Source organism: Cellvibrio polysaccharolyticus, from assembly GCF_015182315.1.
GTDB classification, from domain to species: Bacteria; Pseudomonadota; Gammaproteobacteria; order Pseudomonadales; family Cellvibrionaceae; genus Cellvibrio; species Cellvibrio polysaccharolyticus.
The window spans coordinates 230686-286580 of sequence record NZ_PRDL01000001.1; the positions used below are offsets into that span (position 1 = coordinate 230686).

The 55895-nt window shown below is 52.1% G+C and carries 62 protein-coding genes (2 of these 62 only partly in view); 23 read left to right on the plus strand and 39 right to left on the minus strand.

What is annotated here, in order from left to right; translation table 11 throughout:
• The 4 genes from C4F51_RS00995 to C4F51_RS01010 all read left to right on the plus strand — a co-directional run.
• A protein-coding gene (locus C4F51_RS00995) for an AAA family ATPase (protein WP_193906362.1) crosses the window boundary here: on the plus strand, nt 1–78 show its final stretch. Its footprint begins 2526 nt before the window's first position; only the last 78 of its 2604 coding nucleotides appear in the window; its start codon lies off the left edge, out of view; the stop codon is at nt 76–78.
• 175 nt (nt 79–253) lie between these two features.
• Nucleotides 254–1396, plus strand: a complete 1143-nt coding sequence (locus C4F51_RS01000; protein ID WP_193906364.1) for a PIN domain-containing protein — start codon at nt 254–256, stop codon at nt 1394–1396.
• A gap of 140 nt (nt 1397–1536) precedes the next feature.
• On the plus strand, nt 1537–2325 hold the full coding sequence (locus C4F51_RS01005) for a hypothetical protein (protein ID WP_193906366.1): 789 nt from the start codon (nt 1537–1539) through the stop codon (nt 2323–2325).
• 372 nt (nt 2326–2697) lie between these two features.
• Nucleotides 2698–3177: a heme-degrading domain-containing protein gene (locus C4F51_RS01010; RefSeq protein ID WP_193906368.1), complete on the plus strand. Its 480-nt coding sequence runs from the start codon at nt 2698–2700 to the stop codon at nt 3175–3177.
• Between the two features lie 19 nt (nt 3178–3196).
• On the opposite strand, the gene C4F51_RS01015 is transcribed toward C4F51_RS01010, so the two are convergent.
• Nucleotides 3197–3652, minus strand: coding sequence for a GNAT family N-acetyltransferase (locus tag C4F51_RS01015; protein ID WP_193906370.1), 456 nt, complete (start codon nt 3650–3652; stop codon nt 3197–3199).
• A 5-nt stretch (nt 3653–3657) separates the two neighbouring features.
• Nucleotides 3658–4860 carry a benzoate/H(+) symporter BenE family transporter gene (locus C4F51_RS01020; RefSeq protein WP_193906372.1) on the minus strand — a complete coding sequence of 401 codons (1203 nt, stop codon included), beginning with the start codon at nt 4858–4860 and terminating at the stop codon, nt 3658–3660.
• A gap of 81 nt (nt 4861–4941) precedes the next feature.
• Between C4F51_RS01020 and pdxR the strand changes: the two genes are divergently transcribed.
• Complete coding sequence (gene pdxR / locus C4F51_RS01025; RefSeq protein ID WP_202987577.1) at nt 4942–6441, plus strand: MocR-like pyridoxine biosynthesis transcription factor PdxR; 1500 nt, start codon at nt 4942–4944, stop codon at nt 6439–6441.
• A 115-nt stretch (nt 6442–6556) separates the two neighbouring features.
• Here the strand turns inward: pdxR and C4F51_RS01030 are convergent, their stop codons facing one another.
• Genes C4F51_RS01030 through C4F51_RS01040 form a run of 3 tightly spaced genes read right to left on the minus strand, consistent with a single transcriptional unit; the run spans nt 6557 to nt 9141 of the window.
• On the minus strand, nt 6557–7717 hold the full coding sequence (locus C4F51_RS01030; protein ID WP_193906374.1) for an aldo/keto reductase: 1161 nt from the start codon (nt 7715–7717) through the stop codon (nt 6557–6559).
• A gap of 28 nt (nt 7718–7745) precedes the next feature.
• Nucleotides 7746–8531, minus strand: coding sequence for an NAD(P)H-dependent oxidoreductase (locus C4F51_RS01035; protein WP_193906376.1), 786 nt, complete (start codon nt 8529–8531; stop codon nt 7746–7748).
• A gap of 19 nt (nt 8532–8550) precedes the next feature.
• Complete coding sequence (locus C4F51_RS01040) at nt 8551–9141, minus strand: NAD(P)H-dependent oxidoreductase (protein ID WP_193906378.1); 591 nt, start codon at nt 9139–9141, stop codon at nt 8551–8553.
• A gap of 232 nt (nt 9142–9373) precedes the next feature.
• On the opposite strand from C4F51_RS01040, the gene C4F51_RS01045 reads away from it, so the two are divergent.
• From C4F51_RS01045 to msrA, 3 genes are all read left to right on the plus strand, one after another.
• Nucleotides 9374–10273, plus strand: coding sequence for an AraC family transcriptional regulator (locus C4F51_RS01045; RefSeq protein WP_193906380.1), 900 nt, complete (start codon nt 9374–9376; stop codon nt 10271–10273).
• A gap of 349 nt (nt 10274–10622) precedes the next feature.
• Nucleotides 10623–10832 (plus strand): cold-shock protein, encoded by a 210-nt coding sequence (locus tag C4F51_RS01050; protein ID WP_193906382.1) that lies wholly within the window; start codon nt 10623–10625, stop codon nt 10830–10832.
• Between the two features lie 199 nt (nt 10833–11031).
• Nucleotides 11032–12300 carry a peptide-methionine (S)-S-oxide reductase MsrA gene (gene msrA / locus C4F51_RS01055; RefSeq protein ID WP_193906384.1) on the plus strand — a complete coding sequence of 423 codons (1269 nt, stop codon included), beginning with the start codon at nt 11032–11034 and terminating at the stop codon, nt 12298–12300.
• A 47-nt stretch (nt 12301–12347) separates the two neighbouring features.
• Here the strand turns inward: msrA and C4F51_RS01060 are convergent, their stop codons facing one another.
• Nucleotides 12348–12674 carry a YciI family protein gene (locus tag C4F51_RS01060; RefSeq protein WP_193906386.1) on the minus strand — a complete coding sequence of 109 codons (327 nt, stop codon included), beginning with the start codon at nt 12672–12674 and terminating at the stop codon, nt 12348–12350.
• A gap of 274 nt (nt 12675–12948) precedes the next feature.
• Between C4F51_RS01060 and C4F51_RS01065 the strand changes: the two genes are divergently transcribed.
• The 5 genes from C4F51_RS01065 to C4F51_RS01085 all read left to right on the plus strand — a co-directional run bounded on the left by C4F51_RS01065 (nt 12949) and on the right by C4F51_RS01085 (nt 20014).
• Entirely contained in the window at nt 12949–13659 is a 711-nt protein-coding gene (locus tag C4F51_RS01065; RefSeq protein WP_193906388.1) for a heavy metal response regulator transcription factor, read from the plus strand.
• Complete coding sequence (locus C4F51_RS01070; protein ID WP_193906390.1) at nt 13652–15040, plus strand: heavy metal sensor histidine kinase; 1389 nt, start codon at nt 13652–13654, stop codon at nt 15038–15040. Before C4F51_RS01065 ends, C4F51_RS01070 begins: the two co-directional genes overlap by 8 nt.
• A gap of 293 nt (nt 15041–15333) precedes the next feature.
• A complete protein-coding gene (locus C4F51_RS01075) occupies nt 15334–15573 on the plus strand; it encodes a carboxymuconolactone decarboxylase family protein (RefSeq protein ID WP_193906392.1) in 240 nt (79 codons plus the stop codon).
• Nucleotides 15574–15633: 60 nt separating this feature from the next.
• Nucleotides 15634–18849, plus strand: coding sequence for an efflux RND transporter permease subunit (locus tag C4F51_RS01080; protein ID WP_193906394.1), 3216 nt, complete (start codon nt 15634–15636; stop codon nt 18847–18849).
• Entirely contained in the window at nt 18842–20014 is a 1173-nt protein-coding gene (locus C4F51_RS01085; protein ID WP_193906396.1) for an efflux RND transporter periplasmic adaptor subunit, read from the plus strand. Before C4F51_RS01080 ends, C4F51_RS01085 begins: the two co-directional genes overlap by 8 nt.
• 110 nt (nt 20015–20124) lie before the next feature.
• Here the strand turns inward: C4F51_RS01085 and C4F51_RS01090 are convergent, their stop codons facing one another.
• The 16 genes from C4F51_RS01090 to flgB all read right to left on the minus strand — a co-directional run bounded on the left by C4F51_RS01090 (nt 20125) and on the right by flgB (nt 33983).
• Nucleotides 20125–20736 (minus strand): LysE family translocator, encoded by a 612-nt coding sequence (locus C4F51_RS01090; protein ID WP_193906398.1) that lies wholly within the window; start codon nt 20734–20736, stop codon nt 20125–20127.
• 135 nt (nt 20737–20871) lie between these two features.
• The gene (locus C4F51_RS01095) at nt 20872–21867 is read right to left on the minus strand and encodes a polysaccharide deacetylase family protein (RefSeq protein ID WP_235992248.1); all 996 of its coding nucleotides are present in this window, start codon (nt 21865–21867) and stop codon (nt 20872–20874) included.
• 26 nt (nt 21868–21893) lie between these two features.
• Nucleotides 21894–22601, minus strand: coding sequence for a polysaccharide deacetylase family protein (locus C4F51_RS01100; protein WP_202987578.1), 708 nt, complete (start codon nt 22599–22601; stop codon nt 21894–21896).
• Nucleotides 22602–22833: 232 nt separating this feature from the next.
• The gene (locus tag C4F51_RS18050) at nt 22834–23343 is read right to left on the minus strand and encodes a hypothetical protein (protein WP_235992249.1); all 510 of its coding nucleotides are present in this window, start codon (nt 23341–23343) and stop codon (nt 22834–22836) included.
• Between the two features lie 86 nt (nt 23344–23429).
• Nucleotides 23430–24470, minus strand: coding sequence for a hypothetical protein (locus C4F51_RS01110; protein ID WP_235992250.1), 1041 nt, complete (start codon nt 24468–24470; stop codon nt 23430–23432).
• A gap of 12 nt (nt 24471–24482) precedes the next feature.
• Nucleotides 24483–25397, minus strand: a complete 915-nt coding sequence (gene flgL / locus C4F51_RS01115) for a flagellar hook-associated protein FlgL (RefSeq protein ID WP_193906400.1) — start codon at nt 25395–25397, stop codon at nt 24483–24485.
• A gap of 36 nt (nt 25398–25433) precedes the next feature.
• Nucleotides 25434–26801: a flagellar hook-associated protein FlgK gene (flgK, locus tag C4F51_RS01120; RefSeq protein WP_193906402.1), complete on the minus strand. Its 1368-nt coding sequence runs from the start codon at nt 26799–26801 to the stop codon at nt 25434–25436.
• The gene (locus C4F51_RS01125; RefSeq protein ID WP_193906404.1) at nt 26798–27814 is read right to left on the minus strand and encodes a transglycosylase SLT domain-containing protein; all 1017 of its coding nucleotides are present in this window, start codon (nt 27812–27814) and stop codon (nt 26798–26800) included. Before C4F51_RS01125 ends, flgK begins: the two co-directional genes overlap by 4 nt.
• Nucleotides 27815–27828: 14 nt before the next feature.
• Complete coding sequence (locus tag C4F51_RS01130) at nt 27829–28932, minus strand: flagellar basal body P-ring protein FlgI (RefSeq protein WP_193906406.1); 1104 nt, start codon at nt 28930–28932, stop codon at nt 27829–27831.
• A 13-nt stretch (nt 28933–28945) separates the two neighbouring features.
• Nucleotides 28946–29608, minus strand: a complete 663-nt coding sequence (gene flgH, locus C4F51_RS01135; protein ID WP_193906408.1) for a flagellar basal body L-ring protein FlgH — start codon at nt 29606–29608, stop codon at nt 28946–28948.
• A gap of 9 nt (nt 29609–29617) precedes the next feature.
• Nucleotides 29618–30403 carry a flagellar basal-body rod protein FlgG gene (flgG, locus tag C4F51_RS01140; protein ID WP_193906410.1) on the minus strand — a complete coding sequence of 262 codons (786 nt, stop codon included), beginning with the start codon at nt 30401–30403 and terminating at the stop codon, nt 29618–29620.
• Between the two features lie 14 nt (nt 30404–30417).
• Entirely contained in the window at nt 30418–31146 is a 729-nt protein-coding gene (locus C4F51_RS01145) for a flagellar basal body rod protein FlgF (protein WP_193906412.1), read from the minus strand.
• Between the two features lie 14 nt (nt 31147–31160).
• Entirely contained in the window at nt 31161–32432 is a 1272-nt protein-coding gene (gene flgE, locus C4F51_RS01150) for a flagellar hook protein FlgE (RefSeq protein ID WP_193906414.1), read from the minus strand.
• Between the two features lie 86 nt (nt 32433–32518).
• Nucleotides 32519–33187: a flagellar hook capping FlgD N-terminal domain-containing protein gene (locus C4F51_RS01155; RefSeq protein ID WP_193906416.1), complete on the minus strand. Its 669-nt coding sequence runs from the start codon at nt 33185–33187 to the stop codon at nt 32519–32521.
• Nucleotides 33187–33615, minus strand: coding sequence for a flagellar basal body rod protein FlgC (gene flgC / locus C4F51_RS01160; protein WP_193906418.1), 429 nt, complete (start codon nt 33613–33615; stop codon nt 33187–33189). Before flgC ends, C4F51_RS01155 begins: the two co-directional genes overlap by 1 nt.
• Before the next feature lie 2 nt (nt 33616–33617).
• On the minus strand, nt 33618–33983 hold the full coding sequence (flgB, locus tag C4F51_RS01165) for a flagellar basal body rod protein FlgB (RefSeq protein ID WP_193906420.1): 366 nt from the start codon (nt 33981–33983) through the stop codon (nt 33618–33620).
• Nucleotides 33984–34035: 52 nt separating this feature from the next.
• Here flgB and flgA point away from each other — a divergent pair, with 52 nt between their 5' ends.
• The 4 genes from flgA to C4F51_RS01185 all read left to right on the plus strand — a co-directional run bounded on the left by flgA (nt 34036) and on the right by C4F51_RS01185 (nt 37675).
• Nucleotides 34036–34866 (plus strand): flagellar basal body P-ring formation chaperone FlgA, encoded by an 831-nt coding sequence (flgA, locus tag C4F51_RS01170; RefSeq protein WP_193906422.1) that lies wholly within the window; start codon nt 34036–34038, stop codon nt 34864–34866.
• Nucleotides 34867–35068: 202 nt separating this feature from the next.
• Nucleotides 35069–35926, plus strand: a complete 858-nt coding sequence (lafA, locus tag C4F51_RS01175; protein ID WP_193906425.1) for a lateral flagellin LafA — start codon at nt 35069–35071, stop codon at nt 35924–35926.
• A gap of 523 nt (nt 35927–36449) precedes the next feature.
• On the plus strand, nt 36450–37217 hold the full coding sequence (locus C4F51_RS01180) for a winged helix-turn-helix domain-containing protein (protein ID WP_202987579.1): 768 nt from the start codon (nt 36450–36452) through the stop codon (nt 37215–37217).
• A complete protein-coding gene (locus C4F51_RS01185; protein WP_202987580.1) occupies nt 37205–37675 on the plus strand; it encodes a hypothetical protein in 471 nt (156 codons plus the stop codon). The genes C4F51_RS01180 and C4F51_RS01185 overlap by 13 nt, the downstream gene beginning before the upstream one ends.
• Before the next feature lie 23 nt (nt 37676–37698).
• Here the strand turns inward: C4F51_RS01185 and C4F51_RS01190 are convergent, their stop codons facing one another.
• The 17 genes from C4F51_RS01190 to C4F51_RS01270 form a co-directional block, all read right to left on the minus strand.
• Entirely contained in the window at nt 37699–38613 is a 915-nt protein-coding gene (locus C4F51_RS01190; protein WP_193906429.1) for an OmpA family protein, read from the minus strand.
• The gene (gene motA / locus C4F51_RS01195) at nt 38610–39482 is read right to left on the minus strand and encodes a flagellar motor stator protein MotA (protein WP_193906431.1); all 873 of its coding nucleotides are present in this window, start codon (nt 39480–39482) and stop codon (nt 38610–38612) included. Before motA ends, C4F51_RS01190 begins: the two co-directional genes overlap by 4 nt.
• A 2-nt stretch (nt 39483–39484) precedes the next feature.
• Entirely contained in the window at nt 39485–40219 is a 735-nt protein-coding gene (locus C4F51_RS01200; protein WP_193906433.1) for a FliA/WhiG family RNA polymerase sigma factor, read from the minus strand.
• A gap of 9 nt (nt 40220–40228) precedes the next feature.
• Nucleotides 40229–40702 carry a flagellar basal body-associated FliL family protein gene (locus C4F51_RS01205; RefSeq protein ID WP_193906435.1) on the minus strand — a complete coding sequence of 158 codons (474 nt, stop codon included), beginning with the start codon at nt 40700–40702 and terminating at the stop codon, nt 40229–40231.
• 44 nt (nt 40703–40746) lie between these two features.
• Nucleotides 40747–42006: a flagellar hook-length control protein FliK gene (fliK, locus tag C4F51_RS18000; protein WP_202987582.1), complete on the minus strand. Its 1260-nt coding sequence runs from the start codon at nt 42004–42006 to the stop codon at nt 40747–40749.
• Nucleotides 42007–42009: 3 nt separating this feature from the next.
• On the minus strand, nt 42010–42336 hold the full coding sequence (locus C4F51_RS01215; protein ID WP_193906437.1) for a hypothetical protein: 327 nt from the start codon (nt 42334–42336) through the stop codon (nt 42010–42012).
• Nucleotides 42320–42718: a flagellar export chaperone FliS gene (fliS, locus tag C4F51_RS01220; RefSeq protein WP_193906439.1), complete on the minus strand. Its 399-nt coding sequence runs from the start codon at nt 42716–42718 to the stop codon at nt 42320–42322. Before fliS ends, C4F51_RS01215 begins: the two co-directional genes overlap by 17 nt.
• Entirely contained in the window at nt 42718–44043 is a 1326-nt protein-coding gene (gene fliD, locus C4F51_RS01225; RefSeq protein WP_193906441.1) for a flagellar filament capping protein FliD, read from the minus strand. The genes fliS and fliD overlap by 1 nt, the downstream gene beginning before the upstream one ends.
• A 242-nt stretch (nt 44044–44285) precedes the next feature.
• Complete coding sequence (gene flgN / locus C4F51_RS01230) at nt 44286–44726, minus strand: flagellar export chaperone FlgN (protein ID WP_193906443.1); 441 nt, start codon at nt 44724–44726, stop codon at nt 44286–44288.
• Nucleotides 44723–45004: a flagellar biosynthesis anti-sigma factor FlgM gene (gene flgM / locus C4F51_RS01235; protein ID WP_193906444.1), complete on the minus strand. Its 282-nt coding sequence runs from the start codon at nt 45002–45004 to the stop codon at nt 44723–44725. The genes flgN and flgM overlap by 4 nt, the downstream gene beginning before the upstream one ends.
• Nucleotides 45005–45132: 128 nt before the next feature.
• Nucleotides 45133–45564, minus strand: a complete 432-nt coding sequence (locus C4F51_RS01240; RefSeq protein ID WP_193906445.1) for a flagellar FliJ family protein — start codon at nt 45562–45564, stop codon at nt 45133–45135.
• Nucleotides 45565–45566: 2 nt separating this feature from the next.
• Complete coding sequence (fliI, locus tag C4F51_RS01245; protein WP_328701280.1) at nt 45567–46886, minus strand: flagellar protein export ATPase FliI; 1320 nt, start codon at nt 46884–46886, stop codon at nt 45567–45569.
• A 3-nt stretch (nt 46887–46889) separates the two neighbouring features.
• Complete coding sequence (gene fliH, locus C4F51_RS01250) at nt 46890–47582, minus strand: flagellar assembly protein FliH (protein WP_193906446.1); 693 nt, start codon at nt 47580–47582, stop codon at nt 46890–46892.
• A gap of 8 nt (nt 47583–47590) precedes the next feature.
• Nucleotides 47591–48658: a FliG C-terminal domain-containing protein gene (locus C4F51_RS01255; RefSeq protein WP_193906447.1), complete on the minus strand. Its 1068-nt coding sequence runs from the start codon at nt 48656–48658 to the stop codon at nt 47591–47593.
• Nucleotides 48630–50303 carry a flagellar basal-body MS-ring/collar protein FliF gene (fliF, locus tag C4F51_RS01260; RefSeq protein WP_193906448.1) on the minus strand — a complete coding sequence of 558 codons (1674 nt, stop codon included), beginning with the start codon at nt 50301–50303 and terminating at the stop codon, nt 48630–48632. Before fliF ends, C4F51_RS01255 begins: the two co-directional genes overlap by 29 nt.
• A 20-nt stretch (nt 50304–50323) precedes the next feature.
• A complete protein-coding gene (locus tag C4F51_RS18055; RefSeq protein ID WP_193906449.1) occupies nt 50324–50659 on the minus strand; it encodes a flagellar hook-basal body complex protein FliE in 336 nt (111 codons plus the stop codon).
• 21 nt (nt 50660–50680) lie between these two features.
• The gene (locus C4F51_RS01270) at nt 50681–52129 is read right to left on the minus strand and encodes a sigma-54 dependent transcriptional regulator (protein WP_193906450.1); all 1449 of its coding nucleotides are present in this window, start codon (nt 52127–52129) and stop codon (nt 50681–50683) included.
• A gap of 540 nt (nt 52130–52669) precedes the next feature.
• On the opposite strand from C4F51_RS01270, the gene C4F51_RS01275 reads away from it, so the two are divergent.
• The 6 genes in view from C4F51_RS01275 to flhB are tightly spaced (at most 15 nt apart) and all read left to right on the plus strand, a layout consistent with a single transcriptional unit that may run on beyond the window.
• The gene (locus tag C4F51_RS01275; RefSeq protein ID WP_235992251.1) at nt 52670–53413 is read left to right on the plus strand and encodes a FliM/FliN family flagellar motor switch protein; all 744 of its coding nucleotides are present in this window, start codon (nt 52670–52672) and stop codon (nt 53411–53413) included.
• A complete protein-coding gene (fliN, locus tag C4F51_RS01280) occupies nt 53410–53781 on the plus strand; it encodes a flagellar motor switch protein FliN (RefSeq protein ID WP_193906453.1) in 372 nt (123 codons plus the stop codon). Before C4F51_RS01275 ends, fliN begins: the two co-directional genes overlap by 4 nt.
• 11 nt (nt 53782–53792) lie before the next feature.
• Nucleotides 53793–54536: a flagellar type III secretion system pore protein FliP gene (gene fliP, locus C4F51_RS01285; protein ID WP_193906455.1), complete on the plus strand. Its 744-nt coding sequence runs from the start codon at nt 53793–53795 to the stop codon at nt 54534–54536.
• 15 nt (nt 54537–54551) lie between these two features.
• Entirely contained in the window at nt 54552–54824 is a 273-nt protein-coding gene (locus C4F51_RS01290; RefSeq protein WP_193906456.1) for a flagellar biosynthetic protein FliQ, read from the plus strand.
• A 5-nt stretch (nt 54825–54829) separates the two neighbouring features.
• Complete coding sequence (gene fliR, locus C4F51_RS01295) at nt 54830–55630, plus strand: flagellar biosynthetic protein FliR (protein WP_193906458.1); 801 nt, start codon at nt 54830–54832, stop codon at nt 55628–55630.
• Nucleotides 55623–55895: the beginning of a flagellar biosynthesis protein FlhB gene (flhB, locus tag C4F51_RS01300; protein WP_193906459.1), read on the plus strand. 861 nt of this gene lie beyond the right edge of the window; 273 of the gene's 1134 nt are visible here — the first part of the coding sequence; the start codon lies at nt 55623–55625; its stop codon lies beyond the right edge, outside the window. Before fliR ends, flhB begins: the two co-directional genes overlap by 8 nt.

Sequence of the window (55895 nt, forward strand, 5' to 3'; positions counted from 1 at the left end):
GAGCTTTCTAATCTCAATGAAGAGATTCAACGATATGAAGTAATAAGAAATAAAATAAGGAGCTCCAAAAAATCATAACATCTACAATTAGTGTAATTTTTTGGATAGATGGTACCTAGGGAATAGAATTGCATTGGGTAAAAAATTAAGAGATACACAAATTATCCATCTAAATTTTTCAGTAGTGCTGAAAAATGCAACGAATGACGTATTCTGTTTGAAAGACATGAGGTTGATTACGAGATGAAAACAAATGGATGAGAGCATACCCTTAATACTGGATTCTTCTGTGTTTAGACAAGTTCCGAAATTGAATTCTCAGCTTTTCAAAGAAATTGTGAAATATACTCGGGTTGGTATTTATAAAATTTATATTCCCGAGATTGTCGAAAAGGAATATATATCATGGATAAAAGGCGAAGCTCAAAGTTCTTATGATAACGTGGTTAAGGCAACGCAATTACTTCACAAGTATTACGAATCTCCTAAAATCCTGGGTTTTGATTTTACATTCAACGCTACTGCATCAATTGCTGCGAACGAAATTAATGGCATTTTGAAGAAAGTTATAAATAATTGGAATGATTTTAAAGTTAATACAAATGCATCCATTATCCCTATACTTCCCGAACACGGAAAATTGGTTATGGATGCATACTTTGATGGCGCAACGCCGTTTGATAAAATCAAAAATAGAGTAGATATTCCTGACGCATTTATCTATTTTGGTATCAAAGAAATACTTAATATCAGTGAGAAAGTGGTATTTGTAACCGGGGATAAAAGATTTTCAGAAAAATTACAGGGTGAAACTATTTTATGTTTTGATAGCCTATCAGATTTGTTTTCTAGTGGCCCTGCAAAACTCGACGGTCAATACTTTAATCACCTAAATAGTGATGATAGAAGTAGGATTTTGTTAAATATCCACAAGGAGTACATACTTAATAAATTATCATCAGAGTTAGCGGTGTCGGAGCTGGCGGATGTTTTTAGTGGCGATCTAATAGATCATACCATTGGTAAGTATCACGATTATTCATTTGATATAAATAATTTAAGCTATTTAGTTGGCGATATAAAAAATATATCCGATAGTTCGTTGCTTGTTCCTTTTAGCGCAAATATCATTTGTTCGATAAAATCTACCGCATCCAAAGTAGAATTATCTTCCGTGGACGCTCAACGATTGGTAAAAATCGAAAGAGAAGTTGATGATGGGGAATTTAACCTATGCGAGAAATATGAAACACCAATTTCGGGGCATTTTAGTGTCACGTTTCAAGATGGCGACCCTACAACCTGGAAAGAAGAGAAGCAATCAGACAGCATTTTCTCCGAGCCAGAAATAAAAGAAATAAGTCTCGCGCTGGAAGATCTTCAGGCTAATGCCTGACGGTAAACCACAGTAATAACAAGTAAATACCATTATTTTTTTAAATATTTATTTCTGTTTAGTATCAGAACTGTTTATAACGTTCGCTTTTGGCCGTAGTGTTATAATAAATTGCAATAAATGGAAGGATTGACCTCACAATGAGTGAGAATTACAAAGCAAGAAAATTTTCACGTGTTGCACAAAGATTTGTATGTCCTATTTATAAAAAAGATGGACTTGGAGGTTTTTATTTTTCCTCAACAATAACATTTGTAAAATACAAATCTGAATTCTTTTGTATTTTTGCTGCTCATGCATTAGATAAAAGTGAAATTGGTATAGAAAATTTCGGTGTGTTTGCGATTGATGGATCATTTATTTCATTAGCTGAAATCACGCATACATATAAAATCTATACTGAGTATGACATTGTTATTTGCAACACAATTTATAAGATTGAAGATAAAAATTATTTTGATATTGAAGATATTAGACCATCTAAAAGTTTTAAAGAGAATGGGTTTGCATGGATCGGTTTTCCTCAAGCTAAAGCAGTAAAAAATATTCATAAAACGAAATCAACCAAGCCGCATATCGCTCAATATGTAACCCACCTCAGCGACGGAACCCTGAAGTGGGAAAATGCCAAATTTTTATTGTTAGGCTCTGAGTTATACTCCAAGACAAGCACTGATTTAATTGGAAAGCATGACAATGAAAATGTTACCTACGAACACGAAGGATATAAACATAAAGGTTATTCACTAAGAGGAATGAGTGGAGGGGCATTTTTTCATGTTGATAGGGAAATTAATTTTGAATCCCCAGAAATCGATTCATATTTCTTTGCAGGGATAGGCCTTGAATACAATGACAGAGATAAGGTGATTAAAGGCAGATCTCGGAGCTTAATCCTTAACTTGATTATTGATTTTCTGGGCTCGTAGGCGAGTTAGCTTCAGGGTCCGCTTTTGGCCGAAAGCAGACATTGCAAAATAAACCAAAATTTTTTCTCTTCGGGGTGAATTACTTTGGTTTTTTAATCGATAGAAAGTCTTGGGTCTAAAAATCAAGCAGATACTTAATAACCTCAAGCTTCTACACCGACCAGTAATATAACTGCTGTGCCGTTTCGTTGGTTTTCTGAGTGAGCCAGTAGATGCAGTCACTGGTCTACTTACCGGAAGCGCCTTAATATTGCCACCAAAGTTAAAGGATGAAGAAGGAATCACAGAGTTATCCCTTGAAAGCAAAAACCAGCCCGGCCAGAATAAAGCACTAGCACAAATGTCAGCAATTATGCCCGTGGAAGAATCCATATGAACAACGATATTTTAAATGAGTTATTAGCCCAGGAAGATGAGCTCCAACTTCATTACTTCAACAACGACACAGCTTGGGAATTGGGCAATTTGATTAAAGCTGCTGCCGATAAAACGGCGGCGCCAATTGCTGTTGAAGTTTATGCTTTTGAGCATGTGTTGTTCAGTTACTTTATGCCGGGCACCAATAAAGACAATCACGATTGGATAAAACGTAAACGCCAGTCCGTTATGCGCTTTAGCCACAGTTCTTACTATCAGGGGCAATATAACGCGCTCAAAAATCGTAACTTTGAGTTAATCCCCCATCTGGACCCCAAAGAGTATTGCGCCCACGGCGGTTCATTTCCCATTCGCCTTAAAAACAGTGGTTTGATCGGCGCGGTAACGGTATCCGGTTTGGCACAGGAAATTGATCACCAGATGGCGATAGATGCCATGCGGATTATTGTGGGGGAGCAAAAAAGGGGAAGTTAATCCCCTCTCTTTCATTGCGTTAAAAATCAATTCTGTACTCAATAATCCCTGGTTTATCCGCCACCCAGTCATACAACCGCTGTGCGGTTTTGTTGGTTTCCTGGGTGTGCCAGTAAAGGCGGTCGCTGTTTTTTTCGGCGGCTTTTTCTTTTACGTATTCAATCAATTTTTTGCCGATGTGTTTGCCGCGGGTGGCCGGGTTGACGAACAGATCTTCCAGGTAGCAGTAGTTATTGATTCCCCAGGTGGAATCGTGGAATAAGTAGTGGGCAAAACCGAGGATGGTTTCCCCTTCCCTTGCGACGGCGCAGTACACCGGCACCTTTTCATCAAAGAAGCGCTGCCAGGTGGTTGCGGTGACGTTATCCGCGAGTTGGACTTTGTAAAATTCCTGGTAGCCTTTCCAGTAGGGCAACCATTGCTCGTAGTCTTCCTGCTTTACGGGTGTAACGATAATTTCCGGGTTGTTGCTCATGGCGTTTACTCACTTTTCAGTTTTTTTGACAAGGTTGCAGTTAATAAAACGTGCGCAGCGAGGCCGATAAGCAAGCCCCAAAAAGCGCCGCCGATACCGAACAAGGTGATATTGGCAGCGGTAACCAAAAACGTAATCAGCGAGGCTTCACGAGAGGCCGGGTCAGCGATGGCGGCGGTCAGGCTGCTGGAGATGGTACCGATCAAGGCAATACCAGCCAGCGCTGCAATAAACGCGGCAGGGAATGCCATAAACAAGGTCGCCAGAGTTACGCCGAATATTCCCACCAGTATGTAAAACACACCGGCAATAACACCGGCTATCCAGCGCTTGCCAGGGTCCTGATGGGCTTCCTTGCCGGTGCAAATGGCAGCGGTAATCGCGGCAATATTCATGGCGTGGGAACCAAAGGGCGCGAATAACAAAGAGCCGAGGCCGGTAACGGTCAAAATCGGGTTGGCGCTGGTTTTATAGCCGTCATTGCGCAGTACCAGCATGCCGGGAATGTACTGGCCGGTCAGCGTTATCAAAAATAATGGCAGTGCCACACTTAACAGTGCATTCCACGAAAAAGCCGGTGCCGTAAAAACCGGTGTTGCTATGGCCAGTTGAATGCCGGATAAATCCAGCCGGTTTTGCAGCATTAGCCACATCAGCCCCGCGACCATCATGCCTGCCACCGCGTAACGACCTGCAACCCGCCGTAATATCAGGTAGCTGGCAATCATCAATATCACCAACAGTGGTTCAATGTTTACGGCAGCAAAGGCACCGATACCAAACTGCAACAAAATACCGGCGAGCAAACCGGCGGCGATGCCGGGCGGAATCAGCCGGATCACTTTTTCGAAATAACCGCTCAGCCCCAGCGCGATAAACAGCGCGGCGGATATCAAATAAGCGCCGATGGCTTCCGCGTAGGAAATGGTTGGCAAAGCAATAATCAGAAACGCAGCTGCCGGGGTAGACCAGGCGGTAATGATCGGTTCGCGGGTGCGCCAGCTCAGCAAAATGCAGGTCAGCCCCACACCAATCGATGACGCCCATACCCAGGACGCGGTTAATTCCGCAGACAGCCCTGCCATGCTGGCAGCTTGAAATACCAGCACAAAGGTGCCGCCGTAATTGACGATAACGGTCATTAACGCGGCGATGGCGGGGTGTAACAGATCAAATGACCGTTTAGGTTTTTCCAAATAGCTGTACATCAGCGGTAACTCTCCGGAGCCACAAATCAGGCTTGTCTTTATAGCAATTAAATGGCCTGATAGAGCCATCCACTTTTTGCTATGAGTACCGGCCAATTGTTCAAGTCATCCCAACTGGAAACGGTAAAAGCCTGGCTGGTTAACCCTGCCAATGCGGCGTTTCCGTTGCATGTAAGAATTCAGCGGGCGATAAAGCAGCTGATTCTCGATGGGGTGCTTACTTCGGGAAAGCCCTTGCCTGCCACCCGCGCCCTGGCGAAATCGCTGGCGGTTTCGCGGGATACGGTAGAAACGGCCTATGGCCAGTTGCATGCGGAGGGTTTTATTGAGCGGCGCGTGGGCAGCGGCAGTTTTGTTTCTGCGATGGCCCAGCGTTCGTCCGGGCGGCGGGTGAAGCGTTCCATTCCGCTGGAGAACCACGAAACCGCGTTAAGCCAACGCGGCCTGGCGATGTTTCGCGGTGGTGGTATTCGCAATTTCCCGGCGCCCCGCCCTTTTGTGCAGGGCGTACCGGAAACGCGTAATTTTCCGTTGCCGGTGTGGGAGCGTCTGGAGCGGCAGGTATTAAAAGAGTATGGCCACCTGGCATTGCAGGCCGGGCCGCCACAAGGTATGGAGGCGCTGCGTTGTGCGGTAGCGGATTACATCAACCTTGAGCGCGGCGCGCGGGCAACGCCAGAGCGCATTTTGATTTTAACCAGCTCGCAACAGGCTATCGCTTTGTGCGCCCAGGTGTTGCTGGATGCCGGTGATCGCATTTTTATAGAAGACCCGGCTTACCACGGTGCGCGAAAAGCTTTTGAAGCCGCCGGGCTGGAGTGCGTTCCGATTCCGGTTGATCAACAGGGTTTGCAGGTGGATGCGCTTCGCCATTCGCCAACGCCCGCCAGGGTGGTGTTTTTAAGCCCGTCGCACCAGTTTCCTACCGGAGCAACGTTGACGCTGGATCGACGTTTGGCATTGGTCGAATGGGCGGCGCAACAAAAAGCCTGGATTATTGAAGACGATTACGACAGTGAGTTTCACTATGCCGGCAAGCCGACCGCGTGTGTTCAGGGCATGGACCATTACGACCGCACCCTTTACGTGGGCACGTTTACCAAGTCGCTATTTCCCGGTGTGCGTATAGGTTATATGTTGTTGCCCGAGGTGCTGGTCGAGCCGATGACCCGCGCCCGTACTTTGCTGGACGGACACAGCGCGCCGATTCCGCAATTAACACTCGCCCGTTTTATCGAGGCCGGTCATTTTGGTGCTCATGTGCGCAGCATGCGGCTCATTTACGCCGGGCGCTTGAACCTATTGGTGCAACTGATTGAAAAGCACCTTTCGGATTACGTTACGCCAGCTTTGCCGGATGGCGGTATGCAAATCCCCTGCAAATTGGTGTGTGACGTTTCCGAGCAGGCTGTGATTGATGGCGCCCGCCGCGCCGGGATAGACCTGTTCGGATTAACCGGGCTTTACGCCGCCGCCAAACCGCAAGCCGGTTTTTTATTGGGCTTCGCGGCTTACACACCCATGGAATTGGAAGCCGCCGTCAAGTCACTCGCCAGAGTGTTTCGTGATTTGCTGCGATAACAGGGGCATAACGACATTTTATCAGCCAATAATAAAATTCCCCTTCGCAGGGGAATTTATTGCAAAGCGGCTACAAATTTGTCCGTATTGCTCAGGGCTATAAAATAGATAACTATCAGGATTCCACTCTTTCCATTTGCATTTTACTCATCCGACCGCCATGTACTGTCAGTTTGGAAAAAGCAGTATCTATTTCCTGAAGCTCAGTTGCTGTTAACGCAATATGTACAGCACCCAGATTTTCATCAAGATGGTTCGGGTTGCGAGTGCCGGGAATAGGCACTATCCAGGGTTTTTGTGCCATTAACCAGGCCAGTGCAAATTGCGCGGGTGTGGCATTCTTCTTTTCTGAAAAAATTTTCAATACATCAATAATAGGTTTATTGGCTGCCAGGTTTTCCGGCGTGAAGCGTTCAAAACCTGCGCGAAGGTCGGTAGCAGCATCAAGCTGTGTGTTGGCATCAATGGTTCCCGTCAAGTAACCCATGCCCATTGGCCCCCAGGGAACGAAGCCAATACCCAGTTCTTCGCAAACAGCAAGCACACCATTGTTTTCCGGGTCTCTATTCATCAGCGAATATTCAGTTTGTACGGCGGCAACCGGTTGAATGGCATGCGCCCTGCGAATAGTGCGCGCACTGGCTTCAGAGAGGCCAAAATGCAACACTTTGCCTTGCTGGATAAGATCTTTAATCGCACCGGCCACATCTTCAATAGGAACGCTCGGGTCAACGCGATGCTGGTAATAAAGATCGATACGATCTGTTTTCAGACGCGTTAGGGATGCATCTACAACCTTCTTGATATGTTCGGGTCGGCTATTCAAACCCCCCTTTTCCAAATCAAAACCAAATTTGGTGGCGATAACAATTTTATCGCGAAAGGGAGCAAGGGCTTCACCGACAAGCGTCTCGTTGGTAAATGGGCCATAGACTTCTGCAGTATCAAAAAAGGTGACGCCTTTTTCATAGGCTCTGCGAATGACTTGAATGCCCTGATGTTTATCGGCCGGTGGGCCGTAGTTGGCACTGATGCTCATACAGCCTGCGCCCATTGCAGAAACTTCCAGCGCACCCAACTTGCGCGTTTTTATGGTGTGGTTAACTTTACTGCTGGTGCTTTCGGTTGCGCCCGTCGGGTGCGGGGCGCCAGCTAATGAAAATTTGCTGAGCGCCAGGCCCGCACCTATCAACGCGGTATTGGTCAGAAAATCGCGGCGGTTGAAGGGTTTTTCTTCTGCTGAAAAATTGCCATTCGCATTGCTATCGTTGCTCATAGAATATCTCCGGATAAGAGGACATGTTTCAAGCGTTTGTAAAAATGGCTGAAAGCTGTTTGCGCAAACGTGCAATGTCAGCATCAATTTTCGGATTTTTCATAACGTCATGGCATGAAAACGACGGTAAAATTTCTACGCCACAAAATTTGTAATTAGCGGTGTTTTGCACAAAAACGTCATCTACGGTTTTACCTTCAAACAACCGCTGGTTTTTATCGCCAAAGGATTCTTCCGGTGCATTCCAGGTGAGCGATACCATGTATTTTTTACCTTGCAGGGTGCCGCCAGTGCCGTATTGTTTGCTGGAGTCTTCGCGTGTTCTGCCGTCACCGGTAATAAATTTTCCACTCAACATGGCCGCAGTGAATACTTCATCCACGTATTTTTTATAAATCCAGGGCGTGTTAAACCAGTAAACCGGCGATTGCAAAATAATGAGGTCTGCCCAGAGATGCTTTTGCACTTCAGCGTCAATGTTGTAGCCTTGTTCGATGGCGGTGTGCTGAACGCTGCAACCGAATTTTTCCATTTCTTCCTGAATAACACCGACCAATGTTGTGTTCAGCCTTCCGGCGGAGATTCCTTTATAAATTTGATGGGCATTAATTATCAAAACATTTTCTGACTTGTTTTTACGAATATTTCTTTTGGGGATTTCTGCTGCATTAAAATTTTGAGGCGTTGCCGCCCCTGCAAGGTTGCTAACCACTAACCCCGCACCTATCAATGCGGTATTGGCTAAAAGTTCGCGACGGCTTAAAGATTTTTTTTCTAATGAAAGTTCATTATTCTTATCTTCTATACTGTTCATGAAATATCTCCGTATTAAATTATAAAATAGCTGAAATTTGTTTTCTTAAACGCATAATATCCGAATTTATTTCGGGAATTTTCATGACGTCATGGCATGAAAAAGACGGCAAAATTTCTACGCCACAGAATTTGTAATTGGCGGTATTTTGCATAAATACTTCATCTACGGTTTTTCCCTCAAACAACAATTGACTTTTATCCCCAAACGCTTCTCTCGGAGCATTCCATGTTAGGGACAACATGTATTTTTTACCTCGCAGTGTGCCGCCGGTGCCGTATTGTTTGCTGGAGTCTTCGCGTGTTCTGCCGTCACCGGTAATAAAGTGGCCACTCAACATGGCCGCAGTGAATACTTCATCCACATACTTTTTATAAATCCAGGGCGTGTTAAACCAGTAAACCGGCGATTGCAAAATAATGAGGTCTGCCCAGAGATGCTTTTGCACTTCGGCGTCAACGTCGTAGCCTTGTTCGATGGCGGTGTGCTGAACGCTGCAACCGAATTTTTCCATTTCTTCCTGAATAACACCGACCAATGTTGTGTTCAGCCTTCCGGCGGAGATTCCCTCATAAAACTGATGTGCGTTAATGATTAAAACGTTTTTCATGGCGGCCTCTGGCTGTGCATTAGTGCTATGCGAGACAGTCTGCCCTGAAACAGGCAATACCCGGTTGTCAAAAGTGACGCAATTCTTGCCCGATTCAACGAATGGTCATCGTGCTTGGTAACGAGTTTGCCAAAGAGTGATAGTCTTTTACTTATGTAGCCCGGCCTTAATAAGCCGGGTTGAGAGGTACTCTTACAGGAATGTGCAGTCAGCTCTTGCAGAGAGAAGGTGAATGACGATGGACGCTGAATTGTTAGCCCGTGCTGTACTTAAAATTGCTCACCAGGATGGTGATTACCTGACGCAAATACCTGCGCTACGGGTGTATCGCCGCAGTCAGGTATCGGCACCTATGCCGTGTATTTATGGTTTGGGTTTGGGCATTGCTGTGCAGGGGGCAAAGAGGGTCACTTTGGGCAGCGACATTTTCGATTACAGTGTCAATCAATCGCTGGTTACATCCATTGATGTGCCGGTAGTGGCGCACGTTACTCAGGCCAGTGTTGATGAGCCTTATCTTGGCGTTTGGCTGGATCTTGATGCGCGGGTAATTTCCCAACTGGTGTCTGAAATGGAGTTCGTCCGTGATTTGAAACCGGGTAGTGCCCGCGCCTTGTCCGTGGTTGATCTGGATAAGAACTTGCTGGATGCATTGTGCCGGTTGATTCGTCTTCTGGATGAACCGGCTTTGTTGCCAACCCTGGCGCCGCTTATTCAGCAGGAAATTACCCTGCGCTTATTGCATGGCGCGCACGGGCCAATACTGCGACACCTGGTTACTATCGGTTCACCCGGCCAACAAGTTGCCCGCGTCATTTCCTGGTTGAAATTAAACTTTACGCAAGATGTGTTGGTAGATGATCTGGCAGCCAAAGCGCATATGAGTGCCTCCACTTTTCGCCAGCATTTTCGTGCAGTAACCGGTATGAGCCCGCTGCAATACATTAAAAATTTGCGCTTGCAGGAAGCGCGACAATTGATGATGAACGACAGCCTTGACGCAAGCAGCGCGGCGGTACAAGTCGGCTACGAAAGCGCCTCCCAATTCAGCCGTGAATACACCCGATTATTTGGCGCGCCGCCGTTGCGCGATGTGAAAAATTTTCGCGTGGGTGATATCGCCGGTAAATAGTTCAGATAAAGCGTCTGCGCCTCCGTTCAGAACTTTACCGCCCTGCGCTAACCGGTTCCCCGGTGTTTTATTGGCGACACCCCTTGCCAGTACCCTGTTCCCAACCTTTTACTGACGCCCGTGATGGGGGAATCAGCAAGAAATATTGGTTTCGGAGTAAACGGGTGATTGACATTGTCAAAAATCAGCGTAATATCGGGCACAGCTTGAAAATACGCTTAATATTTATGCCTCAAACTTCGAAGTTCCAGTAGGTTTTTCGTAGTGTTTACATAAGTAATTCCCGAATTTCCAGCATAACTTCCCTTCGGGGGTAAATTTACTTCTGTATTGATTAATAGGTAACACTATGTCTAAAACTACTACTGGCACTGTAAAATGGTTTAACGAAGCTAAAGGTTTCGGTTTCATTCAACAAGAATCCGGCCCGGACGTTTTCGCTCACTTCAGCGCCATTTCTGGCTCAGGCTTCAAAACCCTGGTTGAAGGTCAGCGCGTAAGCTTCACCGTTACTCAAGGCCAAAAAGGCCCACAGGCTGAAAACATCCAGGCTATCTGATTATAAGGCTGTCTAACAGCTAATCAGACTGCAGATGCAGCACTGGAAAGGCGAAATCTTCGGATTTCGCCTTTTTTATTGCCTGCAATTTCATCAGGCGTAATCGCCGGGCCGCGCTATTATTCAGGGAACCGGCTGACCGCAGCGATGCTCTAAAGAATTCCTTTCCGGTTGTCCCCTATTTCCTGCCGAGGTGGCTATGCGCTTGTCCTCCTGCTTTAACATCCTTATCGGTTTTACCTTGCTGTTTGGCGCCAGTGTACAAGCCGCTCCCGATACCATGCCTGCAACCCGTCATCTGGATAGCCTTGTGGTGGGCGCCGGGTGTTTTTGGGGCGTGGAGAAGCGTTTTGAAGCGATGGAGGGTGTGGTGGATGCGGTATCAGGTTACGCCGACGGTCGCGGCGTGAAACCCACCTATAAAGACATTACCCGACGAGCAAACCAGCATAATCCGGATAACCATGCCGAGGTGGTGCAAATTACCTTTAACCCGGCCGTTATCAGCGCGCAAACCCTGTTGCAGCGCTACTTTGAAATGCACGACCCGACGCAGCTGAACCGTCAGGGCAATGACATTGGTACCCAGTACCGTTCTATTATTTTGACCAACAGTGATCAGCAAGCTGAAGTCGCACAGCAAGTGCTGGCGGCTTACCAGCCGTTACTGACGCAGGCCGGTTACGGCAGCATTACCACGGTGATCAAACCGCTGGAAACCTTTTACCCGGCAGAAAAATACCATCAGGATTACATTGCCAAAAACCCCAATGGTTATTGCCCGGATCATTCCACCGGGGTGCGTTTTGATCAAAGCGCCCAACAGCCATCGACCGCCGACAATAGCGGGCTACTTTCCGGCAAACACATTCTGGTGATTGATGCCGAAGATTTTTGCCCCTACTGCAAAAAATTCAAAGCCGATGTGGCCGACCATTATCAGGGTGATATTCCCCTGCACTTCCGTTTTGCCAGTCAGCTGGACGGGCTGAGTTTGAAAACGCCTACCTGGGCTACGCCGACCATTATTTTGCTGGAAGATGGCAAGGAAGTTTTTGGCCGTCAGGGTTATATGAGCCCGGAACAGTTTTATCTGCTGCTCGGCCAGTTCAAGTTGGGTAAAAGCGAAGCCTTTCAGGTGGCCTTTGAAGAAAGCACCGATCAGCGTTTTTGCAAACAATATGAAATTTTCAAAAATACGCCGGACGGTGTGTTTGTTGACAAGCTGAGTGGTGCGGTGTTGTTTGATACCCGCGACCGTTTTGATTCCGGCACCGGTTGGCTGTCATTTACCAAACCGGTGGATGGCGCTGTGATTGAAAAGCCGGACAATAGCTACGGTATGCAGCGCACTGAAATTCGCGCCAAAGTATCCGGTATTCATTTAGGGCACGTATTTGATGATGGCCCCAACGGTAAGCCGCGTTATTGTATTAATGCTACCGTACTGGATTTTATTCCTCGCTAAGGTTGTGTTTAAAACGTTGTATTAAAAAACAGAGCCCCCCGGCATGGCTATTGATCCGACAGGGCTCTGATTTCAATGGCTCCTTTTGCTCGCGCACAGGGCGTACCGGAGACCATTTTCACAGCTTCGCGAATATCGGCCGCTTCAATAATAGAAAACCCTGCCAACGGCAGGCCGGGTTGGGCAAAGCTTTCACGCGAGGTTACCGGTGATCCGCTCCACGCGGTAACGGTGGTGACCTCTTGTGATACGGCTGATACCAGCGCCCCGCCTTGACGTAATGCATCGTCTTCCGCTAAAAATTCCCGTTGTTGCTGGTCACTCAGTTCCTGCCAATCTTTTTCTGCACCATAAGCCAAACATAAAAATTTCATGATTTTCTCCGCGTTTGAATAATTCAGGCGCTTTGGTCAATAAGTGAGGTTCCCTGTGATAGTTGTTTCTACCCCTGACTTTAGCAAGCTGGAGCGAGGCATTTGCAGCGCTTTCAGCGACATTATTTATATTGTGTTAACTGGCAACACCTGAACGTTGCAAACCGACTTGCTGACAAAAATGTCAGCAAAAAGTCAGGCTGGCGTTGGAGAGTTGGATTTACAATGGTAAACAAGCACGGCCCGGGTGCCCGTGCAGTCAGGAGAAAATAGAATGCGTTTACTTCTGGTAGAAGACGAGGAAAAAACGTCGTCGTATATCAACCGTGCGCTGAGCGAACTGGGTTTCACTGTAGACGTTGCCAGTAACGGTCTGGATGGTCTGCACCAGGCCATTCATCATGACTACGATGCGGTGATTCTGGATGTAATGCTGCCAGGCGTAGATGGTTACAGCGTACTTGAAGGGCTGCGTGCTCACAAACAAACGCCGGTGCTGATGTTGTCTGCGCGGGGTTCGGTTGATGAACGGGTAAAAGGTTTGCGCGGTGGAGCGGATGATTACTTGCCCAAGCCCTTTTCATTGATTGAGCTGGTCGCTCGCATTCAAGCTTTGCTGCGCCGTCGGGTCAGCGATGGTGCCGATGTTACACAACTGCAAATTGACGATTTGCATATCGATTTATTAGCCCGCCGTGTTACCCGCGCCGGGGAGCGTCTGGAGCTGACCGCAAAAGAGTTTTCCTTGTTGAGTTTGCTGGCGCGTCATCAGGGAGAAATTCTCTCCAAAATGATGATTGCCGAACAGGTGTGGGATATGAATTTCGACAGCGATGCCAACGTGGTAGAGGTTGCTATCAAACGGTTGCGTGCCAAAGTCGATGCGCCCTACCCGGTTAAACTGTTGCACACCGTGCGTGGCATGGGCTACGTGTTGGAAACCCGACCGGATGCATCGCGTAAAAACAGGCAGCACCATGATTAAACGCTCTATCTCCGCCCGGCTGGCACTGATGTTTGTGCTGGCATCTGTGGTTATTGTCGCTACTTGTGCCTTGTTGTTGCGATATTCGTTACATGACTCCTTGCGCAAGCAAATGTACAGCGAGCTGCAATACCGTCATTCGCTGGTGCGGCCTTATTTATTAGCGCGCACCGACCTTGATGAATGGCATACGGTAAATGGCAAATTCACTGATCTTTCCAACGCCGAGGGTGGGCGGGTTCAATATTGGATTGTTGGCGATGAACGCTATCAGGTCGGCGGCCCGCCGCCCGAAGGTGTCAATTGGGAAAACCTGGCAACAGGTTTCAGCCGCGTTGCCGGGCCGGACAACGATTGTTCGATTTATCTGCTTAGTATCGACTTGCCTGCACAAGGCGTAAGGCCTGTGTTGCGTTATGTTATCGCTATTGATTCCACCCCTTATATGGATACGCTGGCGGCTTTCACCCGCGTATTAATTGTGGTCAGCCTGGTGGGAGCCGTGCTGGTGGCTTTACTCAGTTTTGCCATTGCGCGGATCGGTATGCGGCCCATTAATTATTTAAGCCGACAGGCGCACAACCTGGTGCCGGGCAACGCCGGTCAGCGACTGGATCAAACAACGCTGCCAATTGAGCTGCAAACGCTGGCAGAATCCTTTAACGGTGTGCTGGCCCGTCAGGAAATTGCCTGGCGACAGCTGGAAAGTTTTAACGCCGATGTTGCGCATGAATTGCGAACCCCGTTAACCAACCTGATTGGCCAAACCCAATTGGGTTTGTCGCGCAAGCGCGATGTGCATGAGTTGGAAGAACTGTTGCAATCCAACCTTGAAGAACTGGAGCGCATGACCGCCATTGTTAACGACATGCTGTTTCTCTCTCACGCCCAGGCCGGTGAACATGCTACGCAGCTCACCCAGGTGTCGTTGCGCGAAGAAAGTATTAAAACTGCCGAATATGTTGAGCCGTCATTTGCCGAGAGGCAGTTGACCGTTCAAATAGACGGTGATGTGAACGCCTGTATTGACCGGCGATTATTTCATCGGGCATTGGCGAACCTGTTGGAAAATAGCGCCCGCTACGCGTGGCAGAGCACCCGGGTAACTGTCACCTTGAAACAGGAGAAGGAGTTTGCTCTGGTTTGTGTGGCCAATTTTGGCGAAAAAATAGAAGAACAGCATCTGGTGCGTTTGTTCGAGCGTTTTTACCGCGTAGACACTTCCCGCGTTCGCAGTGACATTCAACACGGGCTTGGTCTTTCCATTGTGCGTGCGGTAGCGTTGATGCACCATGGTGAGGTATTCGCCACCAGCCACGACGGCGTTAATACCTTTGGTTTTTCATTGCTGATTGATCCACCGAAAGCCTCGCACACCTGACAGCGTATAAAGGCATAATTTTTTATATCCGCTTATAAACCGATACTTTTTCGTAACAGGTATTGCCGAAAACGCTTTGGTAATGCCTGTTTTATTACTCCTGACTGGCTGTCAGTTTCACAACAACACCTGTCAGCCATTTTTACCCGCCAGCGGTGAAAAGTATTTTTCGCTTTCAATGCATTCTGACAATTTGGTCAGGAAGTTGTCAGCCTGACGACAAGATCTCTTCTCTAAGATAACCCCATAACTTCCGGTTAGCTGATGTTCCAATCCTTGTTGGAGTTAAGAAGATGATCGCTCTAATCCAAAGCTCAACACTTTCCCACCGCGACCGCATCCTTATTGCCCTTGGCGCGCTGGTGCAAAAAGGATCTGCCGGGCAACTTCGCTCGCATCTGGTTTTTGCACGCGATCAGGGTTTCAGCGAGTGTGAAATCAACGAAGCCATTATGCAGTTGGTGATCCATTCGGAGCTGGAACAGGTTATGTCAGCCATCTCCATCGCCAGAGATGTTTTTCAAAACTCTTGATGTTTTTTCAGTAGGGTTAACCCCGTTTCTTCACTTGCCAACACATACGGAGTTTGTTGTGTGAATGCTCTGACTAAAATTGCTTTGCAGAAGCCGCTCACGTTTGTGGTGATGGCTATTTTGATTGCCATCTTTGGCACGCTCGCCACCCTGCGTATGCCGGTAGATATTTTTCCGTCTATCCGCATTCCGGTTATCGCCGTTTCCTGGACCTATACCGGTCTTTCTCCGGAAGATGTCTCCAATCGTATTATTACGCCGTATCAGCGTGCACTGACCACAACCGTTGCCGATATCGAGCACATTGAAAGTCAGTCCATGACCGGCATGGGTATTGTGCGAATTTTTTTCCAACCGGGCGTTGATATTCGTACCGCCACCGCGCAAGTAACGGCGGTATCGCAAACCATGTTGCGACAATTACCGCCGGGCACCACGCCGCCATTTATTGTGAATTATGACGCGTCTACGGTGCCGGTTTTGCAGTTGGCCTTATCGGGCGAGGGTTTGAGTGAGCAACAACTCAATGACCTGGGTGCTTCGCAAATTCGCACCCAGTTGCTCACATTGCCTGGCGTGGCCATGCCTTTGCCGTCTGGCGGCAAGCAACGGCAAATTCAAATTGATCTTAACCCGGTTGCGTTGCAATCCTACGGGTTATCGGCAGCCGATGTGAGTGCGGCGATTGCTGCGCAAAACCAGATAAGCCCTGCCGGTTTTATAAAAATCGGTTCGCAGCAATATAACGTCAAACTCAATAACGCCCCCGACTCTATTCAAGGCCTCGGTGATATTCCGGTAAAGGTTGTTAACGGTGCGACGATCTATATGCGGGATGTTGCTTCGGTACGTGACGGTAGCAGCCCGCAACAAAATATCGTGCACGTTGAAGGTTCGCGTTCGGTATTGCTGACGATTCTGAAAAACGGTGCTGCGTCCACACTCTCGGTAGTAGAAGGCGTGAAAGACATGGTGCCGCAGATTCTTGAAGGATTGACCGAGTCTATTGAAGTGCTACCGGTGGCCGACCAATCGGTATTTGTGCGCGCCTCCATGATGACCGTGGTGAATGAAGCCTTGCTGGTTGCCGCCCTTATCTCGTTGTTGATTCTGTTATTCCTCGGTTCATGGCGGGCTACATTGATTGTGGCTGCGTCCATTCCTTTGTCCATTTTTGCAGCGATTGCTGTGCTCAACATGTTCGGGCAAAGTTTGAATGCCATGACCCTGGGCGGGTTGGCCATTGCGATTGGTATTCTGGTGGATGAAGCCACCGTCACCATTGAAAATATTGAGCGTCACCTCGGTGAAGGAAAAGGCGTTACCCAGGCAATTATGGACGGCGCTTCAGAAATTCTGGTGCCGGTGTTCGTAGCGCTGTTGTGTATTTGTATTGTGTTTGTGCCCATGTTTTTTCTGCCGGGCATTTCCGGATTTTTATTCGTGCCCATGGCGTTGTCGGTTATTTTTGCCATGGTGGCATCCTTTCTGTTGTCGCGCACCCTGGTGTTAACCATGGCCATGTATCTGTTAAAGCCTCACGGCGCGGCAGAGCATCATCATGAGCCTTCATCGGCTGCGCGAAGCCATGGAATACTTGCCCCCTTTATTCATTTTCAAAAGAAATTTGAAGCAGGTTTTGAGCGGCTGCGCGATGCTTATACGGCTTCGCTAAGGGGTGTGCTGGCTACGCGTCGATTATTTGCTATCGGTTTTATGGGCCTGGTATTGGTGTCATTTTTGTTGGTGCCGTTTCTGGGTAGAAATTTTTTCCCGGCGGTGGATTCCAGCAGTATTCTGATGCACGTTCGTATGCCGGCGGGTATCAAAATTGAAGAAAGTGCCGCTCGCTTTGAAATGATCGGACGCAGTGTTCGCGAACTTATTCCCGCCGAGCAACTGGATTCCATTATCAATAATATCGGTATGCCGGTGAGTATGCTGAATATGATCTACAACACCTCCGGTACCATCAGCCCGCAGGATGGTGACATCATGATCAGCCTCAAACCGGGTAACCGTTCCGCCGAACATATTGCGCGCTTGCGGCAGGAATTGCCGAGGCTTTTTCCCGGCACGAGTTTTTCATTTCTACCGGCGGATATCACCAGTCAGATTTTAAACTTCGGCTCACCGGCGCCACTGGATGTGCAGGTTACCGGCCGCAACCTGACGAATAACCGCGCATTTGCCGAGCAGTTGTTGCACCGTATTCAAACTATCCCTGGTGTAGCGGATGCACGTATTCAGCAACCCGCCAGCGCACCGCAACTTAATATTGATATTGACCGTTCGCGTATTGGCCAATACGGATTAACTGCGCGCGATGTTACCAATAGTCTGGGCGCGTCTCTGGCGGGTACGCAGCAAACTGCACCGGTATTTTTTGTTAACCCGGCTAACGGTGTTTCCTATCCGGTGGTTGCCCAGGTGCCGGAATATTTTATGTCGAACATCAGTGATCTGGAAAATGTTCCTGTTTCCAGCGCGACGAATAATAACGGCTCACAAAGCCTCGGTGGTCTCGCCAGTATTACCCGCTCCACCACTTTGCCGGTGGTATCGCAATACAACATTCAACCGATGATCAATATTTTCGCCACCACTCAGGGGCGTGATCTGGGTGCGGTGGCGGCCGATATCAACGCGATTATTGCCGAGCTGGAAACCGAACGGCCTGCGGGTACCAGCGTTACGCTGCGTGGCCAGTATCAAACCATGAACATTGCTTTTGGCGGTTTGGGTTATGGTCTTCTCGGCGCGATTGTGTTGATCTATTTGTTGATCGTGGTGAACTTCCAAAGCTGGAAAGACCCGCTGGTTATCATTTCAGCATTGCCGGCGGCGCTTGCCGGTATTGTCTGGATATTATTCGTTTCTTTTACGCCGTTATCGGTTCCTGCATTAACCGGTGCCATTATGTGCATGGGTGTGGCTACCGCCAATTCGATTTTATTGGTGAGTTTTGCCCGTGATCGGCTTGCCGAAACCGGTGATGCCATTCAGGCGGCGGTGGAAGCCGGTTACGTGCGTTTGCGCCCGGTATTGATGACAGCGCTGGCGATGATTGTCGGCATGATTCCTATGGCTCTGGGTATTGGTGAAGGCGCTGAACAAAATGCGCCTTTGGGGCGGGCGGTTATCGGCGGCTTGATCGCTGCCACTATCGCGACTTTATTTTTTGTTCCCACTTTGTTCAGCCTGGCGCATCGCCACGTAAAAGCGGATCAACATCCATCACAACCTTCTTCGGAGTTAATGCCGACTCATGTATAACCATCACCATGAAAACGATTCAGTGGATGTCGCTCTTTTTCAAAAGAAGCTGTTAAAGATTGGCATTGTTGTTTGTGTGGCAGGTTTTATATTGGCCGGCTGGGGCATTATGCAACGCTCCAACGCCAACATTGCCCTGGGTAAAGAGGCTGCCACTATGGCAATGCCCACGGTGGCGGTGGTTGCGCCGGGGCTGGCAGAAGGGCCTGCTACGCTGGTGTTGCCTGGCAACCTCGAACCGCTTAACAGCGCTGCCATTTATGCACAAACCAATGGCTATATTAAAGAGTGGCTGGTAGACATCGGCGATGGTGTAGAAAAAGGACAGCTGTTGGCCATTCTCGATGCACCCGAGTTGCTGCATCAATTGGCACAAGCTAAAGCAGATTACGCCACTGCACTGGCAGAACAACAGAATGCACAAAGTATGGCCGAGCGTTCCAACTCGTTAATGGCGCGCAACAGCGGCGCTATTTCCCGTGAAGAAGTCGAGCAGCGGGTAAATGATGCCGAAGCAAAAACGGCTGCCACCCGTGCTGCCAGTGCGAATGTTCAACGCCTCGAAGCACTGCAAGGTTTTACGCAACTGACTGCACCTTTTGCCGGCGTAGTGACCAGCCGTTCAGCGCAGTTGGGTGATCTGGTGGTGGCCGGGAACGCAGCAACGCGGCCGCTCTTTACCGTATCGGATACTCAGCGCATGCGTGTTTATGTTCGGGTACCACAAAGTTATGCGGCGCAAATGCAAGTGGGCCAACTTGCTCATTTAATTGTGCCGGGGTATGCCGAGCGCACCTTTACTGCGCAGGTAAGCCGCAGTGCCCGTGCAGTAGATCGCGAGTCGGGTTCTTTACTGGTGGAATTGCAGGCGGAAAATCCGCAAGGTATTTTGTTGCCCGGCGCTTATGCGCAGGTGAGTTTTACCTTGTCCACAGCGCAAAGTATTAAAGTTCCTGGCAGTGCGATTTTGTACCGTGACGAGACACCCTCGGTAGCGACCATTGATAGCAATAATCTGGTCACGCTCAAGCCGGTGCAAATAGGTCGGGATGAAGGCAACAGGGTAGAAATTGTGGCGGGTATTACGGTGGATGACCGGGTGATAGTGACACCACCCGATGCCATCCGTAACGGAGATGAAGTGATTATCGCCACGTCTCATTAATACAGCGCTGGCGAAATTTCTCTTATGGCCTGATTCCACGGCGCGCATTGCCCAATGCCTGTGGTATCAGGCCATCCCGGTTGCGGTTAATGGGCGCAGCCGGGAAACACTTATTTACCCGAGGCTGCCAGGCCAACACCGAAACCCACAAATACGCCACCGCTTATTTTATTTAATAACCGGCGGTTGGTGGGCGAGGAGAGTTTGCTTTTGGCGAGCGATGCAAACAGCGCGTAAAGCGTGTGAATAATAATGACCAGTACACTGAAGGTCACCGCCAGCAACGCGAATTGCGGTACGTAAGATGCGGACACATCAATAAACTGCGGAAATATAGACATAAAAAAAACAATCGCTTTCGGGTTGGATGCCGACACCAGAAAACCTTGCACAAAGCATTTCAATAACGAGCTTTCATTGATGGTGGTGGGTAAATGGGCGGTGACGTTGGTGCGCCACATTTTCACACCCAGATATATCAAATAACAGGCGCCGATCAGTTTGACGGCCGTGAAAGCAAACGCCGAGCTGGCCAGAATAATGCCCAGGCTGGTAGCAGAAATAATCGCCACCAGCAAAATGGCTAACGCAATGCCGGAGATACCGGCCAGCGATTTTAACAATCCTCTCTGAATAGAGTTATTGATGGTCAACATAACGGCAGGGCCAGGCAAGGCAATGGTTGCAGCGGCTACCGCGACATAAACGGCATAGTTATCCATGGGATGTGTGGTCTCAGGTGGGATGGCTGGGTTGATTGCCGGCTTTTTACCGGACAGGTTCCCTCCGTTGTACAGGTAGAGATAGTAGCGGGTTTGAGGCAGGAAAGCTCGCGCAATTCCTCTACAGGGCAGCCCCTACTCTGTTTCTGCAACACCGGTTTTTGTCTCCCCGGTTTTGATGATGATGCCGGCATCATCAAAAGCCTTTAATAAGTAGGCTTCATTCTCCGCGGGGTGGCGCAACGCCGACTCTGCAACGCCTTTGCTATTGGCAATGGCGGCTACTCTGCCTTGCTTGTGAAACGCTGTTTGGGGAAAGTTTTCAGCAATGGGGTCTTCATAAGCGCGTTGCGGAGAAATGATGTTCCAGCCTTTGTTGCGCAGGTGTTTTATCAAGTCGCCCACAAATAACGCTGCTGCATCGTTTTCATGTAATAGCAATACATGGCGGGGTGAGCGCTTCAAGGTTTGTTGTGCTACGGCATCATAAAATTCAATAGTGTCGTACAAGGTATTTACGTAAAATTCCCGGGTTTTGTCATAATCAATCTGCTTTCCCTCTTCAACTACTTTGGTGATTAACGAGCTGATGTACCAATCAAAGTTATCAACGGTGACATATCCATCTTTATAACCAAGCTCACCTAACAAGTCCTGCAGTTTATTGATAGCAACCAGATCATTGCCATAGTGAAGATACGGAAAGCGGTGATAGTTCAATAGGTTGTCAAAGTCTTTCAAGGCAAGATGCGCATGATACACATCCATCAGGTACGCTTTTTCGTCGATCTGATTGGCCGACTGGTGGCTAAAACTGTGATTGGCCAAATGAAAACCCGCCGCAGTGTATTGTTTTAATCGCTCAGCATTTTGCGGGTTTATGAAACCCGCTTTTACATAAAACAACGCATCCTTCACCCCGGTTTCTTGCAATGCCGAGATAATTTTTTGTGTACGCTCAGCGCCGGTCATCAATGCTGAATCCGGCGTGGGAGCATCATCAAACGTCAGCGCTATTTCACGCGCATTTGTTAAAGGCGGCAGAAACAGGATGCAGACAAAAAATAATAGCGGTTTATACCAATAATTCATCCGCTTCAAAGATATGTTGCTGTTATAACTTGTTTGCATTTTTCATTCCTCGGCATCAATTTTCATTATTGGGTTCTATTTTCTATCAGGTCGGACACAGTGACGAAAGTATATCCTTGCTCTTTCAGTCCGTTGATAATTGAAGGCAATGCTTTTCTGGATTCTTCACGGCTGTCATACATAACGTGCAATAAAATAATGGAACCCGGTTTGGCATTTTCAATAACATGTTCTGCAATGGTTTGGGCGCTTTTAGCTACATCCGGCCAGGTTTCCGGTTCAATATCCCAGGTCACACTGGTGCGTCCGGTTTTTTGCAGGTACCAGGGCAATACGAAGAGTTTTTTTCCGTAAGGTGGTCTGAACAGGATGTTTTCCTGGTAGCCAATAGCACGAAGTGCCGCGTCCGTTTTTTCTATTTCTTCTGCAATGAACGCGGGTGATTTCAAAACCATGCGCGGGTGCGACCAGGAGTGGTTGCCTAACTGGTGCCCGGCTGCCAGTATTTTTCTCGCCTCGTCAGGAAATATGTCCACTTCTTTTCCGGTGACAAAAAACGTTGCCGGGACATCATGCTCGGCAAGCATTGCGAGTACGCTGTCGGTATGTTTTTTTGTAGGCCCGTCATCAAAGGTAAGTGCTATGAGACGCTCATGGGTATTAACCCGGGAGATGAGTTCACCGACTATCTGATAGTTGCGTGAACCCGAGAGTTGCCACAACCCGACGATTGTTAGAATGATAACGAGCAATACGGAGAATATTTTTTTCACGACCGATATCCTTATGTGAAGTTATTGTTATTTCGCGTTAACGGTGAAGATCGGCAGGGAGTTCGTGCACCGCATACGAAATGCCGCTTCCGGTGAGCGCAGATCCCCGGGGTTGTTTCAAGTGGAAAGATACTAGCAGTTTGCGGGAGAGAATAGGTTTCTCCCGCCGGGATGGCGGGATGAGCGGAGATATTTAAGGCGGGTGGCGCGGGTTAGCGGGATAAACGGGCGCTCAGGGTTTGACGTCGACCTCGTGGGTCAGGCCTTCCAGGTCAGCGCGGGCGATGGCGCGTTGGTCCAGTTTGGTGCGTGCTGCTTCGGGCAGGTCGGTGTACTGGATTACGCCGCGATCGACCAATACGATCACCACATCTTCGAGCACGCGCACCAGTTCCAGATCGGAGCTGTTCAGGCTGTCGAGGCGTGCTTTGACTTCTTCTTTGGTTTTCAGCCAGTCGTGCAGTTCCGGGCTTTCTATCGCCAGAACTTCATTCATTCCTTCAAAGGGTTCATAAGAAACCCGAAGCAGACGTTGTTGCTGGTCCCGTTCGACATACACCATCGCTTTTCCCCACCATCGTTTTGTCGAGAGTTGGCTACCCAGGCGCGCACAGGTTGTACAAAAACACGCCAATTTATCGGACAGCGATGTTACAACTTTTGCGAGAAAAAGCCTACGTTTGGCCGCCCGCCGGGTGCGATCGGTGGATGAATGCGGCGAGCCTGGATGGGATATGTTCATAAACCAAACCATGTTAATCACGACGTGTGGGATGAAGTTCGCGTGCGGTGTGGTTACCGGTAAGGGTGCCTACGCCGCGGTTAGCGTCAGGACAGCAGGCTGACGACGGCAAATCGGGTGAGATTCGCTTGTGCCAATACCGTTTGTGCTGTTACCGAATACTTTCCCTGGCGGCCTTCGGTATTAAATACCGAGCTGGCAAATTGCAGTGCCCATTGCTTTTCGTTAGCGCTTTCCTGACGGGCGAGAAAATCGCGTACATCGTCCTGGCGTTGGTTGAGCTGGTCGCGGATGGTGTTAACGCGATCCAGAGCGGCCACCACCGAGTCGAGCAGCTGGCGCAGTTCGCGCACTGATTCTTTGGCGAGGTTTTCGCTGAAGCCGGTAAAACCTTCTTCAAAGCTTTCCAGCGGGGTGAAGCCGTCTTTGGCAAAGAGTTTGTCTTCGCCGCGTACTTTGAGTTGTTCTTTTAACTGTTGCCAGTTTTGCTCGGGCGCTGAAAATTGCAGCGCGCCGTCCTGGTCCAGCTCGGCGCGGATGCCGGCAATACCGAGGCTGCTGTTGAAGCGGCGCAGGATTTGCTCCACGCCCATGTCATCATCCAGCACCACCACCGCAGGTTCCGGCAAGGCCCGGCCGGCGGTAAAGATCAGCGTTTCGCGACCGGAGGCTTGCAGTTTCTCAACGGAATCCAGCCCCTGTAAAGTAAAGCGGCTGCGCAGCGGTTCATTAAGGCGAACCTTCAGTGTGGCATCCAGCGAGTTGCCGGAGCGTTTGCTGCGTTGCTCCAGCAAGGTGTTTACCTGCTGCAAGGAGCGCAGGATGGATTCGCGTTCGGCGGGCGTTTGCGGTGATGCCAGTTGTCGGCTGATGCTGAGTTTGAGCGCCGATAATTGTTCTGACAGCTCACCCAGATAGCGGTCAGCCGATTGCATGGAAGACAGCTGTTGATTGAGCTGGATATTAAAGCCGGAACCGCTGCTTAACAGCTTTTCAGCAGGGCGGGTATCAACCTGGCGTGGTTCGCTGGCGCGCGGTTTGGCAGGTGCCATGGGCACTTGCGGTTGGGCGCCTGGACGCGGATCAAGCCCGGTCGCGGCCGGTAGCTGCTTCTCAATCTTCATCATGAATTTTGTGGGTTATAAAAGGCTGAATAAAGACAGCTCATTAATTTTCAAATAGGTTTTTTGGGTGGCCTGTAAAGACATCTGATACATATTGAGGTCAATGGACGCGCCGGCATAATCGAGCCGCGATAATTCACCCTCAATTTTCTGGTTAACCAGCGACACTTCCTCATTGCTGTCCGTGAGCAAGGTTAGCGTATTTTGGCGGCCACCGATCTCGGTAATGGTACCGAGCAGCTTACCATGGGTGTCATCGAGCTTTGCCAGGGTGTCGGTGATTTGCTGGCGCACTGCCGGATCAGTAGTGTCCAGCGCCGGGTCTTTCAAGGTGGCTACCAGGCTGTGTATTTCGTTCAGCATGCCCATGTCGGCACCGAAGATTTCCAGGGCAGTGGTATTTTCAGCGACGAAGACACCGTTGGCAACGGCCGCCTGACGGTGTTTGTCATTGCCGGCAACGGCGTAAGTGCCGGTGGCGGTATCATAAGTGACCGTTTTCAAGTCACTGAGCGTGCCGGAAAAAACGTAGCGGCCTTCTTCGTCGCGCACATTGGCGAAACTGAGAATGGTTTTTTCCAGGTTTTCCAGCTCACCGGCCATGGCGGCCAGATCTTCAGCGGCATTGGAGCCGTTCGCGGCCCACAACAGCAAATCGCGCACGTTGAGCATGGAATCGGAAGCCGATTGCAGGTTGGCTTCCTGAATGGAAAGGTTGCTGGAAACGTTGGCAATATTGGTGCGGTATTGTGCGAGGCTGGCCTCTTCACGCTGCACCCGCAACACCCGCACACTGGCGATAGGATCGTCCGATGGCAACAACAGGCGTTTATCAGTGGCCATTTGCTGCAGCGTTTTCGCCATTTTCGCGGACGTTTCGTTCATCGCGTGCTGCATTAAAGCAGTGGTCTGGCTGTTGGTAATGCGCATGGTTTATGTCTCGTAAAACCGATTACGGATAAGTAATTAGAAAGCTCGCAACATTTCATCAAACAGTTGGTTGGCGGTAGCAATCACTTTCATATTGGCTTGAAACGCCTGCTGGTAAGTCATCAGGTTAACGGCTTCTTCCTCGCGGCTGACCGCGCTGACGCTGTCGCGTTGGGACTGCGCCTGTACGGTGACCGAGGTAGCTGATTTCAAATCGGCCTGGTTCTGGCGGCTGGTACTGGCGATTTCGCCCAACAGGCCGGCATAGGCATCGTTGAGCGTGACCTGATTACCGTTAACGGTGATGTTTTGCCCTTTCAATTCCAGCAGTGCCAACAGTGTTTCGTTATTGCCGGTTTCTCCGGTGACTGACGAGAAGGCCAATTCACCCGGTTTGACATCGTTGACCATCAGCATGGCGCTGGTGCTGCCCGCGTTGTATTGCAGCAGCGGTTGGCCTGCGGCGCCATTCAAATCGAAGCCGGTTGCCAGCGTGCTGTTAACCATCGCCGTCAATTCGCGGGCCATATCGTGCAGCGCGTCTTGCGCCGGGCGCAGGTTGTTGTATTCCACGTTGTACAAACCACCAAAAGCACCGCCGAAATTGTTTTGCTGCAGCGGAAATTTGGTGCCGACAAACGACAGGGATACTTCCTGTTCACCGCTGAGGGTTTTACTCACTTGCAGTTGACCGGCGGAAATGCCCGATACCAGCGGTTGGCCGTTGACCATGGATACGGTAAGCGAGCCATCCGGGGTTTCGTGTACCCGCACCGAGGCAAATTTGCTGAGGTCTTTGATCAGCTGTTCGCGGTGGTCGCGCAAGGCGGTGGTGTCGCCGTTGATGGATTCGGTTTCAACGACTTTTTTGTTCAGCAGCGCGATGTTTTCGGTCAGGCCATTGATCTCGGTGGCCATGTTGTTGCGTTGTTCGTGCAGCGCTGTGATTTGGGAATCGATGTTGCTATTCAGGCCGTTAAAACGCTGGCTGAGGTTTTTGGTTTCGCTGATGATTTGCTGACGCAGCGCCATGGAGCCGGGGGTTGCACTGGCTTCGCTCAGGGCTGCAAAAAAGCGGTCAAGACCCACGCTGATGCTGGAGCCATCGCCCGACATCAGGCCTTCCAGCGCGGTGAGATATTGCTGCGAGGCACCGTAGTAATGTTGCTCGGTGGTAGCGCGCCAGAGTTGCTGGTTTTGAAAATCATCGGAGAGACGACGAATGCTGGTTACCTGCACGCCGCCGCCGGCGTTGAGTGAACTCATGCCCGCCATGGACGACTGCACCGTTTGCAAACGGCTGAAGCCTGGCGTGTTTTCGTTGGCAATGTTCTGCGCGGTGGCAGAAAGACCGACCTGCGCTGCGCGTACGCCGCTGTAGGCAATCTGGTTTATGACACTCATAACCCGTTCTCTGTCTGGTCAATCCGGATCTGGCGGGCAAAGGCGGCAGATCGGGACTGATGGCTGGTATTTTCCTGTAAGGCGACCGAATCGGCGCTGGTATTAAATTTCACAGACGTTAGTGCTGCGGTCGTGGTTGGCGCAGGGGCTGCCGGTGCTGCGGCCTGCATGTCATTGAATATTTTGCGGGCGTAATCGCGGGTTTCGCGAAAGGGAATGCGCTCAATCCAGTTGCTGACACTGATATTGCCGTTGCGCGGGTCGCCATTGCGTTGCAGCCATTCGTCTACCCGGCCGGGACCTGCGTTGTAGGCGGCTACTGCGAGGGTTTGCTCGCCGTCGTAACGGTCCAGCATTTTTTTCAGGTAGGCGCTGCCCAGCTGGGTGTTGTAACCGGCATCGCGGGTGAGGCGCGATTCGCTGAACGCCAGGCCCAGTTCTACCGCCATGTCTTTGGCGGTGTCGGGCATCAGTTGCATAACACCAAGCGCACCTTTCGGCGAGACGGCATCCACACGGCCACCGGATTCGTGCTGAATAATGCTGTTGACCAGTGAGCGGAAATTGGCAAAACCGCGCTGCCAGACATTGCTGATCGTTTCGGTGCCGCGCTGCCAGGTTTGGCGTAGCGGATCGCTGAGGCTCATGGAGCGCTGTGGCAGGTCGGCACCGCGGGCAGACACCGCCGCCTCGTCAATGGCCGCCAGCTGGTCGCGATTGCCGGACAGCTGTTGTACCAGCATGTCGGCAATACCGGTCTGACGCTTGCTGGCGAGGGTTTCGGCCAGCATGCCGTCGTAAAAATCGCGCATGGTATCGAGTTCGCGGCTGCGCATCGGGTTATCGGCACTCAGCACATCACCGGCTTTACGCATTTGCTTCAGCACCTGTTGCAGGAACAGGGCTTCAAATTGTTCGGCAGCAAATTCCAGCGAGCTGGTGCGGGCGCCGCTAACCCCCGCGTCATTGCGCTGCGGGTTATTCATTGATGATGAGAAGGAAACAATGCTCATGAAAAGGCTCGCGTTTAAATAACAATCAGCTCGGCGTTCAGTGCACCGGCTTGTTCCAGTGCTTGCAGAATGCTCATCACATCATCGGGCGTGGCGCCCAAGCTGTTAACGGTATTGATGATGCTGTCGAGGCTGGCATCTTCCGGCCATTTGAACATGGCGTTGGTGTCCTGGCTGACCTGGATGTCGGAGCGCGGCACCACAGCAGTTTGCCCTTGTGAGAATGGCCCCGGCTGGCTGACTTGCGGGGTTTCACCGATGGTAACGGTGAGGGTGCCGTGAGCGACGGCGGCGGCCTTAACGCGTACGCCCTGGCCAACCACCACGGTGCCGGTGCGGCTGTTAAACACCACGCGCGGGCGGGTGCGGCCTTCATCCACATCCACTTCTTCAAGCATTGCCATAAAGCTGATGCGCTGGTTGCTGGACAGGGGCGCACGCACCGAAATGCGCGTTGCGTCGAGTGCAACGGCGGTGCCGCTGCCAAACTGGGCATCTACCGCTTCAACCAGACGGCTGGCGGTTTGAAAGCCGGGTTTGCGCAGCGTCAGTACCACATCTTCCCGTTCAATAAAGTCACTGGGGATCAAGCGCTCGATAATCGCGCCGTTGGGAATCTGGCCGTTGTTGGCGCTGTTGATGGTAACGCTGGAACCGCTGTTGCCCTGCGCATTCAGGCCACCGACTACGATGGCGCCTTGTGCCATGGCATAAATTTCGCCGTCTACACCCAGCAGCGGGGTCATCAGCAGTTGGCCGCCGCGCAGACTTTTGGCATCACCCAGCGAAGACACGGTGACGTTAACCGTTTGCCCCGGGCTGTAAGACGGTGGAATGCTGGCGGTGATGGTCACTGCTGCAACGTTTTTCAGCTTCGGGTCGACATTAGCCGGAAGATTGATGCCAAATTGCTTGATCATGTTGGCAACCGACTGGCTGGTAAAACGCACCTGGTTTTTATCGCCGGTGCCATCCAGCCCCACCACAAGGCCGTAGCCAATTAACTGGTTTTCGCGAATGCCTTCTACGTCGACCAGATCCATCAAGGGTACGGCCTGCGCTGTTGCGGTGCTTATCAGCAGCGCCCCGGTGAGCAAAGTGTGCAGCAAAAAACGCATGGGTCAGCTCCGGTTACAGCGGGAATAAGGGGTGAGAGAAGAAGCGCGTCAGCCAACCGGCGGAGTTGCTTTCATTCAATGCGCCGCGACCGGCGTAGGAAATTTTGGCGTTGGCCACGTTTTGCGAAGAAATCTGGTTATTGCGGTTGATATCGTCCAAACGCACCAGACCGGTGAGGCGAATGTATTCATCGCCCTGGTTAAGTCGCAGCGCTTTTTCACCTTTTACCAGCAGAGTGCCGTTGGGCATGACCTGATGCACGGTTACCGCAATGGCGCCGCGCAGGGTGTTTTGCTGGGAGCTTTTGGCCGAGCCGCTGAAATCGCGTTTGGCCGACGCCGACACTTCCAGGTCATCGATGGTGCTGCCAAATACGGTGGGGGCACCGATACCGGCGCTGGAAGATTTGCCGTAACTGGTGCCCGCGCTTTTGCTGGACTGGGTGGATTCATCCAGCACAATGGTCAGAATATCGCCCACCCGCAGCGCGCGTTTGTCCTGCATCAGCGAGCCGCTGTAACCGGCGCGGAACAGACCGCCGCTGGTGGGCGGCGGCAGGCTGTAATCCAGCGCCAGCGGTTGGTACTCACTGGCGTCTTCAGTATTGACCGAAGACTTCAGCGACTGACAACCACCGAGCAGCGCGAGCGAGGCAAAGAGCAGAAAAAAGCGCATCAGCTGAACTCAAACGGTCTGGTTAAGGAACTGCTGCATACCGGAGGCGGCATCCAGCACCTTGGCGTTGGCTTCGTAAGCGCGTTGAATCGCGATCATCGACACCATAGCTTCCACCACTTGCACGTTGGAACCTTCCAGTACGCCCTGCTTGATGGTGCCCATGCCTTCTTCACCGGCAATGCCTTCTACCGGCTCACCGCTGGAAATGGTTTCGCGGTAGAGGTTGCCGCCCAGCGCTTCAAGGCCGGCCGGGTTGGTAAAGTTCACCAGCGTAATCTGGCCCAGTTCGGCGGGCAGGGTTTCGCCCGGCAGAATGGCGGTAACCATGCCGTCGCTACCTACGGTAAAGCTCTTGCTGCCGTTGGGCACTTCAATGGCCGGCACCAGCGGCAAGCCCTGGGTGTTGACGATAACGCCTTCGGCATTCAGCTGCAGTTGGCCGCTTTCGGTGTAGAAAACTTCGCCGCCGGGTGATTCCACCTGGAAGAAGCCGCTGCCGATAATGGCCAGATCCATCGGTTGACCGGTAGGCTGCAAATTGCCGTCGGTAAACACTTTCTGGGTACCGGCAACACGCACACCGCTGCCCAACTGGATACCGGAAGGCACAGTGTTGATCTGGTCGGCCTGGGCGCCCGGTTGAACTTCGATGGCATAAAACAGATCTTCAAACACCACGCGGTCACTTTTAAAACCGGTGGTATTGACGTTAGCCAGGTTATTGGCCACGGTGGCCATGGCTTTATCCTGAGCGGCGAGGCCGGTTTTGCTAACCCACAGTGCTGAACTCATAACAATTACTCCGATTAACTGCCGCGGATCATGCGGTTGCCGGACTGGGATAAGTCCTCAGCCGCTTTCATCATTTTTACCTGGGTTTCAAACAGGCGATTGAGGCTCATGGTGGCGACCAACTGGTCAATCGCGGTCACGTTACTGCCTTCCAGATGCCCGCTTACCAATACCGAATCTTCAGCGATTGGCGCTGGCTGGCCGCTTTTGGTGATCAACATGCCGGTGGCATCCTTGATCAGATCGGCGGCGGCAACATCGACCATTTTGATACGGCCGACTTCGGTCATCATGGCTTCACCACGGGGCTGTACCGATACCATGCCATCGCTGCCAATGTGCAGACGGTCGTACTCGGGTAACTGTATAGGGCCGCCCTCGCCCATCACCGGTCGGCCGTTGATAGTAAGTTGCAAATCCGGGGTGATCTGCATGTTGCCATTGCGGGTGTACACCTCGCCGTTGCCACTTTCCAGGGCAATCAGGCCTTTGCCCTTAATGGCCACGTCCAGCTCGCGCCCGGTGGGCATTAACGGGCCTTGTGAAAGGCTGATGCCGTTGTTTTGTACCTGTGCCATATGGCGGGTGTCATAGCCGTAGCCGTTCACCGCCAGCGCGTTGGATTGCTCCAGATCGGCGCGGAAACCGGTGGTATTGACGTTGGCCAGGTTGTTCGCGTGCACCTGTAACGAGGTCATGGTGCGGTTTGCCGCAGTCATGGCGGTGTAGCCCAAACGATCCATAGATCAAGCCTCAATCAAATAGAGCTGAACAACACCTGGGTGAGTTCTTTGTTGGTGGATAACACTTTGGTGTTGGCCTGGTAGTTGCGCTGGCCTTCCATCAGGTTCACCAGCTGCTGGGTCAAATCCACGTTGGAGCTTTCCAGCGAACCGGCGGTAACGGCACCGAAAGGACCCACGCCTGGAACGCCAACCAGCGCGCCACCGGATTCGGAGGTTTCTTTCCAGGTGGTGCCATTTTCATTGGCCAGGCCACCGGCATTGGCGAAGGAAGCGAGAATCACCTGACCTTGCAGCTGACGCTGACCGTTGCTGTAAGTGGCGTACACCATGCCGTTTTTCTCAATGGCAATACCGGTTTGTTCACCGGAGGTGTAACCGTTAGGGGCATTGGTGCTGACCAGGAAGCTGGAACCGAATTGGGTGGCACCGCCAATGCCATCGCCGCCGTAATTCACTTGCAAAGTGATATCTGCAACGCCACCGCCCAGCAGAGCAGCAGGAATGTCGAGCTCCACGTCAGCATGAGCAGGGTTTAACGGGTTTTGTTGCGCCAGAACACCAGCGTAGTTATACGGCTGGGTCATATAACCATCTGTGTTAAATACCAGATTTTGAGTGCCGATGCTGTTGGTGGTGTCGGTACCGTCCACGTAGTAATGCGCAGTCCAGGCGTTATCTCCGGTCTTCACAAAATATTGGGTCAAGGTATGTTCCTTGCCTTGGGAATCAAATATTTTGGAGGTGTAGGTAGAGTTATAAGAGTCAGCCTGGGCAGGATCGAAGGTTGCCAATGAGGGAATTGTGTCGTTGGCATTCAGGTTGGCAACGAAATTCACTCTGTCGGTTGCAGTTGCCGCAATATTGCCATTTTGCAACTTAAGATCGCTGACCGAACCCACTTGCAAAGTGTTTTGCGCATCGACCGGGAACCCCTGTAATTTTTGCCCTGCCGCACTGACGATAAAGTTTTCCTTATCGGTACCAAACACACCGGCGCGTGTGTAGTTGGTTTCACCGGTGCTGCTTTTGGTTACAAAAAAGCCGCCGCCGGCAATCGCCAGATCCATGCTGCGTCCGGTAGTCGTTACCGGGCCGCCCTGGGTAATGCTCTGGGTGGTGCCCATTACCTGCACGCCCATCGCCTGGCTGTCGGAATAGATGCTGCCGAATTCGGTGCGGGACGATTTGAAACCGGTGGTGCTGACGTTGGCAATGTTGTTACTGATGGTGTTCAGGCCTTCGGAGACGGCATTCAGGCCGCTCAATGCAATATTGAAGCTCATGGCGTTAAACCTTTAATGTGAGTTCGAAAAATTGTGAGTTCGAAAGTTCGTTAATGTCGGCAATTCAACAAGTGAAAACGGATCGATCAGGACGAATAAGGCTGGCCAAATTCGGTAATGCGATAAAACGGCACCGAGCCGGCACCGGCAACATCCAGCACCGGGCCATCGGCACTGACGCGCACATGGGTCACCAAACCGGAAATTTCTACCGCCGGGAATTCGCCGCTGTCGGTGGTCGCTTCAATGGTGTAACGGCCGGGTTCCAGCCCCAGCGCTACCGGATCAATCACAAAAGCCACGGTGCCCGGTGCCTGGCTGCCCAGGGCAATATCCGTTTTCACACCGTTGCTGCCGGTCAGCGTTACCACGGTATTACCAGAGGAATGTTTTAACTGCAGTTGGCCGGTAACCGGCGCAGCCGCCATCTCCATCGCCTCAACTTCTACTTTCACTTCCTGCCCCACCAGGCCTGCAGCGGTCAGCGTTTGCAGGTTGTCCATCAGTACCAGGTTGTTTTTGGTCAGCGTGGTCATGTTCTCCATGCTTTTTACCTGGGACATGGTGGCGTACTGATTCAAAAATTCGGTGCTGTCTACCGGTTTGGTCGGGTCCTGGTTTTGAATCTGCGCCACCATCAGGGTGATGAAATTGTTTTCCATCTGCGACACTTCACCGACGTTGACGCTCTGGCGTACCGCTTCGTCGATGTTGTACACGCCACTGAACTGGTTGTTCACACTACTGGTGGTCATCAGGCTTCTCCCAACTTGAGCAGACCTTGCTGCATGCCTTTAATCCGGTTCAGTACTTCTACCCCGGTTTCGAAACTGCGCGAGGCAGACATCATATCGGTCATCTCTTCAATGGTGTTTACGTCGGCGTAAAACACATAACCGTCGCGATTGGCCAGCGGGTTGTCGGGTTCGTAGCGACGCACCGGCTCGCGCCCGGCGGTTACCACGTCCAATACCTGCACATGCGCACCGCCCATGCCGGCACCGCGGGTTAGCTGATTGTTTTCGTAGATAGCCGCAAAAATCGGCTTGCGTGCCTGGTAAACATCTTCCGGGCTGGCTGCCGCTGAATCAGCGTTGGCCAGGTTACTGGCGACGGTATTCAGGCGCACGCTCTGGGCGTTCATGGAAGAACCGGCAATGCGGTAAATGGCATCAAATGACATGATCAACGACCCTCGATTACTTCTTTCAAACCACGGAATTTCATATTGAGAAAGGTCAGGCTGGTTTGAAAATCCATAGAGTTGCGGGAAAATTCCGCCTGCTCAACACTCAATTCCACGGTGTTGCCATCCAGCGACGGTTGGGTAGGAACGCGGTACATCAATTGTGGCGACGGCGATTCACCAAAAAATGCGCTGTCAAAACCGCGATCCAGCTGGCGCATGGCGCCGGCAAAATCAATATCGCGTGCCTGAAAACCTGGTGTATCTTCGTTGGCGAGGTTGGCAGCCAGGATTTCACTGCGTTGTACGCGTAAATCCAGTGCGCGGGCATGAACCCCTAATGCCTCATCAATCCGTATACTCATCGCTATTGCCTTTCAATGTCACGTTGCACATGCGATTGCCGGAGCACAAACTATGCCCATCTTGAAGATGGTTTCTATCTCTATGAATTCGTTGGCTTTTATGAAAAATCATGGCTATTTTGCGACAGCCCTTTTTCCGCATTGGGGTAAGCGTCTGGTGGCATGCGGAAAGGCTTTTTCCGCTTTTTATGTCGCCGCCTTGTGCGTGAGCAGCGGTATCGCAGCCGCGCAAACCACCAGCCAACAAATTGATGCCGCGGTAGAAAGCTATTTGCAGCAGATGCTCAGGCAGCAGGCGGCGAGCGAGGGTTGGCAAGGGATGCGCTTCAGTCACACCAGCACCCGGCTGAACAGCAGTGATGGCCTGTCGCGCTGCCAGCAACCGCTGCAAGTCACGCCAGCGGGCCGAGCCGGTTTGACCGCCACGCGTCAGCGTATTGATGTTCGCTGTGGTGGCGAAGCCGGTTGGGAAATGCCGGTGAGCAGCCAGCTTGCGGTTTTTTTACCGGTAGTGGTGAGCAGTGAGGTGATTGATCGCGGTGCGACCATCACCCCGGCGCAGCTGACGTTACAGGAGCAGGAGATCAGCAAATTAACCCGCGGCTTTTATCACCGCATTGACCAGGTAGCTGATCAGGGCGCCAAACGCAGAATGCGTGCCGGCCAGGTGATTACTCCTTCTTTATTAACCCTGCCAACGCTGGTGCGCCGTGGCCAAAAGGTCACCATGGTGGCTAACCAGGATGGCATATCAGCCTCCGCACTCGGCGAGGCGATGGAGCACGGCCAGCAAGGGGCGATTATCAAAGTGAAAAACTTGCGCAGTGGCAAAGTGGTGGAAGCGCTGGTACTGGAGAATGGCTCCGTGAGTAGTACCTTTTAATCACTCGTTACGGTAGTACTGCCTTTTAACGCGCTGTCCGGTTAATAAACTGACGCCGGGTGACGAATAATAAGCACGGTCAGGCGTGGGGGTGTCGAAAAAAATAACAAAGTCATTTAAGTGGACGTAAAAGTTTGTCGCCTTGAGTGTTTAGCAGGCGATCACAGCCAGCTTCACTTAACTTTGATACAGGAAGATCCCCATGGCTCTGTCGATTCATACTAACTATTCCTCACTGATTACCCAAACCAACCTGAGCAAAACCAACAATGCGCTGGGCACCAACCAGCAGCGTCTGGGCACTGGTCTGCGCATCAACTCTGCCGCTGACGATGCTGCCGGTTTGCAAATTGCTACCCGTTTGAACGCTCAGTCCCGTGGTATGGATGTAGCACTGCGTAACACTGGCGATGCTATCTCCCTGTTGCAAACTGCTGAAGGTGCATTCAATGAAATGACCGATATCGTTCAGCGTATGAAAGACCTGGCAACCCAGGCAGCGAACGATACTAACAGCGCTGAAGACCGTACCGCTCTGGCAGCAGAGTTCACTGAATTGAATGCCGAGCTGAGCAATATTTTTGACAACACCACCTATGCGGGTGAGAAGCTGTTTGCTGGTACTGACAGCAAATTCTCTTCCGCCGACGGTGTGATATTCCAGATTGGTGCTACCGCGGCAGAACAACTGACCCTGGATGTCTCTGACAAAGTAAGCGGTGTTGCAGCATTGTTAGGTGGTACCGGTAGCTTCAGTGCTCTGGACCTGAGCTCAGCAGCAAGTGGTGCAGCGGCTATCACTGCATTGAACACGGCTCTGGACACCATTGGTGAACTGCGTACTGATTTCGGTGCCAACATCAACCGTCTGAACCACACCGCTAACAACCTGAGCAACATGAAAGACAACACCGACATGGCCAAAGGCCGTGTAATGGATGCTGACTTCGCTAAAGAAAGCGCCAACATGACCAAAAACTCCATGTTGATGCAGTCCGGTATTTCCATGCTGAAACAAGCTGGTCAAATGCCAAGCATGGTTATGTCTCTGCTGGGTTAATTCCGGCGTTTCATTCTGTGTTTATCAAAACGCCCCGCCTTTGTGCGGGGCGTTTTATTTAGTGCTTTATAAGTCAATTTCTTGTGCCATTCTGCTACCTTCTACGAAAATTCTTATAGGAAAATTCCTAGCGCACCTACCTATTTATAATTGTGGTTTCATCGATGATTTTGATCATTTATTCATCATGAATACGGTTATTGTCATCTTCCCGTCATGGATTCGGCGGTATTTTTATTCGCCTTTTTAATGATGTGCGTCACATCCCCCCTGGGAAAATTCCTATTTTTACCCGCGGGTAGTGTTGACATTCTTTTTTTCTGAATAATTTGCAACCAAATGTGCAAGTTGAGAACAAGACTTGCATCACGTTTTAACAGCCGCCAGAATACCTTCAAATTTTACCCCCGGTACTGGGTTATTCATGGAAACGACTTGCCTTACAGACAGTGTTAACGCAACCATCGGGAGCGCTGTCCCCTCCGCTAACACGAGTGCCTATCTTGCTATCAGGACGGGACGTGTGAATTGTGCTGCCCGGTTTTATCCGGCGCTGTATCAATTGATGCTGGTTCGCAATGGCGTGGAAGAAAAAGTTGACCTGGGGTTTTCCGGCAGTCGCTTGCTGGAACGGCTGGTGCGTAATCCCGGTGAGGTAGTGACGCGCGAAGAATTGATGAGCCATGCCTGGTCTGACCGGGTGGTGGGTCAGGGCAGCTTGAACCAGCAAATTTATACCTTGCGCCAGGTGCTGGGTGACGAAAAAAATCGCGAAATTATCCAGACCTTGCCGCGTCGTGGTTATTTGCTCAACCCGAATTATTTAGTACCGGAAGCGGTAACTGCCGCGCCCGAGCAACCTGCCAGTGAGCCGGTCAATACCGCCTTGATAGTACCGACCGGGTTGGTTGCCCGCCCCGCTGTGTACGGTGCAAACCGATTTTTACCCTTTGCGCTGTTGGGGTTGCTGGGCCTTGGTTGGCTGAGCTGGTTTTATCAAAGTCACCGCCCGGTTGAGCTTTATAACAGTGAACTGCGTATGGGCAATGTCAGTGTTTTTTACCGCGATGCCAACAAAGAGCGGTTACAGCACTTGATCCATAACACCCAAACCCTTACCCAGCGACTCTCTGAACTGGCACAGCAGCCAACCCGTTTATTTCTCGAAAACCGGGGAGACTTCTACGAAATGTTGTGTTTGAGCGAGGGCGGCCATCATCACCTGATGACCTTTCATAGCAGTCAACTGGGACGTATTGTTGACGAGCAATTGCGCCAATGCTTGCGATAAAAGCTTTTCGTCATCCGCTGGTGCAGTGTTGTAGCCGGGTTATTGCGGTGTGCAGTCTGATATTGTGCGGTGTGGTAATCATAGCCTTGTGGTGGAACGCCAGCGAAAAACTGCAAGGGCGCTATCAGCTATCGGGGCAGCTTCAGCTCAGTAACGGCCAGTTGCTGGAAGTCAGCCATAGTTTGCAGGTGATGGGTAAACACTTTCATGCCGTGACGCGCCAGGGCGACACCATTATCGAAACGACCGGCGTGATAGAAAATGGTTTTGCTGGTCATTACCGGTTATTGATTGAAGACGGTAATCTGATCGGGTTAAACAGCGAAACCGATACCGATCTGGTATTCACGCTGCTGTACAGCCGCCGTAAAGGATCAGTGATTCATTTAAGCCGGGTCGGAGATTGCTTGTCCGGTTTTGAAAGCCGTCAGATATATTGTCCAGCCGCTTCTTTGTAAATTCTTCCCCGGCACTTCCTTGGTTACAGCGTCATTTCCGGCGCAATCAAATCGACACTCTCCGCCGAATAATCCACCCGCATTTGCGTATCCCCGAACAGCTCGCGGTAGAGTGCTTCTGCCTGGGCGGTCAGTAAAAGAATTTCAATGCGCCGGTTGGCGCCATCTTCCGGCGCGTCGGGGCGCAGCGGCATGCCGTCGGCCTGCGCGGTTACCTGTAAAACATGGTCGGAAGGCAAACCGGCACTCACCATGACATTGCGGGCGCGCAAGGCACGGTCGCCGGAAAGATTCCAGTTGTTGTAAGCGGCATTCTCGCGGTAAGCGGTAGCGTCGGTGTGGCCACTGATAATCAGTTTGTTGACGGTAGGCGCCAGTACGGCGGCCAGCCGGTTGAGCAATTCCTGAAAGTGCGGGTTAAGGCGGGCGCTGCCGCGTTCGAACATAAAGCGTTGCTGGTCATCTTTAATCAGAATTCGCAAACCTTGCGGCACAATCTGCACTTCGATGTTGGCTTCGGCGTCCAGTTGCAGCGCCACGGTTTCCATCATTTTGGCCAGCTCACGCAAGTCAATCGGCTCGCCTTCACCCGGTTTGGTGGCCCGTTCGTCAGTGACTGTTTGCGGGCGGGTGGCTTCGTTGCTTTCGCTGGTGGTGCGATTAACCTGTACCGGTACGCCGTCGAGATCCAGCGGCGAACGGCTTTTACCATCAAAAATACCCGAGCCACCATCTACCAGCGGGTTGGACATCATATCGCCTGCGAGGGTTTCGCCCTGGTTTTGCGGCTGTACAATCCACAGCACCATAAACAGCGCCATCATTGCGAGGGTAAAATCGGCGAAAGCCACCTTCCAGGCGCCGCCGTGAGCATCATCATGACCTTTTTTGGAACGGCGCTTGACGATGATCTCATGGTCTTTATCACCACGCTTCATGCTGCGTCCCTTTCGTCCTCGTAGCGATTCACCCAGGTTTCCAGTTGACGGAAGGCCGGCTTCACATCCTGCTCGATCAACTTACGCCCGGCGTCTACCGCCAGTAAGGTGGGTTTGCCAGCCACGTGGGCTACCAGCGTGGTACGCACGCATTCAAGGGCGGAAAGTTCGGTTTTGATGCGCTGGCTCATGGCGTTGCTTAATGGCTCCATGACGCAGTAACAGAAGAAAATACCGAGGAAGGTTCCTACCAGCGCAGCGGCTACGTGACTGCCAATTTCGGCAACAGAGCCGCCAATATTACCCATGGTAATGATGATACCGAGAATAGCGGCGAGAATGCCGAAGCCGGGCATGGCTTCACCAATTTTATGCAGTGAGCGCGCCGGTTGCAGCAGCGCGTGTTCCATCGCTTCCAGTTCCTGCTCGAGAAAGCCTTCGAGTTCGTGAGCAGAAATTTTTCCCATCGCCATCAAACGAAAATTGTCGGCAATAAACGCCATCAGGTTTTTTTCCTGAAGGATCAGCGGATATTTGGCAAAGAGCTCACTCTCGTCCGGCTCTTCAATGTGTTCATCCAGCGCTTTAAGACCGCCCTCACCCACCATCTCCAGCAGCTCATACAACATCATCAACAGTTGGCGTTGAAACTCTTCGCCGCGGCGCTTGAACAGGAACACTTCTTTAATTTGCGAACACATCTCCAGCAACACTTCTTTGGGGTTGCCTACCACCAGACTGCCCAGACCTGCACCGAGAATAATGACCACCTCGGCCGGTTGCCACAACATGGCCATCTCGCCGTGTGCCATGGCGTAGCCGCCCAGCACGCAGGTGATAATGATCAATACACCTAAAACTTTTTGCACAACTAATTTCTCTCGGTTAAATAATGAGTGGCTTTGGCGATGGCCTGTTTGCTCAGTTGGCAAATTCGCGCATCGGTCAGCTCAAGTACCAGCGCGATTTCTTTCAGGCTGAGTTCGTGCTGGTAATACAAAGTGAGAATAAGGCGTTCACGTTCACTGAGAACACTTAACGCCTGGGCTAACAAACGCTCTCTGATGACGCGTTCTTCGACACCGGCGCTACTGCCAATGCAGGCCTCGTTGCCGTTTTGCAGAAGCTCATCAAGGCTTTCAATCGCTTCACCGGCGTCTGCCTGTAAAAAATCCTGATAGGCTTTGGCGGTGATGCCGGTAAAGTTGAGAATTTCTTCTTCTTCCGGGTTGCGCCCCAGCTGCCGGCTCAGTTGGCGGATGGCATCCCGCAACTTGTGGGTTTCCTGGCGGATTTGGCGCGGGCGCCAATCCTGACGGCGCAGCTCATCGAGAATCGCACCGCGAATTCGCAGGCCGGCAAATTTTCCGAAGTTTTCATCAGGCTGGCCATAACGGCGCAAGCTTTCCAGCAAACCCATCAAGCCAATCTGTTCCATGTCTTCACGGTCCATAACCGCGCTGACTTGCAGTGACAATTGATTAACGATGCGTTTTACCAGCGGCAAATACTGCATTAACAGTTGTTGCTCGGCAGCCGCCGAAAAAACAGAGTGGCTGCTTTGCGCAGTACTGTAATCGTAACCAATGACACAGTTTGCGTTCATCGCCTTAACCTATTGCACAATCAGTTTGCTGACCAGCACATGAGCGAAGGGCTGTGCCAGATTGCGGTTGGCAAAATCCTGGGTGAGCACTTCCTCCAGTGTTGTTTGCAAATCAGCGATGGGCATGGCGCGTAACTGCGAGAAGGGTAATCCGGAGAGATGCGCGACCACCGAGTTGCGCACCATCGGATCAATTTGCTCCAGTTTTTTGCTGTCCTCATTAATCGCGGTTTGTAATACCAGATCCATTACAAAGTAATGTTCGCGACCATCTTCCTGAAGGCTGATGATAATTTTATTAATCGGAAAAAATTTGTATTCCTTGTTGGGCTGTTTCGCCACTGGCACCGAACCGTCAGCAGCGGGTTGGAGTTGCGCCCCGGCCTGCAAAGGTTGTATCAGGGTATAAACCAGCGTAATACCGCCAACAAGAATAAGGGTATTAATTAACAGCAAGATAACAATGATTCGTGGCAACGGCATAACCGGTTCTCTGTTCCTTTTCTTTAATTAAATAACGCAGTCCATCAAACTGTGATCAACACATCCTGATTGCGCGCAGTGTGTTGTGCATCAGTTGCCTCATCGGCGAGCTGATTATCGCTAATAGATTCACCGCCAAAATGTACACCAGCTGTGTGTCGGCCCGGTTGCTCGCGTTGGCTATCACTACCGCTACCGACTTGCACATTGACCTGAATAAAATTCTGCTGGGTCAGTTCCTGACGCAGACGTTCACTCGATTGATGCAGCATTTTTGCCACGTCAGTTTGCGCCGCCGATATTTGTACTGTCAGACGACCGGATTCATGGGTGAGAAAAATTTCCATACTGCCAAGTTCTGGCGGGTCGAGACGAATGGTGGCGCTTTGCGAACGTTGCTGAAGTTGCAGTTCTACCTGGTTGCGTAGCGCGTGCAACATTTGCTCACCCCATTTTGCTTCCGGGCCTTCAAATTTGAAATTGGCTTCAGGCGCACGGCTGCCGGGAGTGCCAACCGATGTTGTCATGGTGGCGGGGTTTTGCGTTAAGGGTGCGCGCAATGCTGTAGCGTCAAGGTCTGACTCAATGCTATCAACGATCGCTGCACTCACCGGGTTGGGCGTAGCATCTCTTGCAGACGCGGCGTCAGCCTGGCGAATGGCACTGGCCAACAGGTTGGTGTTGGCAGGCGTGTTGTTAGCATCGCTATCCAGATTCAGCGCGGTATTTGAACGTGCACTCATGGTGGCGCGCTGCTGATTTTCCATGATGTCAGCCGTTGGCTGTTTTACCCGATCATCGACCAGAGCATCAGCCGGCAAGGTTGCCGCAATATTACCGGCAGGTCGCTGTTGAACCGGGGGTAAGGCATCTGCCTGATTGTCCCGGGGCAAAGCCGCGGTATCTTGTGCTTGCACTTTCGCGGTGTCGTTTAATAAAGCGGCCAGAGGATCAACGGGAATGGTGGCTGCGGTTTGATCCGGCGTTATCGCAGGAGGCGCATCGCTTGCTACAGACTGCTCGGGTTGTTGACCCAGCCAATACTGAATTAACGCCTCGGTGTCCTGCAGGGTGATATCCAGAGATGCCGGTGAGGTGATTTCGTCGCCGGTGGCGGCGGGCGCAAGCTGCTCGGGGGGTGCCGTAGTTTCCAGTTCGTTAATCAATGCAAATTCGGCAGTAAAGTCTGCACCTGCGTCTGCAGGCAGGTTCTCAGAAGTCAGAATGTCGGCATCCAGCAACGGTTTTTCACTGCTGTGTGGTGTGGCGGCCTGTGGAAGATTCCAACTTGCTAACTGCAACATGACTTAACTCTCATTCTGATACATGTCGATACTTTGGTAGGCTGAATAGCCTTCACGGTGCTCGACATGGCTCATCAGTATTTTGCGTAATTTTTCGCACTCGTCCTTGCAGGCGTTGAGTGCCTGCAAGTGAAGATGTTGTAATTTCTTTTTTACCGCGATCAGTTCATCGCTCAAGGTTTCTCGCGTTGTCAGGGTGTTCAGGCACTCGGCAATATTCTGATCAACCTTGGCAATTTTTCCCCAATCGCCTTCGCGCAAGGCTGTTAACAATTGATTGTGTAGTTCAATCATTCGCTGCAGCAGGTTGCGATCAAGCTCGGGCTGCATTCACGCCTTCCCAGCCTTCACGCACGACGCTCAGCAGGTTAATCACTTCGTCGATGCCTTCCAGCGACAAGCTGACGCTGACATCGGAAAGACGGTAGATGCAGTAATCGTAAAGTCTTGAAAGACCCTGCACGGTTTCGCCGCCGTTGTCATAGTCCAGTGCACTGTTAAGACCATTAAGAATGTTCATGCACTTTTCAAGTGACTGGCCTTTTTGTTGAAAGCGTTTGCCTTCAATGTGGCCGCGAGCGCGCGCCAATTCGTCGAGCAATCCGTCAAACAGCACCAGCACCAGCTGATAAGGTGACGAGGAGGCCGCACGCACTTCCAGATCGACCGAGCGATAGCCTTCGTAGCTTTCATTAATTTGATAATTACTCATCAGAACATACCGAAAGTAGATTCCATGGCAGACATGGTCTGCATCATGCTGGTGTATTGTTTAAGGTAACGACTGTAGTAGTTGTCGTACTGCTTTTGTAAGTTGTCGAATTGGTCATCCATGCGACGCAACATCAGGTTGAGGCTTTCCTTACGGGTTTTCATCACACCATTGGCGCTGTTGGTGTAGGGCGTGATGCTTTTATCAATGGTTTCCAGCAGGCCGCCCTTATCTTTAAACAGTTTTTCAAAGGCTTCTGGTTTTTCGGCCAGAGCTTTTTCAAAACGGTCACTATCAATGGTCAGTTTGCCGTTGCGATCACTGGTAATACCAAAATCCATCAGCGTGGCACCGCCATAATTGCCGCGTAATGCCTGGTTGAGCATATTCTCAATGGCGCGGATGCTGCTATCACCCGCCAATGGCCCACGCGTTCCGTTTTCGCCACCGCTGGCGGTCAAGGTGTCAAAACTGCTCATCAAGGTATTCAGCGCGGTGACAAAGGATTGCGCCTTTTCTTTGGTTGCCGTTTTGTCCTGATCAATACCGACGGTTAGCGGTTGGTCGCCTGGCTTGTGTGCCTTGGTAAAGGTGAGGCTGACACCATCAATAATTTCGTTAAAGGTGTTGCTGGCATTGGTCAGCTCCATACCGCCTTCACCACCCAGACGAACTTTGGCATCCTGCGCCTGGCTCAATTCACGGCGATTGGTCAGTGCGGTATCGAAAGCGCCGCCACTGGTATTGCTGGTGCTCAGGGTGATGGCATTGTCGGCACCGGTTTTTTCACTGGCCAATACCAGCGAAACCTGTCCGTTACTGCGCACCAGCGTGGCTTTAACGCCGGTGTTATCACTGGCTTTGTTAATGGCAGAAGCCAATTCAGCCAGCGAGTTGCTACCGTCTTCATTGTTATCAATGGTGCTCAGGTCGATGGTGAAACTTTTATCGCCCTGGCCAATGGTAAGGCTGCCGCTGGTATCAATATCACCGTCCTGCAATCCTTCAATAGAAAACTGATGACGGCTGGCAAGTTGCTCAACAAAAAAATCGTAGCTGCCCTGAATGGCTTTGAGACCGACGCTGGCCGTGGCGATACCTTCGTGGCTGAGCGCGGCGCTGTTTACCAGCATGTTGCTGGTGAGGGACTTCAACCCTTTAACCGCCGAGCCAAAGGTTCGTAGCGAACTTTCCAACGTAGTCACAGCGCTCAGCTGTGCCTTGTAACGGGCTTCGGTGCGATTGGCTTTCGCCAGGGCACTTTGCACTTCGTAGTTGGCCAGCTGGGTAGCCTGCTGCTTGATGTAGTCTGAATCAATTGCCATAGAGGGTACTCCTGTAAAGAGATTAGCAAGTTCGATGCCAAGGGCTGACGGCCTTGTAAATAGCGGCTTTCAGCGTTTTTTAGCCAGAAGATGTTCTTCCGCATCGCTGTTTGTCATGGCCAGGGGGAAAATTTGTTTCCGCGTGGTCGCGGTGGTTGACGCTGTTTTACAAAGGCGACAAAAAGGCAGAATTTATTAAGCGGGAGGCAGAGGAAAAGGCGGTGGTTCGGCTGGAAAAATAATCAGAAAAATTGCGGGGAATACAACTGGGCATCGCGCTGGTTGTCGAGCAGTTGGGTAAGGATGTCATTGTGCATGGCGAGCAACTTGCCATTGCGCTCGTTGAGGAATTTGCACTGGCTGGTGAGCTGGCCCAGTTGCTCCCACTGCTGGCGAATAGTGCCACGGCGGGTAGCGGCGTATTGCTGGAAAAACTGATTCATCGCCTGGCCGCCACTGCCCAGGCCAAAGGCGCTGAGAATTTTGCTGCGGCGCTGCGCCCTGCCGGACAAATTGGTCAGCAGGGTAGCGATATCGTTGTTGAGTGCATCAATTTGCGGGCAGTGATGAGCGAGCAGCGCCTGATGCAGCTCGTGCATCAGTGTTTGTAGCCGGGTGTAGTCAGCGGTATCCAGCTGAATATCCTGTTCGGCAACCTGTAAAAGCTGCTCACGTCGATTCATGCATCGCTGCCGCTGTGATAAGTCACGATGCTGCTGGCAAGAGCGGCGCTGTCGGTGGTGATATCGCCGCGTTGCAGGGCCAGTTTAATGGCGGCAACTTTGTCGAGATCTATATCCGGCAGGCGGCCAATGGCCTCCTGCAACTGCTCAAGGCGAGGCTCGCCGGATGCGTTGCGCAGCGCGCTGTCTTTGGCGGCCGGTGCGGCATCGGTTTTGATGGCAGGGCGGGTTTCTGCCTGAACACTGTAGCCTGGCTTGAGGTGCCTGCTGATTTCCATGCTTACGTCCTGAAAAAAGGTGTTACTACCGAAAGGCGACCGCCTGCGGCACGGACTTAAATGGTAACTGAAAAAAAATCTGCAGATAACGCCAGGAGTTTGCCGACAATACAAAAAAAGGTGCCGGATTAACCGTTAGTGCCGTTATTACGCCACCAGCTCTGGGCTGCGAGGCCATCCTGAATTTTTTGCTCCTGCTGCGTCAGCAGCTGTTGCCACTGGTTCATTTTGTGATCAATGACATGATGAACCACTTTTTCACTGCGCATCGCCTCCATCAATTCACCGCGAATGCGGGTCAGATTCTCTTCGGCGAGGTTCAATTCGCGCTGCTGCAGCTCAATCATCTTGTGCAGCGTCATCTTGTATTTCTGCTGGTTGTCGCGTTGCAGAGCGGTGCTCATCGGCACGGTAAAGCCGCACAAGCGGTTGAGGCCGGTAATATTATTGCGGTAGCGCTGACAGAGATTTTGCTGGTAAGTCACGGTGCCGAGCATTTGCTGTACGCGAATACCGCGCAGGCTGGCCAGCCGCGAGAGAGTTGCAATGCGGGCTTTCATGGTCATTTCATCAGGCCTTGCATGGTGTTAACACTTTGTTCAAGGTCGGCGCTGGCGTTGACGTCCTGTCGCAAAAACCGCTCCATCATCGGCGCCAGCTGTACCGAGCGATCGGTCTTGTTGTCCATGCCCGGGGTGTAACCACCGAGCGGGATCAGCTCGCGAATTTTCTCAAAGGTGCTGTAATACTCTTTGAACTGGCGCGCTGCCTGTAAGTGGTGCGGAGCGCTGACCTGGCTCATGCAGCGGCTGACCGAGGCGGCAATATCAATCGCCGGGTAATGGCCCACATCGGCCAGATGGCGCGACAGCACAATGTGACCATCGAGAATCGCCCGGGCGCAGTCCACAATCGGGTCCTGCTGGTCATCGCCTTCGGCCAGCACGGTATAGAGTGCGCTCAAACTGCCGCAGGCGCTTTCGCCGTTGCCGGCGCTTTCCACCAGCTCTGGCAGCATGCCGAACACCGACGGCGGGTAGCCTTTGGTGGCGGGCGGTTCGCCGAGCGCCAAAGCAATTTCCCGCTGCGCCATGGCGTAACGGGTCAGAGAATCGACCAGCAGCAAAACGTCCTTGCCCTGATCGCGAAAATAGGCGGCGATGGTGTGGCAAAGTTCGGTGGCTTTGAGGCGCATCAGCGGTGATTCATTGGCCGGTGACACCACGACAACCGCTTTACGCAGCCCTTCTTCGCCCAGCGAATGCAACAAAAATTCCTGTACTTCACGGCCACGCTCGCCAATCAGGCCAACCACCACCACGTCGGCTTTGGTTTGCCGGGTGATCATGCCCAGCAGCACGCTTTTGCCCACGCCGCTACCGGCAAACAACCCAACCCGCTGGCCTTTGCCAAGGGTTAACAAGGCATTGATGGCACGCACGCCCACATCCAGCGGCGCTTCGACCGGGCGACGGCGCAGCGGATTGACGCGGGGTAATTCGGTGGGTAGCGGGTCGCGTCCGCTCAGCTTGCCGAGATCATCCAGCGGTTCGCCCAGCCCGTTCAGCACCCGGCCCAGCCAGGATTCATCAATGTGCAGCGAGGCTTCGTGCTTGGTGGGGAATACCCGTGAACCGGCGGTGAGGCCAACCGGTTTTTTAAACGGCATCAGGTAGCTGATATCGCGGTTGAAACCCACTACCTGGGCTTCCAGCATCGAACCATCGCCCTGCTCCACATAGCAGCGCTCGCCGGTCATACGCTGGCAGCCGGTACTTTCCAGCAGCATGCCGGAAACCCGCACCAGCCGGCCGCTGACCTTGGCCAGTTGCACGCTGTCGAGGGAGCGCAGGGCGGCGTCGAGTTGGAAGTTCTCCAGCACCGCTTATTCCTCGTTTAACTGCATGTGTTGCGACAAGGTATCAATGCAGGAGTCCAGCCGTTGCTGGCAGCCAATATCGGCTTCCGCCTGCGCGGTAACTACCCGGCACTCGCCCAGCGCGAGCTTTTCATCCGGCACCAGACGCCAGGCGGCGGCGCGCTCTGGCACCAGGTCGCGAATGCGGGCGCATTCTTCGGGGTTGAGCAAGATATGCACATCGCCCGGTTCGCCGGGGATGGCAGCAATGGCTTCCTCGGCAAGGCTCAATAATTGGGTGGGGTGCAAGGTCAGTTCGCAGCGGATAACCTGCTGCGATACTTTTTTCACCAGTTCCAGCAATTCCTGAAGGCGTTTGCGTTCGCTGTCCTCTAAAAAGCCTTGCAGCTGTTGGCTGATCTGCTCCAGCGGCTGGCTGGCTTCATCAAATGCCAAACGGCCCTGGCGGTGCCCTTCATCCAGACCCTGGCGCAAACCTTCTTCACGGCCTTTATCAAAACCGGCACGCTCGCCGGCTTCCTGGCCTTGCAGCAAGCCTTGCTGATAACCTTTTTCGCTACCTTCCTGAAAACCGTCGGCAGTGGCGCGCTGAATCGCCGCCGGGTCGCCATCCCAATGGTCACGCGGCTGGTTGCTGCGCGGCGGGAAGCGGTATGGTCGCCAGTTGCGGTTATCGCCTTTGATAATTTTTACGCTCATGGTGCGGCTTACTCCACCGTCTGTTCGCGGAACAGCTGGATTTGCAGCTCGCCATCGCTGGCCATTTCACGCACCACGGCCATGATGTCTTTACGCACCTGTTCAACGCGGCTCATTGGCACCGGGCCCTGGCGACGGTTGATAGATTCCATTTGCTGCGCCTGACGCTTGGGCATGGCGCCCTGAATGGCACGCACCAGTGCCGGTTCGGCACCTTTCAGTGCAACCACCCACTCTTCCAGCGGAATGGCTTCCAGCAGGGTTTGCAGAACTTCCTGACTTTGCCGCGAAAGAATGAAGAAATCATACATTTCGTCTTCGATCTTGCTGACAAGTTCTTCATTGTGAGCGCGCAGCAATTCAAACATCTGATCGCGGTTGCCCTTGTAGCGGTTCATGATGTCGGCGGCCTGTTTCACGCCGCGCACCTGTGAGCCCTGAGTAGAGAGCACGGAAATACTGCGCTCGATCAACAACTCCAGCTCCTCGATGACGTCGTTGTTCACTTCGCTGAGGTTGGCGATGCGGTACAGCAGTTCGTCCTGGCTACCGGCCGGCATGCATTCGAGCACGTCAGTGGCCATTGCCGGTGGCAAAAAGGCCAGAAAAACCGCTTGCATCTGGGCGTGTTCGTTGGCGATCAATGCCGCGAATTGTTTCGGGTCAATCCACTCCATCTTGGCCATTTTTGCGCGAATTTCTTCGCCGTAGATGCTGTCCAGCAGGCCGCGGGTAATCTCGCCGCCCAGCGCTTTGCTGAGCATGCCGGAGAGGTAATTACGGGAGGCGCCCTTGATGCTGCTCTGCTCTTTGTAATCTTCAAAAAAGCGGTTGATGGCATCGGACACCATTGGCTGCTTGACGTTGTTCAAGCGCGCCATGGTCTGGCTGATGCCGACGATCTCTTCGCGGGAAAAGTGGCGTAACACGCCCGCCGAGATGGAGTCGCCCATGCTCAGCATCAAAATGGCCGCCTGCTCCATGGGGGTCATGGAGCGACGTTGCGAACGTACCTGAATTTCTTTTTTGGCGGATGAGCTTTGCTCATCAGGCCGGGGAGTTGAGGTCTCTGTCATTTCGCCCTATCCATTGTTTGATCACTTCCGAAACGCGCTCGGGGTCGTTTTTGGCCAGCATCTGCAAGTGCTCAACCTGCATTTCCAGGCCGGAGCCAGGCGCTGGCAAGCGAATTTCTGACAGCGGGTTCAACTCGCCGAGAATATGCAGGCCGTTGGCATCACGCGGATGGTTCAGGCGGTGCTGTTCGGCGGCGTTGTGGGGCAAGCCGCTGTCGTTATCCAGTTCCGGTTCTACCGTGCGGCTCTGGCTGGATTGCACAAGATTGCGTACCGCCGGGCGAACCACCATCAGCAACAGCAGCAGGCTGATCAGCCCGAACAGGGCGAGTTTGGCGAGATCATAAATCTTGTTGTTTTCCCACCAGGGCAAGGCATCCATGGCAATGCTGGCATCGGCGAAGGGGAATACGCTGAGGGTTACCAGATCACCGCGCGCTTCATCAAAACCGACGGCGCTTTTCACCATGGCTTCAAGGTCAGCGCGGGATTCCGCTGTCCAGCCGCCTTCCGGCGCGCTGTTGGCGTTCAATACCACGGCAATGCTCTGCCGACGCAGGGCAAACGGTGCGTGTTTGATGTGGGTAACGGTCTGGTCGTAATCCAGCTGACGGTTGGATTCCTTGCGCAGTGACGTTGCTGCCTGGTTTTCCGTCTGCACCTCGCCTTCTTCGGCATTGTCGGTGTTGTTGTTGGGGGCGGTAGTCGGCGCCGGGCGGTTGGACAGCGAACCGGGTACGCCGAGCGCCAGCTGGTCGAGCACGCTTTCATCGCGCAAAATTTCATTGCGCAGGCGCGGTGCATCGCCATAGGCCTGGAAGGTTTCTTCACGCTGGCTGAAGTCGATGTCGGCGGCCACGCTGATGCGGTAGTTACCGCTGCCCAGCACCGGTGCCAGTACTTCTTCTACATTACCGGCGGCTTTTGCCTGGTAATCGTCAACGGCTTGCCAGCTTTGGGTGGGCCCGGACATGTTGTCCAGCCCGCGCGACAGCAGGACGCCGTGTTGATCTACCACGCTGACATCTTTGGTGGCCAGTTGCGGCACGCTGTTGGCTACAAGGTTAACGATGGCCATTACCTGTTCGGGGCGCAGCTTGTAACCGGCTGCCAGCTGTACCATCACCGAAGCCTTGGCCGGGTCGCGGCGGCTGATGACGAACGAGCTGTTTTCCTGAATGGCGAGGTGTACCCGTGCAGCATCAATGCCTTTCAGGGACATCACGGTGCGGGCCAGTTCGCCTTCCAGGCTGCGCTTCAGGCGCACATCCTGGACAAACTGGCTGGTGCCCAGTGGTTCGTCTTTATCAAACAGTTCATAACCGCTGGGTACCGCTACCTGTACGCCTTTGGCGGTGAGCAGCATACGGGCGCGCCCGAGCTGGTCTTCGCGCACCAGCACCTGGCCACTTTGCGGATGCAGGCGGTAAGGCACCGCATCGGCGTCCAGCACCTGCATGACTTCGGCGGCGGCGAAAGCTTCGCCAGCGCCATATAACGGGCGAAACGAACCCTGATCGCGCCACAAATACAGCACCACGCAGACGGCAAGAATGGCGGCCAGAAAGGCCAGCCCCATCAACGTCATGCGGGGGTCGGGTCGCCAGCCGGCGGCGGGTAAACGGCTTCTAATATACTCAACCATAATTCAGTCTCTGCCCCGGATCACATGGGCATCCTCATCACTTCTTCGAAGGCGTTGGTCATCTTGTTGCGCACCTGCATCAGCGCTGAAAAAGCCACGCTGGCTTTCTGGCTTTCCACCATGGCGCCCACCAGATCATCACTTTTGCCGCTATCCACAGCGGCCATCAGCGCGCCGGACTTATGTTGCTGGGCGTCAACGGCACGGATGGCCTGGTCAAAAGCGGTGGCAAAACCTTCTCGGGGCATTTGCCCTTCAAACAGTTGCGCCGGCTTGATCTGACCGCCTTCAGAGAGCGTTTTAAACTGCTCCATCCGGCTCAGCATGTCCTGCTGTACTTGCGTAATTGAATTCATGATCCGATCTCCCGGTATCGGCTAAAGAGTGACGAGAACGCCCTGCTCGCGCATGGCATTCAGGCGATAACGCAGTGCCCGCGGCGTCATGCCGAGGCTTTGTGCCGCTTTGGTTTTATGGCCGTTAAAGCGGCGGATGGTGTCAATCACATGCTGGTATTCAGCCCATTTGCCACGGGCACGCAGGGCGGCTTTACCGTCGTTCTCATCCAGCGCGGGGGCTGGAATCGACATGGTGAGTGCCGCTGGCGCCGTGGCGCTGGCCGAGGTTTCCGGCGCTTCAAGGCCGAGGTCGCGCGGCTGAATAAACAGACCATTACGCAGCACCAGCGCCCGTTGCAGAATATTTTCCAGTTCGCGCACATTGCCCGGCCAATCGTGTGCCAGCAGTGCGCGGCAGGCGTCGTCGGTGAGCAGGTTGTCGTGTTGTTCCTGAGGGGCGTACTGGCGAATAAAGCGGCGCGCCAGCGGCAATACATCGTCTTTGCGTTCGCGCAGCGGGGTAATGTGCAGCGGCAGTACATCGAGGCGGAACATCAGGTCGGCACGGAAACGCCCTTCTGCCACTTCAACGGCAAGATCGCGGTTGGTCGCGGCAATAACCCGCACGTTCAAGGCAATTTCACGATGCCCGCCCAAACGTTCAACTTTTTGTTCCTGCAATACCCGCAGCAGTTTGGCTTGTAATCCCAGCGGCAGTTCGCCGATTTCGTCGAGCAGCAAGGTGCCGTTGTTGGCCATCTCGAATTTGCCCGGCTGGGCGGCGATGGCACCGGTAAAGGCGCCGCGTTCATGGCCAAACAGGATGGATTCGAGCATCGGCTCGGGTATCGCGGCGCAGTTCACGGCGATAAAGGGAGCGTTGTCGGTGGCAGAAAAGCGGTGGATGTAGCGCGCCATCAGCTCCTTGCCGGTACCGGTTTCGCCGGTAATCAGAATCGGTGCACGGGTAACGGCAATGCGTTGGGCCATCGCCAGCAGGCGGCGACCGGCCTGGGAGCAGGAGACAAAACTTTCTTCGGCGGCCAGGGCCGAGGCCTGGCGTTGTAACAGCGCGGTCAGTTGCGGTTCACTAAAAGGCGACAATAAATAGTCAACGCAGCCCAGCTCAAGCAGCGCGGCGGCTTTTTCCTGATCGGCGTATTCAACAATGGGGATAACGCTGAGGTGGCGAGCCGAGCGCATCATCGCGCCGACCTGGGCAAATAACACATGGTCCGGCAGGCTGCTGGCAAATACAAACACCAGGCTGGTATTAACCAGTTCGGCGGCTTCCGGTGCCAGACAATCGGGGTAGCAGCGGGTGCGGTGCCCTTGCTGGCGCAAGCTGTTGGCCAGCAGCTGGTAGCTGTTTTCGGCGGCGTGTCCGAGGATCACAATATCCTGTTGGGTCGACGACTGAGCCAGTTCGCTGTTATAGCGGGGCTGCAGGGATTGACCGGAGTGCTTCAACGTAACTGAGCTGTTCATCTTATAGCCAGGGGCGTGTCGCCAGTGGTGATGCCGAAAACCAGCGTTTACCCGGGTAGCTGAAAAAAATGATCAAATGGATTTAATAAATTCCGTATTTTGACCGTCTTAGTCCTGTACCAGCGAGCGACGATGGTCGCGCGTAAGTCGATATAAGCGCGGACAGTACCAACTCCGTCACATTTTGCTAAATCATTTAAGCTCAAATGAGATCAGCGTCTATTGACTGGCATAAAAAACATTTTTTGATATCAATTGATTTAATTTCCCGCGCTCGCCCCCCCATACTCCGCCCGCATTGACACGGTTTCCGCAGCACCGTGCAGAGTGAGTCGTGCGTTCTGTCCATTCCGTTACAGAGCAATTCACCCACCCTTCTTTTGTCATGATCGCCCGCCATAGTGGCGCATCGTACAAAAACCAGGCAGCAAGACAGCTAATACAATGACGTGTAATGCGAAAGTCCACCATGGTGTACCCGTTGACAGTCTGACGCGCCTCAAGCCGCAGAAACTGGGCCGGCACTATCACAAAATTCCGATGTACATTCGGGAGCTTTCCAGCAAGCATCCACGGCTCATCAGCGATTATTTTTTGCGCAATTACCGTATTAATCTTGAGCTGGTAAAAATTACCGTACACGAACAGCGCAGCGAAGCCGCTGAATGTATTTACCGCTCGCCGCTGGGCAAAGTCGGTTTTGCGATTGATCGCGCACTGCTCACCGAAGCGCTGGAGTGTTATTACGGCGGTACCTGTTTGCCGTCCCAGGAAGCGCCGCCGGTAAGCACCTCCGAGCAACGTATGCGCAGCCGGCTCGGTATCGACATTGCCCAAATTTTCGCCCGTTCCATTCTGGCTGGTGCCACCTTCGGCGAGCTGAATCCCTACGAAAATGCTTACGAAGAAACCGTGTGGGAATACATCGCCGAGTTTCAGTACAGCAGCCATATGACCGGCACCCAGTCTTCCATCTTTATTTACCTGGATACGCAACTGGTTGATGAACTGACCAGCCGTATGACCAACCCGAGCGCGTCCAAACCGCTGGGCAACCCGGTCAACCAGGTGCGTCATCTGCCGGTGCGGTTGAATTGTGTGGTGGCATCGGCACAAATGACCCTCGCCCAGGTACTCGAATTGCGTCTTAACGACATCATCATGGTGCGCCTGCTGGATCGCTGTGATGTTGAGATCAACCAGCAAAAACTATTTCGTGGCGCCATCTATGAAGATGACGGCTCTCTCTTTTTAACCTCGCTTGAGAGTGTGAAAACATCATGACCGGACATCTTTCCGATAACGATTTCGAAAACCTGATCAACGACAGTGAGTCGGTGTCCGCAGGTCATTTGCCCGATTTGCTCCCCACTGACCAGCCGGCATCATTGCCGCAGCAGGATTTGAGCTTCTTCGGCAAAATTCCGGTCAACGTCACCCTGGAGGTGGCTTCTACAGAAATTCCCTTGAAAGAATTGATGGAAGTGGACACCAGCAGCGTCATCGTGCTCGACAAACTGGCTGGCGAACCGCTGGACGTGAAGGTTAATGGTGCGCTGTTTGCCCGTGCGGAAGTGGTGGTGATGAATGGCAACTACGGCTTGCGTATTGTTGAGCTGAGCGGCAACGGTTTGAATAACCTGGCATCATGAAAACCGGTTGCATGTTACTGCGCTGGCTGACCTTGCTGGCGCTGGTGTTATCGCCTGCGCTGGCACAAGCGGCCAACGGCGAGATCACCCTGTTCAATTTCAACGATACCGCCAATGGCCAGGAGTTGAGCGTAAAGCTGCAAATCCTGGTGATCATGACCTTGCTCGGCTTCTTGCCGGCGATGTTGATGATGATGACCTGTTTTACCCGCTTCATTATTGTGCTGGCCATCTTGCGCCAGGCCATCGGTTTGCAGCAAAGCCCGCCCAACCCGGTACTGATTGGTATTGCCCTGTGTTTAACGCTGCTGGTAATGCGACCGGTCGCCAACGAAATTTATACCCAGGCCTATGTTCCCTTCGAGACCGATCAAATTACCCTCGAACAGGGTCTCGGCGAAGCCAAGCAAACCATCAGCCGTTTTATGTTGTCGCAAACCGGCAACAGCTCGCTGGAAACCATGGTAGCGCTGGCCGGTGAAGAGATGCCTGCCGACCTCGCCGATCTGGATTTCTTTTTATTGCTGCCGGCGTTTGTGCTCAGCGAATTGAAAACCGCCTTTCAGCTGGGCTTTATGATTTTTCTTCCTTTTCTGGTGATTGATCTGGTGGTGGCCAGCGTGCTCATGGCGATGGGTATGATGATGTTGTCACCCATGATGATCTCATTGCCGTTCAAGCTGATGGTGTTCGTGCTGGTAGACGGCTGGACATTGCTGGTCGGTACGCTCGCCACCAGTATTCAGCCCTTCTAGCGGAGACCGCCTGCCATGCTTACCGCCGAAGCTGCCGTTACCCTTGTTGCCAATGCGGTTTACATCACCGCGCTGATTGTTTGTGTGTTGATTGTGCCCAGTTTGATCGGCGGTTTGCTGGTCAGTATCTTCCAGGCCGCCACGCAAATTAACGAACAGATGCTGAGCTTTTTGCCGCGTTTGTTAATCACCCTGGGCATGTTGCTGTTCGCCGGTCACTGGATTCTGCGTACCTTAAGTGACCTGTTTGTTGAAACGTTCAAGAACGCGGGCAAGCTGGTTGGTTAACCACCATGCAAGCCACCGACCCGCTCTTCCACGCCACTCAGTACCTTAATACACTGCAAATTTACTGGTGGCCGTTCTGTCGCATCCTCGCTTTGTTCAGCATGGCGCCGCTGTTCAACCACAAAGCACTGTCGGTTCGTATTCGCGTGTTACTGGCTTTTGCGCTTACCCTGGTGCTGGGTGCGGCACTGCCTGAACCGCCGTCGGTTAACGTGCTCTCGTTGCAAGGTGTGGTTGCTACCCTTGAACAAATATTATTCGGTGTGTTGCTGGGGTTGATGTTGCAGCTGGTGTTTACCATTTTTATGGTGATCGGCGAAGTCATCTCCACCCAGATGGGCATGAGCATGGCGCGCTATAATGACCCGGTTAACGGCGTCTCGTCATCGTCCATTATTTACCAGCTCTATTTCATTTTGCTGGTGTTTCTGTTTTTCTCCATTGATGGCCATCTGGTTATTGTCAGCGTGGTGTACCAGAGCTTTATCTACTGGCCGATTGGTAGCGGTATTCATTACCTCAGCGTTACCAGTTTTGTGCATTCCATCGCCTGGGTATTTTCGGCGGCGGTGCTGATTACCATCCCGATTGTTTTTTGCATGACGCTGGTGCAATTTTGCTTCGGTTTGTTAAACCGCATTTCCCCGTCGATGAACCTTTTCTCGCTGGGCTTTCCTATTACCATTATGGTCGGGTTGTTATTGATTTTAATAACCCTGCCCAACCTGCCAGATAATTACCTGCACCTGACCCGCGAACTGCTCGATAACATCGGCTTTATTTTACGGGAGGGCCAGAATGTCTGATCAAGGCGGCTCTCAGGAAAAAACAGAAGAAGCATCGGCACACAAGCTGAAGAAAAGCAAAAACGACGGTCAGGTTCCCCGATCGAAAGATCTTGCTACCACCATCTCGTTGTTGGCAACCTTGTTCGCGCTGAAATTTTCGGCGGGTTTTTACTACGAAAACCTGAAGGAAAGCTTTCGCATTTCCTATCTCAATTTTTACCAGAGCGAAGTGAGCAATACCGACCTGGTGTACATGCTGACGCACAACATCGTGTTGTTTATC

What these genes read in the sequence shown, in the direction of transcription:
- C4F51_RS01010 (WP_193906368.1), top strand. Translation starts at nt 2,698, where the DNA reads ATGAACAACGATATTTTAAATGAGTTATTAGCCCAGGAAGATGAGCTC.
- C4F51_RS01085 (WP_193906396.1), top strand. Translation starts at nt 18,842, where the DNA reads ATGTATAACCATCACCATGAAAACGATTCAGTGGATGTCGCTCTTTTT.
- fliK (WP_202987582.1), bottom strand. Translation starts at nt 42,006, where the DNA reads ATGTTGCAGTTAGCAAGTTGGAATCTTCCACAGGCCGCCACACCACAC.
- C4F51_RS01205 (WP_193906435.1), bottom strand. Translation starts at nt 40,702, where the DNA reads ATGCCGTTGCCACGAATCATTGTTATCTTGCTGTTAATTAATACCCTT.
- C4F51_RS01185 (WP_202987580.1), top strand. Translation starts at nt 37,205, where the DNA reads ATGCTTGCGATAAAAGCTTTTCGTCATCCGCTGGTGCAGTGTTGTAGC.
- msrA (WP_193906384.1), top strand. Translation starts at nt 11,032, where the DNA reads ATGCGCTTGTCCTCCTGCTTTAACATCCTTATCGGTTTTACCTTGCTG.
- C4F51_RS01275 (WP_235992251.1), top strand. Translation starts at nt 52,670, where the DNA reads ATGTACATTCGGGAGCTTTCCAGCAAGCATCCACGGCTCATCAGCGAT.
- fliR (WP_193906458.1), top strand. Translation starts at nt 54,830, where the DNA reads ATGCAAGCCACCGACCCGCTCTTCCACGCCACTCAGTACCTTAATACA.
- C4F51_RS01125 (WP_193906404.1), bottom strand. Translation starts at nt 27,814, where the DNA reads ATGAGCATTGTTTCCTTCTCATCATCAATGAATAACCCGCAGCGCAAT.
- C4F51_RS01130 (WP_193906406.1), bottom strand. Translation starts at nt 28,932, where the DNA reads ATGCGTTTTTTGCTGCACACTTTGCTCACCGGGGCGCTGCTGATAAGC.
- fliF (WP_193906448.1), bottom strand. Translation starts at nt 50,303, where the DNA reads ATGGTTGAGTATATTAGAAGCCGTTTACCCGCCGCCGGCTGGCGACCC.
- flgM (WP_193906444.1), bottom strand. Translation starts at nt 45,004, where the DNA reads ATGGAAATCAGCAGGCACCTCAAGCCAGGCTACAGTGTTCAGGCAGAA.
- C4F51_RS01270 (WP_193906450.1), bottom strand. Translation starts at nt 52,129, where the DNA reads ATGAACAGCTCAGTTACGTTGAAGCACTCCGGTCAATCCCTGCAGCCC.
- pdxR (WP_202987577.1), top strand. Translation starts at nt 4,942, where the DNA reads ATGAGTACCGGCCAATTGTTCAAGTCATCCCAACTGGAAACGGTAAAA.
- flgC (WP_193906418.1), bottom strand. Translation starts at nt 33,615, where the DNA reads ATGTCATTTGATGCCATTTACCGCATTGCCGGTTCTTCCATGAACGCC.
- flgA (WP_193906422.1), top strand. Translation starts at nt 34,036, where the DNA reads ATGCCCATCTTGAAGATGGTTTCTATCTCTATGAATTCGTTGGCTTTT.
- C4F51_RS01045 (WP_193906380.1), top strand. Translation starts at nt 9,374, where the DNA reads ATGACGATGGACGCTGAATTGTTAGCCCGTGCTGTACTTAAAATTGCT.
- C4F51_RS18050 (WP_235992249.1), bottom strand. Translation starts at nt 23,343, where the DNA reads ATGAACATATCCCATCCAGGCTCGCCGCATTCATCCACCGATCGCACC.
- fliD (WP_193906441.1), bottom strand. Translation starts at nt 44,043, where the DNA reads ATGGCAATTGATTCAGACTACATCAAGCAGCAGGCTACCCAGCTGGCC.
- C4F51_RS01190 (WP_193906429.1), bottom strand. Translation starts at nt 38,613, where the DNA reads ATGAAGCGTGGTGATAAAGACCATGAGATCATCGTCAAGCGCCGTTCC.
- flgN (WP_193906443.1), bottom strand. Translation starts at nt 44,726, where the DNA reads ATGAATCGACGTGAGCAGCTTTTACAGGTTGCCGAACAGGATATTCAG.
- C4F51_RS01145 (WP_193906412.1), bottom strand. Translation starts at nt 31,146, where the DNA reads ATGGATCGTTTGGGCTACACCGCCATGACTGCGGCAAACCGCACCATG.
- C4F51_RS01290 (WP_193906456.1), top strand. Translation starts at nt 54,552, where the DNA reads ATGCTTACCGCCGAAGCTGCCGTTACCCTTGTTGCCAATGCGGTTTAC.
- flgL (WP_193906400.1), bottom strand. Translation starts at nt 25,397, where the DNA reads ATGCGCATTACCAACAGCCAGACCACTGCTTTAATGCAGCACGCGATG.
- C4F51_RS01065 (WP_193906388.1), top strand. Translation starts at nt 12,949, where the DNA reads ATGCGTTTACTTCTGGTAGAAGACGAGGAAAAAACGTCGTCGTATATC.
- C4F51_RS01020 (WP_193906372.1), bottom strand. Translation starts at nt 4,860, where the DNA reads ATGTACAGCTATTTGGAAAAACCTAAACGGTCATTTGATCTGTTACAC.
- C4F51_RS01110 (WP_235992250.1), bottom strand. Translation starts at nt 24,470, where the DNA reads ATGATGAAGATTGAGAAGCAGCTACCGGCCGCGACCGGGCTTGATCCG.
- flgB (WP_193906420.1), bottom strand. Translation starts at nt 33,983, where the DNA reads ATGAGTATACGGATTGATGAGGCATTAGGGGTTCATGCCCGCGCACTG.
- C4F51_RS18055 (WP_193906449.1), bottom strand. Translation starts at nt 50,659, where the DNA reads ATGAATTCAATTACGCAAGTACAGCAGGACATGCTGAGCCGGATGGAG.
- C4F51_RS01090 (WP_193906398.1), bottom strand. Translation starts at nt 20,736, where the DNA reads ATGGATAACTATGCCGTTTATGTCGCGGTAGCCGCTGCAACCATTGCC.
- C4F51_RS01255 (WP_193906447.1), bottom strand. Translation starts at nt 48,658, where the DNA reads ATGACAGAGACCTCAACTCCCCGGCCTGATGAGCAAAGCTCATCCGCC.
- C4F51_RS01200 (WP_193906433.1), bottom strand. Translation starts at nt 40,219, where the DNA reads ATGAACGCAAACTGTGTCATTGGTTACGATTACAGTACTGCGCAAAGC.
- flgK (WP_193906402.1), bottom strand. Translation starts at nt 26,801, where the DNA reads ATGAGTGTCATAAACCAGATTGCCTACAGCGGCGTACGCGCAGCGCAG.
- C4F51_RS01035 (WP_193906376.1), bottom strand. Translation starts at nt 8,531, where the DNA reads ATGAACAGTATAGAAGATAAGAATAATGAACTTTCATTAGAAAAAAAA.
- C4F51_RS01095 (WP_235992248.1), bottom strand. Translation starts at nt 21,867, where the DNA reads ATGCAAACAAGTTATAACAGCAACATATCTTTGAAGCGGATGAATTAT.
- C4F51_RS01040 (WP_193906378.1), bottom strand. Translation starts at nt 9,141, where the DNA reads ATGAAAAACGTTTTAATCATTAACGCACATCAGTTTTATGAGGGAATC.
- flgH (WP_193906408.1), bottom strand. Translation starts at nt 29,608, where the DNA reads ATGCGCTTTTTTCTGCTCTTTGCCTCGCTCGCGCTGCTCGGTGGTTGT.
- lafA (WP_193906425.1), top strand. Translation starts at nt 35,069, where the DNA reads ATGGCTCTGTCGATTCATACTAACTATTCCTCACTGATTACCCAAACC.
- C4F51_RS01015 (WP_193906370.1), bottom strand. Translation starts at nt 3,652, where the DNA reads ATGAGCAACAACCCGGAAATTATCGTTACACCCGTAAAGCAGGAAGAC.
- flgG (WP_193906410.1), bottom strand. Translation starts at nt 30,403, where the DNA reads ATGAGTTCAGCACTGTGGGTTAGCAAAACCGGCCTCGCCGCTCAGGAT.
- C4F51_RS01070 (WP_193906390.1), top strand. Translation starts at nt 13,652, where the DNA reads ATGATTAAACGCTCTATCTCCGCCCGGCTGGCACTGATGTTTGTGCTG.
- fliS (WP_193906439.1), bottom strand. Translation starts at nt 42,718, where the DNA reads ATGAGTAATTATCAAATTAATGAAAGCTACGAAGGCTATCGCTCGGTC.
- fliN (WP_193906453.1), top strand. Translation starts at nt 53,410, where the DNA reads ATGACCGGACATCTTTCCGATAACGATTTCGAAAACCTGATCAACGAC.
- C4F51_RS01000 (WP_193906364.1), top strand. Translation starts at nt 254, where the DNA reads ATGGATGAGAGCATACCCTTAATACTGGATTCTTCTGTGTTTAGACAA.
- fliP (WP_193906455.1), top strand. Translation starts at nt 53,793, where the DNA reads ATGTTACTGCGCTGGCTGACCTTGCTGGCGCTGGTGTTATCGCCTGCG.
- C4F51_RS01005 (WP_193906366.1), top strand. Translation starts at nt 1,537, where the DNA reads ATGAGTGAGAATTACAAAGCAAGAAAATTTTCACGTGTTGCACAAAGA.
- C4F51_RS01050 (WP_193906382.1), top strand. Translation starts at nt 10,623, where the DNA reads ATGTCTAAAACTACTACTGGCACTGTAAAATGGTTTAACGAAGCTAAA.
- C4F51_RS01240 (WP_193906445.1), bottom strand. Translation starts at nt 45,564, where the DNA reads ATGAAAGCCCGCATTGCAACTCTCTCGCGGCTGGCCAGCCTGCGCGGT.
- C4F51_RS01060 (WP_193906386.1), bottom strand. Translation starts at nt 12,674, where the DNA reads ATGAAATTTTTATGTTTGGCTTATGGTGCAGAAAAAGATTGGCAGGAA.
- fliH (WP_193906446.1), bottom strand. Translation starts at nt 47,582, where the DNA reads ATGAGCGTAAAAATTATCAAAGGCGATAACCGCAACTGGCGACCATAC.
- C4F51_RS01215 (WP_193906437.1), bottom strand. Translation starts at nt 42,336, where the DNA reads ATGCAGCCCGAGCTTGATCGCAACCTGCTGCAGCGAATGATTGAACTA.
- C4F51_RS01075 (WP_193906392.1), top strand. Translation starts at nt 15,334, where the DNA reads ATGATCGCTCTAATCCAAAGCTCAACACTTTCCCACCGCGACCGCATC.
- C4F51_RS01030 (WP_193906374.1), bottom strand. Translation starts at nt 7,717, where the DNA reads ATGAGCAACGATAGCAATGCGAATGGCAATTTTTCAGCAGAAGAAAAA.
- flgE (WP_193906414.1), bottom strand. Translation starts at nt 32,432, where the DNA reads ATGAGCTTCAATATTGCATTGAGCGGCCTGAATGCCGTCTCCGAAGGC.
- C4F51_RS01155 (WP_193906416.1), bottom strand. Translation starts at nt 33,187, where the DNA reads ATGACCACCAGTAGTGTGAACAACCAGTTCAGTGGCGTGTACAACATC.